Genomic DNA, 57,671 nt, shown 5'->3' with positions numbered 1-57,671 from the left:
GCCAAATGGGGTCATTAATGCCAAGCATCAGGTCCTGATCGTCGGCGGCGGCACGGCCGGCATCACTGTCGCGGCGCGCATGTTTCGCCAGGGCTACCCCGACGTCGCCGTCATCGAACCGTCGGACACGCACTACTACCAGCCGCTGTGGACCCTGGTCGGTGGCGGGCAGGCCAAGGCCTCGAGCACCGAGCGCCCCGAAGCGTCGGTGATGCCCAAGGGCGCCACCTGGATCCGCAAGGCCGCCAGCGCGGTCGACCCGGACTCCAACATCTTGACGTGCGCCGACGGTGCCACCTATGAATACGACGTCCTCGTGGTGTGTCCCGGCATCCAGCTGGACTGGAACCATACCCAAGGGCTCGACGAAGCCCTGGGCCGCGGCGGCGTGTCGTCGAACTACCGGTTCGACCTCGCCCCGCGCACCTGGGACCTCATCCGCACCATGCGTTCGGGCACCGCGGTGTTCACCGTCCCCTCCGGTGCGATCAAGTGCGCCGGCGCGCCGCAGAAGATCGCCTACCTGGCCGTGGCGATCCCGAGCACGAGGCGCATGTTCCACGCTTCGGGCTCGTTGCGGTAGTGCACGTTGTCGTAGGCGATGGACAGGATGGCGCCGTCGTTGAGCAGCACCAGCATCACGATCATGATGGCGGTCAACGGGTAGAAGTTGAACACGACGATGGCGATGGTCATGAACAGCAGCACCCGCAGGGTTTCGGCGATGCGATACATCGCGTAGCTGTTCATCCGCTGAAAGATCTTGCGGCTCTCCTTGATCGCGTCGATGATCACCGACAGGCCTGGGGTCAGCAGCACGATGTCGGCAGCCGCGCGGGCGGCGTCGGTGGCCCCGGATACGGCGATGCGGCAGTCGGCTTTCTTCAACGCGGGGGCGTCGTTGACCCCGTCGCCGGTCATCCCGACGATGTGGCCGCGTTTCTGCAGCACGTCGATGATGTGGTACTTGTGCTCGGGAAATACCTGGGCGAAACCGTCGGCGGTCTCGATGGACTCGGCCACCGCCGCCGATTCGTTCTTCTTCACCTCGCCCAAGTTTGCGGCGTCGAGGATGTCGGTGCCCAACCCGACCTTGGCGGCGGTTTCCTTCGCGATGGCCAGCGCATCGCCGGTCACGATCTTGACGGTGACGCCCATCGCTCGTGCGGCGTCGACCCCGAGCATGCGCTGGCCGATCAGCGGGTCCTCGACCTGCCCGGGCGAGCCGACTACATGAAAGCCCTGCTCTGGGACTACCAGAACAACCCGCCCCAATACCGCAAATGGCAGGCCTGGCTACGCGCACGCCAACCCAAAGTGCTCGCCGCCTGGGGCAAAACGACCCCTTACTTTGCCGCCCCCGGCGCCGAAGCCTTCCGCACCGACGTCCCGGACGCCACCGTCATCCTGCTCGACACCGGCCACTTCGCCCTCGAAGAAGAAGCCGACACCATCGCAGACGCGTCGAACGAACTGCTCCGCAATGCCTTCGCCACCTAGCCGCAGACCGCGCTAGCTAGCCGCCGCGGAGATTTACCCGTCTCTGAGACGTGGTAAACAAACCAGTATCTGCGGTGACATCGCCGGTCGGGCCTACCATCGACTCATGGCGATACTCAGGGAGAGCCTGAACTCGCTCGACGCGGCCTTCTTGGAGCTCGAGCAGCTCGATGAAGGGGCGTTGATGCACACGGGCGCCGCCCTCCTCTTCGATCCGAGGGCCGACGGCGGAGCGCCGTCGCACCAGGAGCTCCTGGCGCTGCTGGAGGAGCGCCTCGGGATGCTCCCGCGGTTCAGCGCACGACTCTCGGAGCCGCGCGTCGAGGGGCTGCGCCGGCCGGGATGGGTCTCGGATCCGACCTTCGATCTCACCGCTCACGTGCGCCATGCGACGCTGCCGGCCCCGGGCAGTCATGCAGAGCTGCACGAGTGGCTCGGCGACTTCTGGTCGCACCGCCTCGACCGCGCCCGACCGCTCTGGGAGATGGCCCTTGTCGACGGGCTCGAGGGTGGCCGGTGGATGCTTGCGACCAAGATGCATCATGCCATGGTCGACGGCGTCGGTGCGATGGACATCGGATACGTCCTCCTCGACACGGAGCCACATCCGGGCCCGCGTCCGGCTCCTCAGCCGAGCGAGCCGGACGACGGCGCCGATCGCTCTGCGCTGCCGGGCCTGCTCTCACCGGCGGTGGCCGCGGCGCGCGCTGCTATTGACATCGCGCGTCACCCGAGCCAGCTGGTGCGGGCAGGTGAGGCGGCGGTCGCCATGGGGAACGTCATCTGGCAGGACGAACTGCATGCGACGCGTGAGTCCTCGCTCAACGTGCCGATCGGCACGACTCGCCGCTTCGCGTCAGTGTCGATCGACTTGGCCGCGGTGAAGCAGATCAAGCAGGCGCTCGGGGGCACCGTCAACGACATCATGCTCGCGCTTACCACGGGCGCCTTGCGGCGCCTGCTCACGCAGCGGGGTGAGCCGCTCGAGCGTCCCCTGCGGGCGATGGTGCCGGTCAACACCCGCGGCGACGACCACACGAGCCTCGGCAACCAGGTGAGCTCGCTGTTCGTCGATCTTCCGATCGGCGAGCCGGACGACCGCCGGCGCTACGACAAGACCCGGGCTGCGACCGAGGCCCTGAAGTCCGGCACCATGGCGCTCGGAACTTCGACCATCTTCGCCATCACCGAGCCGGTACCGCCGGTGCTCCATGGGCGGATCGCGGAGATGTTCTTCGCCGCAAGGCTGTTCAACATCACCATCACGAACATCCCGGGGCCGCAGTTCCCGCTCTACGCGCTCGGCGCCCGCCTGCGCGGGATCGTGCCTCTCGTCCCGCTCGCCGCCGACCATGCGCTTGCACTCGCCATCCTCTCTTACGACGGGAAGCTGTTCTTCGGTATCAACGCGGATCGCGCCGCGATGCCCGACCTCGACGTGGTGCAGAGCGCGCTGCTGGACGAGTTCAACGCGCTGCTTTCGCTCGCGCAGGCGTAAGGGCGAGGCACAGAGCTCCGCGCAACGATTTTCAGTCGTGCCGTTGGATCATCGAACGACGCGAAAACCGCTGAAACAGGCGGGCCTGCTGCCTCGGCCGCGCCGGAGAAAGCTCGCAAATCGCGCGGTTTGACTCGCAGGTCATCGCGGCGACAGCGATCGCACTTGTACGTTCCTGAGGAACGACTGGAACCGGCCGGGGCCGGCAGCGGCGGCGGGCCACGGCATCTTGGCGTGTTGACGTCCGGCAGCCCCGTTCAGCCGGCGGCGCCTTGTCCGACGGCTTGGATCGCGGCGTGCTCGTGCAGGGCCATTTCGGCGTCGTGGTGGGCGGGTTTGAGGTCGAACACCACCTCTTTGACTGTTCCGGTGAACGCGTAGGGGGCCTTGTCCTCGTAGTCGCGATCGACGACGAGGCCGTTGTCGCGGCCGATGTCCATCCCGGCGTAGGAGGAGAAGGCGACGGGCACCGTCCGGGGCATATCGCCCTCACCGATCAACTCCTCGCCCGCCCACAACGACACGTGCCCACCGGCACCGGGTGTGGACTCGTCGATCTCAAACAGCATCTTCACCGTGACGTCGCCCGTCGGGATCGGCTGGGTGGACACCTGCTTGTAAGTCTCCACGCCGAGGAAGGAGTAGGTGTGGTGCAGCAGACCGTTGCCGTCGACCCACAGCGCGAACCCGCCGATGAAATCGGCGTTGGCGACGAGGACGCCCTGGGCGCCACCGTCGGGGACGTCGAGATGCGCCTCGATGGCGTAGGACCGGCCCGTGATGTGGGGAACCATGCCGCGCTGGACGTTCTGGACGTCGCCTTTGAACGTGAACCGGGTAGTCGTCGGCATCGGCGGCAGCATGCCGAAGAAAACTGATAGCCCCCCCAGCAGCGGCAACACCCGGTTGCGTTCGGCTTCCCGCCAAAACAGCTGCTGCAGCTCTTCGAGTTTGTCGGGGTTGTCGGCCGCCAGGTTCTTGGCTTGGGAGAAGTCGTCGGGCAGGTAGTACAGCTCCCACACGTCGTTGGCCGGGTCGTACACCCCGGGCGCGAAGCGTTTGAGTGTCTCGGGGGAAAAGTCCCAGGGTGCCTTCTCCAGCCGCGCACAGGCCCACCAGCCGTCCTGGTAGATGGCACGGCTGCCGAACATCTCGAAGTACTGCACCGTGTGACGCTCCTCGGCGGCGGCGTCGTCGAAGGTGTGCACGAAACTCGCGCCGTCCATCGGCTCCTGATCGATGCCGTCCACGGTCGTCGGCACGGGCAGCCCGACGGCCTGCAGCACCGTCGGGGCGATGTCGATACAGTGCGTGAACTGCGCCCGTATCTGGCTGTCTGGTTGGATCCGGTTCGGCCAGGCGACGACCATCGGGTCCCGGGCCCCGCCGAGGTGGCTGGCCATCTGCTTGCCCCACTGCAACGGGGTGTTGTTCGCGTGCGCCCAGGCGGCGGCGAAGTGCGGCGCGGTGTGATCACCGCCGAGTGCCTCGATCCCGCCGTACTGCTCGATGAGCTGCAGCTGGTGCTCGGCGTCGAGAACCACCCCATTGAGGAAGGTCATCTCGTTGAACGAGCCGGTGATCGTTCCTTCCATGCTGGACCCGTTGTCGCCCCAAATGTAGAAGATCAGCGTGTTGTCCAGGTCACCCATGTCCTCGACCGCGTCGAGGAGCCGCCCGACGTTCCAGTCGGCGTTCTCCGAGAACCCCGCGAAAACCTCCATCTGCCGCGCGTACAGCTTCTTCTGCGCGTCGGACAAGCTATCCCAGGCCGGAAACAGATCCGGTCGATCGGTCAGTTCGGTGTCCTGCGGGACGATCCCGAGTTTCTTCTGGCGTCCCAGGGTCTTTTCGCGGTAAACGTCCCAGCCGTCGTCGAACTGGCCCCGATACTTATCGGCCCACTCCTTCGCGACGTGGTGCGGGGCGTGGCTGCAACCGGTGGAGTAGTACATCATCCACGGCTTGGACGGGTCCTGGGCGCGGACGCCGTGCAGCCACTCCACCGCCTTGTCGGTCAGATCGTCGGGGAAGTAGTACTGCTTTCCGTCCTCACCCTTCGGAACCCCCAGCACCGCGTTGTCCTGGGTGATGATCGGGTCGTACTGGCCGGCCGCGCCGCTCAAGAAGCCCCACCAGTGGTCGAATCCCCAGGCCTGCGGCCAGTGGTCGAAGGGGCCGGCGGCCCCCTGCACGGTATCGGGGGTCAGGTGCCACTTGCCGAACCCACCCGTGACATAACCGTTGTCCCGCAGAATCCGCGGCAGCGCGGCGCAGCTGCGCGGCTTAGCGGCGGTGTAGCCGGGGAACGGGCCAGGGTATTCCGCGATCGAACCGAATCCCACCCGGTGGTGGTTGCGTCCGGTCAGCATCGCGGACCGAGTCGGTGAGCACACGGCGGTGACGTGGAAACGGTTGTAGGTCAGCCCGTTCTGGGCGACCCGGGTCAGATTCGGAGTCCGGATGGCGCCGCCGAACGTGTCCGGGCCGCCGAACCCGGCGTCGTCGATCAGCACGATCAGCACGTTCGGCGCCTCCTCGGGCGCCTTCGGGCCTGCCACGATCGTCCAGTCGGCTATCGACTCGTCGAGCGTGCGCCCGATGGTGCCCCCGAAGTCGCGGTCCGGTAGCGGTAGCCGCGTGCGATCCGGACTGAACTTGTCCATCGCCTCGGCCAGTGACGCCTCCAGGCCCTTCAGTGTCGGCGCATCCATCTCCACGACCGACGTCATCGCTGATCCCGCCAGCGCCTGCTGCACCGATAGCCGGCTGGCCGACGGCAGCACGGCGATCACCACACCCGCGCCGGCCGCCAGCGCCTGCCCGATCTTCTCCTGCAAACCACTCTTGATCCGGTGATCGGCAAACCTGCCAGCCAGGCCGCCAGCCGCGGCGCCGACTGCCGCCGAGGCCAACAGCGGCGGTGCGAACAGGCCCACCGCTATGCCAACGCCGGCGCCCCAGCCGGCGCCCTTGCGGCCGAGGTGGTTGCCCGTGTCGATCACGGTGGTGTTGCCTTCGGAATCCTTGGCAGCCAGTACCGCACCACGAAGCGCGATCCGCTTGTGTTTGACGCTCTCGGCCAGGGCATCGAAGTCACGGCGGCCAAGCTCGAGATCCTCGTAGCCAGCTACCAGGACCAGTGTCTGCTCTTCACTCATCAAATTCCCCCTTTGCTACGCCCACGCTCGAATTTGAAGGGCGCTACTTCGATGCTGACCCGCTGCGGACTGGCCGACGAGGCCCACGTGCCCGACTCGGGGTGGCGAACGCCTTTCGGACACTCGGAATCGACGATGCCGCTGAACGGTGAAATCGCCACCCCATGATCCCGCGGGTTAGCGATAGGACAGGAAAAGAAATATGCCCGCCAGTCATGCGAGCGGGGTTCGGTTGAACTTCGTGACCATCGCGGCCACCGCCTTCGGGATCGAATTCAGACAGTGGGGATGCTAGTGACGGCAACGGCGCGAGTCGCCCGTTCAGCGTGATTCACAGATAAAAATCAGCCAGGCAATACCTAGAAATTAGCTTGCTGAAACCGAACGTCGACTGCCAGCATGGATGCACTTCAAACCTTGCGTTCGTTTAACGTTCTCAACCTGACACGCGGCCTGCGGCCGTGACGATCAGAGATGATGGAATGGGTTCATGGGTGAAGTCTTGGACTGCGGCCCTCGGAGCCAATAGGAGCGACAGAGCTGAGGACCAGTGCCGTGGCGGCATACCGTCCGCGAGGGATCCCGTGCGCCGCACGAACCGACCAGGCCCGAAGGACCGACAAGACAGGACCGACAAGAAAGCTCTTGTGAGATTTGCGTTACTGGAATCGAGATCTCGATCAGGGTCGATCCGCGAAGTCCACACTGATGGTTCGCTGGGCTCACACGAAGGCGCTCATGGGTGAGCTGGTGCGCTACGCCGATGACGGGGTGGTGTTGTGCCGCTCAGCAACTACTTTCGCACCGGCAACGCCGCCACCAAGTTCCGCCAGATCGACGACTATGTGGTACGGAGGCTGCTCCGCTTGACGATCAAGAAGCGGGGCCGCAACCTGCGTCCCGGCCAAGTCGATCAGTGGACCGAGGAGTGGTTCAACGGGCTCGGCCTGCACCGACTTCGTGGCACCATTCGCTACCCGAAGGCTGCGTAACCATGTCCAGAAGATCATCGGTAAGCCGTGTGCGGGAAAACCGCACGCACGGATTGAAAGGGGGATGGGGAAACGGGTCTGCCCCGCAGACACCGCGCCCCTGACTACCAATGGCCGGGCCCTGGAGTCTGGACAAGCTATCCGCGGTGGCTGGCGAGCCAGAGCGTCGGCTTCGCCGGTACGCCGATGTGGGATTGCTGCACCGGCAACCAGATGGCGACTTCGAGCCGGACTCTCTGCGCCGGTTGCGCATGATCCGGTTCGCGCGAAGCCGGGGTGTCGGTGACGAACAGCTGGTGGCGGCCACGGCACGCCAAGGTGATCTGCTGGGCCTCTTCGGTGAACACGATCCGGTCGATGAAGAGGCGGGAAGTCTGACGGATACCGCCCAGGAGCTCGGTCTCGATGATGCCCTGATCGCAGAACTAGCAGAAATTCTCGACTGGGGCGACACCGAACCGATCACCGAGGCGGACGTCGCCATGTTGCGCGCGTTGGCCACGGCGCTGGCGATCTGGCGATGGGGATGCCGCACGACGCAACGAGGAAGCAGTAGTGGTCATCGACGCCCGCAGTGACAATAAGCCGTCGGCCTAAAAGCCTAGACACCTCACGAGAATTCGAACCGAATAACAGAAGTCGAAGCTAAATCAACCGCGTAAGAAGACCAGCCGGAACTTGCCGATCTGGATTTCGTCGCCGTCGGCCAGCACCGCCGAGTCCACGGGTTCACGGTTGACATACGTGCCGTTAAGACTGCCAATGTCGACAACCTGGAATTCGCCGTTCTCCAGCCGGAACTCGGCGTGCCGGCGGCTGACGGTGACGTCGTCGAGGAAGATGTCGCTGTCGGGATTTCGGCCGGCCGATGTCATCGGTTGATCCAGCAAGAACCGCGAGCCGGCGTTCGGGCCGCGCTTGACCACGAGCATGCCTGCACCGCTCGGCAGTCCTTGGGCTGCCTCTTCCAGTTCGGCGTCGGCCACGGGGGCAGCGCGCAGTTCGTCGCGGAAGGCCGCGCGGAAGGCCGAGGTGGTTTCCGCGGTGACGTCGTCAGACTTCTGCTCGTTGTGCGGGTGCGTCACCTAGTGTTCCCTTGTCGGCCGTCAATGGCAGCGCCGCTGGAGCCGGTTGATCGCTGGGCCCGAGCCGCGCTGGAATTGCCGGATCCAATGGGTGCGGGCGTGTGCCCCAGGTCATGCGCCAGTCTAACTCTGCACCTCTTGCCGTCTGGCTCGTTTAGCTGATTAGTAGTGGCGACAGACCGCGCAGCCGGGCTCCGGCGGGATTGTCAGCACATGCACATTACTCGGTAGAACCCGAGCGTCGTGATTTGAGCAGTCCCTGGTACTCGTCCCTAACCTCGGCTTCACTTCGTTGTTCCAAAAGGTCGCGAATCATCTGAATAGATTTGTGAGAGTACCGGTGGACCTTGATGGCACCCAACTTGAACAGCTTCGAGCATTCGGAGTCTTCCTTCAGGCCCAGAACGGCAATCGCAGCCGTCGCTGTATATTGCGTAATTCCCAGCTTGTCGGCGAGAGCCCCTTATGTTCAAGTTATAGGATCCGAGTTCGTCGACGCGCTTTAACGCTACCACTCCTGCGCCGGGTGTCCCTTCCGGGAAAATAGTTACGGGGAGGCTACCAGGAGCGAGAAGTCGACGAACTTCGTCGACTTCGTTTGCGAACATTGCCAACGGCTCGAGCGCCTCCTTCTTGGCGGCCGCGGTGCCAGACGAGCCGGACACGATGGCGCCGGCGTGGCCCATCGTCTTGCCCTCCGGCGGGGTGAATCCCGCGATATAACCGAGAACGGGCTTGGAGACGTTTGCCTTGATGTAGTCGGCGGCGCGTTCCTCGGCGTCGCCACCGATTTCGCCGATGATCACGATAATCTTGGTGTCCGGGTCATTCTCGAACGCCTCGATCGCGTCGATGTGAGTGGTTCCGATCACCGGGTCGCCGCCGATACCGATGCATGTCGAGGATCCGAAATCGCGCAGCTCGTACATCTCGTACATCATTTGGTAGGTCAGGGTGCCCGACCTCGATACCAGACCGATAGGTCCGGGGCCGGTGATGTTGGCCGGGATTATGCCGGCCAACGCCTCGCCGGGCGTGATGACGCCCGGGCAGTTCGGCCCGATGATGCGCGTCTTAGGCGCCTTGGCGCCACCATTATCCAAGTTGTATTGCCACGCATAGGCGTTGTCCTGCACCGGAATTCGCTCGGTGATCACGACGAGCAGCGGGATCTCGGCGTCGATCGCCTCGATGATGGCGTCCTTGGCGAACTTCGGCGGCACGAACACCACGGACACGTCGGCGCCGTTTTCCTACATCGTCTCCGCGACGGTGCCGAACACCGGCAGTTCCACTTCGTCGCCCTGCGCGTTGGTGTGGTTGACGGTGGTGCCGGCCTTGCGAGCATTCACGCCACCGACCAGCCGGGTGCCGGCCTTGAGCATCCGAGCGGTGTGGACGGACCCCTCGTTGCCGGTGATGCTCTGCACGATGACCTTGGAGTCCTTGTTCAGGAAGATCGACATGATCAGCGGTCCTTAACGTCGTTTGGCGGCTGTATTGGATGCGGCCGCCAGAGCGGCCGCGGCGGCCCCGTGTCAGGGTTCGATTGGGAGTCTGGCCGAGCGTGACGTCGTCGCAAGGTCGTCAGGAGAGTCGGAGAACGTGATGGTGGTTCCGGGGGTCAGATATCGCACACGTCCGCGGTATTCGACTTCGATGCCCTGAATGTGTCGGGGGTCGGCGCTGACGGTGGCGCCTTTTCCGCTGACCCGCAGGTGCAGGTGCAGACCGCGGTAGTGGAACGGGAATGCCAGCATACCGAGTGTTTCCGGCCAGTTGGGGTTCAGGATGATGCGATTCTGGCGGGTCTCCATGCCGGTGAAGCAGCGCTGCATGAGATCGACGCTGCCGGCCATGGCCGCAAGATGGACGCCTTCGGAGGTGGTGCCGCCCTGGATATCGGCGACGTCGGATTTGAGCACCCACTGGAACAACTCCATCGCGTGATCGCGATTGGCCCTCGCCAGCACCCAGGCATGCACCACACCACTGAGTGTCGAGCCGTGCGAGGTGCGGGCAATGTAGTAGTCGACCATCGTCGCGACCTGATCGGCGGTGAAGCGGTAGCCGAGCCGGTCGAGCAGCTCACCCAGCTCAGTTGCCGACATCAGGTACAGCAGCATCAGCGCGTCGGCCTGCTTGGACGCCTTGTACCGGTTGACATCGTCGTCTTCGGCCTCGAGGATGCGATCGAGGCGTTGGATACTGCCGTAGCGCCGGCGGTAGTCGTCCCAATCCAGTTCCGCCAACTCGCCATACCCCTCGAACTGGCTGATCACCCCGTCGTGGAACGGGACGAACATCCGTCGGCTCACCCGATCCCAGTGCGCCAGTTCCTGCCCGCGCAGTCCGAGTCTTTCCCGCAGGTCGAGCCGGTTGGGCAGCGGCATCAGCTGCAGCGCGTCGAGGGCCCGCAGGATCACCCAGACCGCCATCACGTTGGTGTAGGCGTTGTTGTCGACGCCGTCGTACGGCGCGTCGGGATAGCCGGAATGGAATTCATCGGGTCCGATGACACCACGGATGCTGTAACGGTCGCGCTCTTCGTCGTAGCTGGCCCTGCTAACCCAGAAGCGCGCGATCTCCACCAGCAGCTCCGCGCCGTAGTCGATCAGGTACGCGAGGTCGCCGGTGACCTGATAAAACTTCCACGCGTTGTAGGCAACAGCGATGCCGATGTGCTGCGCTAATGCGCTCGAATCACGGTTCCACCGGCCGCTGCGCGGATTCAGATGGAGCTGCTGGCTTTCCTCGCGTCCGTCGCTGCCCGATTGCCATGGGAACATCGCGCCGGCGTAGCCGGCCGCTTTGGCGGCGCGGCGCGCCTCCGGCAGGCGTCGGTGGCGGTACAGCAGCAGCGACCGGGTGACGGTGGGCAGCCGCAGGTTCAGTACCGGGAAGATGAACAGGTCGTCCCAGAAGATGTGGCCGCGGTACGCCTCACCGTGCAGCCCGCGGGCCGGTGCCCCGCCGTCGAGATCCGCACTGTTGTAGGACACCGTCTGCAGCAGATGCAGCAGATGCAGCCGCAGGATGCGCAATTCGTCGGCGTGGCCCTCGAGTTCGATGGACAGCCGCTCCCACAGCTGCGACCAGCTGCTTCGGTGTCCGCTGAGCAGCTCGCCGAAATGGCCGAGTCGGCTCAGCGAGCGCTGGGCGTTTACGGCGGGCTCGAAGATCGCGACGTCGCGCCCGGTGTAGATGGTGATGATCTTTTCCACCGTCACCGACTGACCCGCAGCCAGCTCGACGGCGATATCGTGGCCGATCTCGGACGCCGTCTCCACGAGCCGATAGCCAGCCGACACGGCGTCATCCTCGCGGCGCACGGTGGTCCGCGCCGCCACTGCGATGGGGATGTGCGACTGGGTGGTCTGAACCGTCAACAGCACCGAATCGTCGGAGAGTTCCCGCTTGTGCAGCGATGTCAGATGCTTGCTGGCCAGATCCCGGTAGCGCTCGACCAGCGAATTCGAGACGCCGCCGTCGATCGTCGAGCGGATCTCGATCGTCCCCGACCAATCCTCGGCGACGATCGTGGCGGCCAGCGCACCGACGTGGGGCATGTGCATCGCCACGAATCGTTTCTGGATCACCGAACTGGTGCGGCCCGCCTCGTCGCGGAAGCGAAACTCCCGCGTCAGCACCGCGCCCCTGAGGTCGAGGGTCTGACGGTAGGCCAACACCTTGACCGCGTCGATGTCGAACCAGCTGCCACCGTCGACTCGGAAGGTCATGGGAAGCCAGTTGGGCAGGTTCACCAGGCTCTCGTTGGTGATCGTCCTGCCCGCTACGTCGTCGTCGAGGCGGTTGTAGACACCGGCGGCATAGCTGCCCGGATAGTGCACCTGCCCGGCCTTCGACTCCGGCGCAGCGCCGCGGCTCGCGAAGTAGCCATTGCCCACCGTGCACAACGCCTCCCGAAGCTTCTCGGTGGGCGGGTCGTATCCGTCAAAGGTGTAATCCCACGCCTTTTCGGACGTGTGCTCCGTGTTAGCAAGCCAGCGCGCGCGCTGCCGGACGAACTCTCCCGCCTGTTCGGGACCCTCCAGGGTGAAATGCGCCGCCGAGCGGCGCTCGCTGTCCCCACGGTGGCGGACGACGATTCCGATGCCGTCGAAACGAACCGCGTCGAACGCGGCTTCGTCGGTGAGGTCATCGCCGAGGTAGACCGGCAGCAGCGAACCCGTTTCGTCGATCAGACCCCGGATCCAGGCCAGCGTGGCGCCCTTGTCCCACTCGATATCGGGCCGCAACTCAATCACCTTGCGGGCCGTCGACGCCCGCAGGCCCATCCGCTTTCCGAGCCGATACGTTGCCGCGACGATCTGTGCGACGCGTTCCGGTGCGACCTCACGGTAGTGGACGGCGACCGCGAAACGCTTGTGCTCCAGGCGCACCCCCGGGATATGGGCGAGGGCGTCGCTCAGCGCGCCGGTCGCACGTTCCAGGGTCGGCACCGCGGCGGCGGCCTCGTCGTTCTGGTGATAGCTGCCGTCCGGCGCCGTGAGCTCAAGACCGTCGCTCCCGGCATACCAGATGCCGGGTATCCCGACCCGGCTCTGGACATCCACCAGGTCGCGGCCGCTCAACACGACGACCGGCCAGTCCGCCGCCAGGTGCTCCAGTGCCTCGGCCGCTCCGTCGACGAGCGTGGCCGTGTCCGGGTCGGATACGATTTCGGAAAGCGTGCCATCGAAGTCGAAAAACGCCACCGGCTTCCGAGCGCCGATGATCCCGACGAGCTGACCATAGGACTCCAGCGCGTTCGGAATTTCCGACATGCGCTTGTCACCGGTGCGAACCGTGACGTCGCGCAGGTCGGCGACCACTGCGTCCGCGTCGCACCGCGCCACTTCGTCGGCATGCCGGGTCCCGTCGACGACGATCACGAGTCCGAATCCGCCGTCGCGTCCCGCCGCTGCCCCCGCGTCGCTGTCCTCGATTACGACCGACCGCTCCGGTGGCACATCGAGTCGCCGCGCGGCTTCGAGCAGCAGTGCCGGCTCCGGCTTGCCGGATGACCCGAGCCGGGCCGACGCGACGCCGTCAACGCGGACGGGGAACAGGTCATCAATCCGGGCGGCTACGGGGGCTTGTTCCCAGTCTCGGCCCGAGGAGTAGGCGGCCGTGGCTATACCGGCGTCGTGCAACCGCCCGACCAGGTCGACCATCGAATCAAGCACCAGTACACCGTCGACCAACGGGTTACAGAACCCACCGGTGACCACCCCGTCGAGGTCGAAAAGCACCGCGTCGTGGTAGCGCGGATCGATGGTGACCGGCAGCTGCACGGTTAGTGCTCCTTGCTCGAGCTGATCGGCGCGCTGGCAATCGAAAGGATGCTATCGGCCATCGTATTGCCCGGCGCGCCGACAGATGGTTGGTTTCCACCGGACGGACTGTTCGGCTGGAGTGGGTTCGCTGGTCGCGTGATCCGCAACGCGCAGTTGTGGATTGCTCGTAGGGCGTTCGCGGGTCCACTCCCAGGCGCGGCAGCCACCGCTGTAACGCTTGGCCCCCGAGCCCCAAGTTTGTGGACACTTTCTCGCGCACTTTGCGCGCAACAACTGCAGGTTCGGTCCACAGCACAAGGAGCTCACCCGCAAATATCGGTACCGAGCCGACTGGGTGTTTCTCGTCAAGGATCGCGGCGCCGGCACCGTCACCATCGACGAGAACGGTCAGTCCACCCACTGGTACCCGTTCACCGACGAACTCGATCGGCGTCACTTCCGCGAAGCCGAGGCGACGTCGTTCCGCATGCAAGGGGCCGCAGGTGCGCAGCAGATCTTCCTCGCCGGCCAGCCCTTCCCGCCCTGGAACCGCGGCGAGGACCTCGAGGCGTTCATCGAGAAGGTGAACCAGGACCCGATCGGCCCGGGTGGTACCCCGGTGTTCAGTGCCCACCAGATGTGCAGCGCAAAGCTGGGCGGCGACCCGCAGACCTCCGTCGCGAAACCGAACGGCGAGCTGCACGACACGACCGGGGTCTGGATCGCCGACGCCAGCGGAATGCCCAGGTGCTCCGGGGTCAACCCCATGGTGTCCACGATGGCCCTCGCGCGCCGCACCGCGATGAACATGCTCAACCAACATTGACACCTGACGGACCTCGATACCTCCCGTCACGGTCAGCCTGTTTCAAATTGTTTTTGGCGGTGCTTTGCTGTCTTGACCTTGCCTGGGGTGTGCTGCTACCCCACAAGGTGGGGGCTGCCGCGCAGAGACGAATTCGATGCGCGACGCAGTCGCGGCCACCCCTCGTTGTGACTGATCTCGTCATGGTTGGTTGGGCCGGGTTCTTGGGCTTTGAGTGCAGACGGGAGCCCCGCCGCTGAGCGAATTGACAAGCGGCGTCAAATGTTGCGTACCAGGCGCGACTCAGGGTGCGGGCGACTCCGGCGGGGCAGGTCGGGCCGCGGTCAGCGATGGTCTTGCGGTCGGCGGGCTGACCGCAGGCGTCCCGCACGCTTTGTCTTCGCTCTACGCGAGTCCCGCATCGACCAGCAGACGTGACAGCCTGAGTTCGGCACACTTCGCAGAGACCGGCGCCAGTTCGTTTCGGGCGTCAGCCGCCCGGCCGGCGGCCCTGAGCGTTTCGATGAGGAGCAGTTGTGCCTGCAGCCCCGCCAGGGGTCTGCGCTCGCCGTCGATTCCGGCGGCCAGATCGGCGGCCCGTCGGCACGCCTGCTCGCGGTCGTCCGCAGAATCGCTCGCGGATAACAGGCGCACCCCGGAGTTCTCGTCGAGTTCGGCTGTCATCGTGGCGATTCCATTGTCACGGGGGATGGTGCGGGGCGATCGCAAACCGGCGGCAACCGTCTGCGGGAGCTCGATGCCCAGCCGGATGCGCTCATTGTTGATCCGGGCGGCAAGACGCGGCAGCCGCAGGTGGTCCGCGGCCTGCGCGCCGGCGGCGAGACGGTCGACCGCAGACCCGTGATCCCCCTGTGCTGCTGTGATCCGCGCACCGATCACGTACCTGGCGGCCAAATAATCCACTCCGCCACCGTCGGATCCGGGCAGATAGCTTTCGTCCAGTAGACGCGTGGCCTCGGCGAGGTCGCCCGTCTCGTAGAGCAATTCGCCGAGAAACGCACCCGCGAGCCGCGCCGCGTGCGAGTGGGGCCCGACTTCGGTGGCGATCTCGAATGCTTCTCGGAAGTTATTCAGGGCGGCGGGAATGTCGAGCTGATACCTGGCGGCGATGCCACCCAAGCAGCGTCCATAAACGGTGGAGAACGGTCCCATCATCTCCTGGTAGGGCGTGGCCCAATCAAGCAGCCGGTGCGCGGCGTCGAAGTCGAAGCGGTAGATCGCGGCGAACGCCGCGGCATTTCCGGCGCTCCCGGGAACCCGCGGATGCAGGGTGTCTGGTCTCGACATTGCTTCGGCGACCAGATCATCCACGCCCTCGACCCGATCGGCGAGGGTTTCGGCGACTGCTCGCACCACGTCCGCCTCGGCTCGCAGATCTGCCCGTATCGCATCGGAGAGGTCCGTCCGGCCCAGGGCCGCCTCGAAGCGATTCAGCGCGCCGTCGGTGAGCGCCGAACGTTGCAACAGGATATTCGCCCAGGCGATGACGAGTTGGAGCCGAGGTCGCGAAACCACCAGCTGTGTTGGCAGCTTCTTGACGATCCCGAGCAGCGTTGTCATCTTCGATTGCTCCAGCAGGTTTGTCTGATCCTGCTCGACAAGGTCAACCGCGCGGGCGGGATCCCCCGCAGCCAGCGCATGGTCGACGGCCTCGTTGAGGTAGCCGTTTTCGGCGAACCACTCCGATGCGGCGAGATGCAGTTGTTCGACCCGGTCGGGCCGGTCACGTTCGAGTCGACGGCGCAGAAACTCGGCGAACATCTGGTGGAAGCGGAACCAATTCGGGTCGTCGTCGATGCGCTGCAGGAACAAGCCGCGCTGCTCGACCTGTTCCAGCATCGCTTGCCCGTGAGTCACCCCCGCCAGCACGCAGGCCAGCCCGCCGCAGGTTCGCTCGGTGATCGATGTCACCTGGAGGAACTCGCACACATCGGGTTCGAGGGTGTCCAGCACGTTCTCTGCCAGGAACTCGCCGATCACGTCGCTGGCACCGGAAAGCCGGCGCACCAGGCTGTTCGCATCGCCGCCGCCGCGCAGCGACAATGCGGCCAGCTGCAGGGCCGCGGCCCACCCGTCGGTCGATGTGGTCAATGCCTCCGCGTCGCCGCGGGACAGGTGTAGGCCGCCGACATCGTTGAGGAACGACAGCGCTTCGTCGGTGTCGAAACGCAAAGCACCGGCATCGATCTCGATCAACTCGTCTGCCATCCGCAACCCGCTCAGTGGGAGTCGGGCGCGGGACCAGCTGGTCACGATGACCCGCAGGTGATGGCATCCGTTGTCCAGCAGGAAACCGAGGGCAACGCTGGTTCGGGTGTCGGACACGCGGTGCCAGTCGTCGATCACCACCGCGATCGGGTCGTCTTTTTCGTGGATTTCGTCGATCAGCGACGTCAACACGTAGCGGCCGGCGTCGTCGCCGTGCTCGTCCAGCACCTGCCCCAATGATTCGGCGAGGGCGGGACGGACCCGCCGGATCGACTCGAGCAGATGCGCCAGGAACCACACCACGTTGTTGTCGTCGTCGTCGACCGTCAGCCAGGCGACCGCGACGCCGCCGCGCGAGAGTTCCTCACGCCACTGCGCCGCCAGCGTGCTCTTGCCGAACCCCGAGGGTGCGTGGATGAGGATCAGCCGTCGCCGTCCGCCCGCGCGAAGGATGTCGGTGAGTCGGCTACGGGCGAGCAGTGATCTAGTGGGAACCGGGGGACGGTACTTCGTTGCGGGTTTCGGGGGCGTCGTCGTGGCGGCGGTATCCCGTTGAACTGACCGCGCCACGGGCGACTTTCGGCGCTCCACGCCCAGCTCGACGGGACGGGCCATCTCGTCGACCGTGACACCGCTGCGGCGCTCAATTTCACGAAGCTCGTCGCCGAATTCCGCCGCGGTCGCCGGACGATCCGCCGGATCGGCAGCCATCGCCCGTTCGATGATCGCGGCCACGTCAGCCGGCAGTCCCTGCGTGCGCAGGTCCGGGATGGGCTGTGAGGTGATTCGCAGGAACTGAGCGACCACCTGCTCGCCGGTGCGGCGCTCGAACGCGGCGTGGCCGGTCAGCGCACAAAACAGGGTGGCGCCCAGCGAATACACGTCCGATGCCGGCGTCGGCGATGCGCCCTCAAGCACTTCGGGCGCGGTGAAAGCCGGCGAACCGGTGATCACTCCTGTCGCCGTCTGGAAGGCCCCGGCGATTCTGGCGATGCCGAAGTCGGTCAGTTGGGGTTCACCGTAGTCGGTCAGCAGGATGTTTCCGGGCTTCACGTCACGATGCAGTGTGCCCGCGCGATGCGCGGCTTCCAGCGCACCCGCAAGCTTCACGCCGATGCTGAGCGTTTCGCACCAGTCGAGGGGTCCGTGCCGGCGGATCAGTACCTCCAGCGAATCCTTGGCGTGATACGGCATCACGATGAAGGGCCGGCCGCTGGCCATGACGCCGACCTGCAAAATGTTGATGATGTGCGGGTGTCCGGAAAGGCGTCCCATGGCGCGCTGCTCGCGCAGGAAGCGGGCGAGATTTTCCGGGTCAAGATCGGAAGTCAATACCTTGACGGCAACGGTGCGGTCCAGCGCTGGCTGAGCGCAGCGGTAGACGACACCGAAGCCGCCGTGCCCGATCTCCTCTATGTCGTCAAAACCCGCCTGACGCAGTTCCGCGGGGATGTCCGGGACCACATCCCGCTGTGTCGCACGCGGATCGACGTCGGCCATTGACGATCACTATCCTCGGCCTGGAGGCTATTCACCTCCGTTTGATCGACGAGATAACCCCACAATATCGCCGATCAAGGCGGCCCCGTATGAGATCGATGCGTTCGTCGGGGCATCTTATGAGATCGATGCGTTCGTCGGGGCATCTAGTGCCTTTATGAACCGCCCGTGGCTAGCAGCGCGCGCTGGAGGGGTGGGGTGGTGGCGGGACCACCGTTGTGAACAGCGTCCTAAGACGTACCTGTTGGCGTGTGTGGGCCCCCTCGCCGGCATCGGTGGGCGGGCCGAGCTTGGGGTCGTTGCCCTGGATCACGCTGTTGGTGCGCACCGTCGTCGTATAGCGGGCGGCCTCCGTCCGTGCGAGCATGGCCTCGACATCCAGCCCCAGCGCGCCCGCCGCCGCCCGCACGACCTTGGCGAAGCACACGGCCAGGTCTTGCGGGGTGGTCAGCACCTTGACCGCGTGTACTCGTCGTCGCAGACGACGAAACCGTCGGTGAAGGTGCCATCGTGTCGATGTACAGAGTGATCGCCACCTGCCTCTCCCCGGAGTCCAGCCAACGGTTGAGGGCGGCAGCGTAACACCCTAACGACGCAGTGTCGATAATTAATCGACGCTAAGTCGTTAGAACTTGGCGCTCAGGTGGCGCCGGGATAAAGCGCGCCGACCCAGATCCCTGCCAGCACGGACGTGACCGCTTCCGGGCGGGCGTGGTCCATCGTGACGCGCTCCGTCATGTAGTTGATGTTGAGCAGGATCAGCGCGCGTGCGACCTCGGCAGGGTTGGCCACGTTGGTGAGGCCCTGACGCTTCTCGCGGCGGATGAGCTTGGCGATCTGATCGATGTACTCCTGGACGATCCGGCCGCGGAAGTACCGCTGAGCAACCTCGTCGTGATGGGAGGCCTCGTTCATCGCCGCCAGCACGTCAGCGTGCCGGCTCCAGATCCGGACGACGTCGAGCAACCCTTCCCGCACGGCGGCGACGCGATCTGGGTTCTCGCTGTCGAGCCAGGTTCGCGTCGCGTCGAACATCTCCGCGGCGACCCGATCGACGAGGCGCATAACCAGCTCGTTGCGGTCCTTGAAGTAGTGGTAGAAATTCGACCGCCGCATGTTCACGGCCGCGGTGACGGCATCGACCGTGAGGTCACGGAAGCGGATCTCCTTGAGCAGCGCCTCCGCCGCGTCGAGGATCTCGCGCTCGGCGTCCTCGGGCTTGCGTCGTATGCGCCGCTTCGATGTCATCGATTTCACCGATGTGACCACACGGTCCCGGCGGCCTTTGCGCCTGCGATCGTCTCGCGCATGATCTGCTCCGCGTCGTGGCGCGGGCGCCAGCCGAGCTCGCGGCGCGCCTTTTCGGTGCCCATGGTCTGGGATCGCCGTGTGACGTTGATCCAGGCGAGCTCCTGCGGGAGAAGGCTCCCGAGCCGCGTCACGAACTCGGTCGCCGCCTTGACCGCCAGGGGCGGCAATGGGACCGTCCGCCAGCCGAGCTCGCGCGCGATGTCCGTCATCGTGACCGTGCCGTCTCCCGCGAGGTTGTAGACGCCGGGGGCTCCGCGGCCCTCGATCGCGGCGACGAGGGCGTCGGCGCAGTCGTCGTGGTGCACGAGCTGGATCGTCATCCCGGTCTCCGGTAGCACTGGAGATGCACCCGGGATGACCCGGATGAGGTCTCGTTCCAGCGGCAGGCGCCCGCCGAGCTGGAAGCGCCGGACGAGGTCGTTCATCAGTGCCGGCGCGTCGCGTCCCCCGACGATGCACGGCCGGAAGATGTACTCCTGGATGCCGGTGTCGTCGACCAGCTCATGGAACAGCGCCTCGAGCTCGGCCTTCTGCGCCGAGTAGTAGAACTCCTCCGTTCCCCGTGTCACGACGTCCTCGGTCAGCACCTCGGGACTGTCGGGGTGAAAGCCGTAGGCTGCCACCGATGACGTGTATACGAGCCGACGCGGGGCCGCCGCGACGGACGCCTCGAACACGTTGCGGCTGCCCTGCAGGTTGACCTTCCGGGTCTCCTCGCGATCGCCGAAGATGATGAACGCGAGATGCACCACGACGTCCGCGCCGGCGACGAGTTCGTCGACCGTGGAACGGTCCAGCACGTCACCGCGGCGATATTCGACCTTCGTCCAGCCGTGCGCGGCCGGGTCGAACGGCCGCCGCGCCATGCCCAGCACACGCTTGACCTGACCTGAGCGTTCCAGGGCGGCAAGCAGCGAGCGCCCGACCTCTCCGGTGGGCCCGGTCACGGCCACCGTGAGGCCTGTGTCGGGTGTCTGTACGTCGGTCGGCTTCTTCGGGGATGGTGTCATGGCCGCGCATACTAGGCCGTTAACGACGCGGTGTCAATAAAGATCCCGAATCTTATTGACACCGCGTCAGCAAGCGTCTAGCGTCCTCGTAGGGAAACCGTGGGAAGAGACCCGAACGCGATGAGAAGACTCAACGGGGCCGATGCGTTGATGCTGCACCTCGATGGAGGTAGCGCCTACAACCACACAATCAAGATCAGCGTGCTCGACCCGTCGACGGACCCCGATGGCTGGTCGTGGCCGAAGGCGCGGCGCATGTTCGAGGAGCGCGCCCACCTGCTTCCCGTCTTCCGTCTGCGGTACCTGCCGACGCCGCTGGGCCTGCATCACCCGATCTGGGTCGAGGACCCCGAGTTCGATCTCGACGCGCACGTGCGCCGGGTCGCCTGTCCTGCTCCCGGCGGGATGGAGGAGTTCTGCGCGCTGGTCGAGCAGGTCTATGCCCACCCGCTGGATCGCGACCGGCCGCTGTGGCAGACCTGGGTCGTCGAGGGCCTTGAAGGCGGCCGCGTCGCCCTCGTGACGCTGCTGCACCATGCTTACACCGACGGCATCGGCGTGCTGGACATGCTCGGCGCGTTCTACAACGACACCCCGGACGATGCCGCGGTGGTTCCGACCCCGTGGGCACCGCAGCCGCTGCCGTCGAGAGCGCGGCGCCTGGGTTGGGCGCTGCGAGACCTGCCCCCCAGGCTGCGCCGGTTTGTGCCGACCGCGCGCGCCGTGCGCGATCGGGTGCGCATCGAGCGCGACTTCGCCAAGGGCGGCGAGCGGCGCGTTCCGTCCGCGTTCGACCGCTCCACGCCGCCGGGCCCGTTCCAATGCGGGCTGTCGCGCAGCCGGCGATTCTCCTGCGAGACGTTCCCGCTCGCCGACGTACGCGAAGTGAGCAAAACGCTCGGAGCGACGATCAACGACGTCTTCATGGCGTGCGTCGCCGGCAGCGTGCGCCGCCACCTCGAGCGGGCCGGCTCACCGCCCGGCGAGGCGATGGTGGCCACGATGCCGCTCGCGGTCACGCCACCGGCCGAGCGCACCCACCCGGGCAACTACTCGTCGATCGACTACGTCTGGCTGCACGCCCAGATCGCCGACCCGCTCGAGCGGCTGCGTGCGACAAGCGTCGCCGCCGAGGCGACGAAGCAGCACTTCGCCCTGACCAAGGACGCCGACATCGGCGCGGTGCTCGAGCTCCTGCCCGGCCGCGTCGTCTCGGGCCTTGCGCGTGTCAACGCGCGGACCAAGGGCCGCTTCGACCCGTTCAAGAACATAGTCGTGTCCAACGTGCCGGGCCCGCGCGAGCCGCGGTACCTCGGCCGCTGGCGCGTGGATCGCTGGTTCTCCACCGGGCAGCTCTCCCACGGCGCGACGCTCAACTTCACCGTCTGGAGCTATTGCGACCAGTTCAACCTGTGCGTCCTGGCCGACGCCGTGGCGGTTCCCGACACGTGGGAACTCGTCCGCGGCTTCCGGGCCTCGCTCGACGAGCTGCTCGCGGTCGCCCGCGCGCAGGCCACTTCTACCGCGTCCTCCACCCCTTCGACCACGGGCTGAGCATGACTCGACTTGCCCTCGTGGACACGGCGTTCTTCGCCCTGGAGTCACCGACGCGGCCGTCGCACGCCGGCGTGCTGATGCTGTTCGATCCGCCCAAGGGGGAAACCGGGCCGGACTTCGCCCACCGCGTCGTCGACACGTTCCGCGCGACCGCGCCCGTCGCTCCGTTCGACCGCCGTCCCGCCCTCGGGCTGGGCCGGCTGCCCCACTGGGTGACGGTCGACGACATCGATCTCGGCTATCACGTCCGAGCGGTCGCACTGCCCGCTCCCGGCTCCCGACAGCAGCTGATGGAGATGGTGGAACACCTCTACGTGGCGCTGCTGGATCGATCGCGGCCGCTGTGGGAGTGCTACGTGATCGAGGGGCTCGAGGGCGGGCAGGTCGCCCTTTTCTACAAGCTCCATCACGCGCTGGCGGACGGCATCAGCGGGGCGAGGATGCTGTTCGGGTCGCTGTCCGAGTCGCCGGACGACTCGACCATCGCGCCGCTGTGGGGGCCGCAGGAAAAGACGCGCCGCCGCGCGCACCCGGCGCGCCGACCCAGCCCGGTGGACAGGCTGAAGATCGCTCGTCGCCAGGCGGAGACCATGGTGGGTGTGGGTCGGCGGCTCGCCGGGATCGTCCCCGAGGCGATCGGGCTGCGACGGGGTGCGAGAGCGCTGCCCTTCAGCGCGCCCCGGCTGGCCTCCGCCACGATGCGGCAGTCGCCGGCGCGCAGCTTCGCGATCTTCGACCTCCCGCTGTCCGAGGTCAAGCGCGTGGGCGAGCGGGCGGGCGGCAGCATCAACGATGTCGTGCTCACCGTGTGTGACCACGCCATGCAGCGATATCTCACCGAGCAGGGCGACCCCGTCGCGCGCCCGCTGATCGCCTCGATGGCCGTCTCCACACGCGGGGCGGAGGACGACAAGCCGTCCAACGCGGCGGCGCTCGCGCAGGTTCAGCTCGGCGCACCCGACGCCACGCCGGCGCAACGGCTCGAGCAGGTCGTCGCCTCGACCGCGACCCTGAAGGCGGGCGTGCGGGGCATGGCGCCCGGCGTGCTCGAGCTCGAGTCGGTCGTCTTCCTCGGCGCCGCCCAGTTGCGGGAGGAGCTTCCGATGTGGCGGGGGGTCGTACCGCAGGCGGCGAACATGCTCGTGTCGAACATCCCGGGCGGGCCCAAGGATGCGCTGTACATGAGCGGCGGGCGTCTGGCGAGCCTCTACGCCGCGCCGATCGTGCCGCCGGCCCATGCCCTGAACATCACCCTGGCCTCCTACGCCGGCACGCTGTGCTTCGGGGTCGGCGCCTCCCGGAACGTGATCCCCGACACCGCCCGGATCGCGGAGCTCGCACTGCAGAGTTTCGACGAGCTCGCGCGGAGCCCGGTGCGCCACATCCCCACGACACCCGCCTGACGAGAAGAGACGACCATGCACTACGCCGACGTCATCGAGGGGTACGCCGACCGTGCGCCCGACGCGATCGCCCTCGTGCATGGCGAGACGCGCCGGACGTGGGCCGAGTTCGAGGACCGGGCCGCACGGCTGGCGGGCGCCCTGCAGGACGCCGGGCTGGCTCCCGGCTCGAAGGTGGGGCTGCTGCTGTACAACGGCCCCGAGTACTACGAGGCCTTCCTGGCCGCGCTGAAGGCGCGGATGGTCCCCATCAACCTGAACTACCGCTACGTCGACGACGAGCTCGTCTACCTGCTCGAGGATTCCGACGCGGAGGCGCTGGTCTTCCACGCCTCGCTGGGCGAGACCGTCGGCCGCGTCGCCGAGCGCGTGCCCGCGCTCAAGCTGCTCGCCGAGGTCGACGACGGTCCTGCGGCCGGCGCGGGCGCGGAGCGCTACGAGGAGATCCTGGCTCGCTCGGAGCCGGCGCCGCGCATCGCCCGTCGTCATGACGACGAGATCATGATCTACACGGGCGGGACCACCGGCATGCCCAAGGGCGTCGTCTACGACGTCGGGGACTGGACCGACGGCCTGCTCGGACTGGTCCCCATCGTGCTCGGCGGCCCTCCGCTGCCCGACAATGTCGAGGAGCTCACCGCCGCCGGAGCCGAGCGGATCGGCGCGGGGGCCGCCCCCGTCGTCATGCCGTGCTCGCCGCTCATGCACACCGCCGGCCTGAACTCCGTCGCGGTTCAGCTCGCCGGCGGCCGCACGGTGACGCTGCCCGGGCGCTCGCTCGATCCCGACGAGATCTGGAGCGCGGTGGAGCGCGAGTCGGTGAACGTGATGATCATCGTGGGCGACGTGTTCGCCCGGCCGATGCTGACCGCGCTCGAGGAGAAGGCCGCCGCCGGCGGCGGCTGGGACCTCGCCTCGCTCGGGGTGATCCTGTCATCGGGGCTCATGTGGTCCGCGCCGGTCAAGCAGGGCCTGCTCGAGCATGTCGACGCCACGCTGATCGACGGCATCGGGGCCACCGAGGGCGCGATGGGCGTGCAGATCTCCCGCCGCGGCGATCCGCTCGCCCAGACCGGCCAGTTCATCCGGCTCGGAGAGACCAAGCTGTTCAGCGAGGACGGCCGCGAGATCGAGCCGGGCTCCGACGAGCCCGGCCTGATCGCCGCCGGCGGCAAGCTGATCCCCAAGGGCTACTACAAGGACCCCGAGAAGTCGGCCCGCGTGTTCCGCGAGATCGGCGGGCAGCGCTACGCGTTCATCGGCGACTGGGGCCGCCTGGAGGCCGACGGGACCCTCGTGCTGCTCGGCCGGGGGTCGGGGTGCATCAACACCGCCGGCGAGAAGGTGTACCCGGAGGAGGTCGAAGAGGTCATCAAGACCCACCCCGACGTCGCCGACGCCCTCGTGGTCGGCATTCCCGACGAGCGCTTCGGCCAGCGTGTGACCGCGGTGGTCGCCCCCGCCATCCCGGGTACCGACGTCGTGGACGCGATCAACGAGTACCTCAAGGAGCGGCTGGCGGGATACAAGCGCCCGCGCGTGGTCGTCCAGGTCGACGCAATCAAGCGCGCCGCCAACGGAAAGCCCGACTACGGGTGGGCGCGCGATGCCGTGCGCAGCGAAGTCGAGCGGGCGAGCTCGCCGGCCTGAGCGCCGCTCACACGAACGTCAGCGGGTGAGGCGGGCCAGCGACGTTACGACGCGTAACACAGCGACGCATATCAGCAGGACGCAGAAGAGCAGAACCGAGGTCGGCGACGTGGACGGTCCATAGCGGTTGTGAGCGGTCTATCGCATCGGTTTGGTGGGGGCCCATGAGAACCGCAAGTGTGGAGCCGGGAAGTCCGCACGTGTACGCGGGAAGGTAGCCGTCAGGTCGGCCGCCCCGAGCGCCGCCACTGATAAGCCGGCAGCGAGTGCCGTCATCCAAGAACAACGCAAAGCGTGCCGGAGCACTAACGGGCTGCACGGTCGGCAGTAAACCCGTGTCGAAACTAAAGCGACGGAGCTCCTTGTCCCATGGGTCGTTTAGACACAGCATGGGAGAAGGCGGGGACGGCCAGCAGAGGTCTGCGGCAGCTGCGCTGGGATAGCAGTCGCAAATGTTCGTGCTGACGACCGCCGGTGATGGGCGGTCGCAGCCAGACAGTTCGGAAACACTCTTGATGTTCAGGACTTCTCGGTAGCCGTTGGCCGGTTGTCCATTGGCGACAGCCACTGTTGTAATCGCTTGCGTTGCTGCAGGTACAGCACTGGAGCTTACGGCTGCGGGGGGACTGGCTGTTCCGGCGACCGGGGGAGGTGGCGGGTTGGTGCCGCTGGTCAACACCGCCGATGGTGGCTTCGCCGAGCCTGACATGCGGAAGTAGTGGACTGCCGGTTTTGCCGTAGGTGCCAAGCCAGCGCAACGGCGCCGGCCATCAGGATGACGGCCAGCGCGGCTGCGGCAATTAGCCGGCGCCTTGGTGGGCGGCTTTTTGCTAGACGTTCGTCGCGAGGTTCTGTCAGCGGCGCAGGAGCTGCCGGCTTGCGCAGTGTGGGTGCAGGTGTGGTCGGGGCGGCGGTGGAAGCGGGCCCTGCCGTCGTGGCTTGCTCGGCGAGCGCGCGGGCGAAGTCCGAACACCGCGGTGAGCGTGAGGGGGTAGTCGTCCATCGTCAGACCGGTAATCACCTGGTACTCCTAAAGATTGAGGACGTGCGAGTCCGGCTGACGCAGCTCGAAGCCGGGCTGGACGTGCCCGCGATCTGGGCCCGATTCAGCCGGCCTGTCTGCCGGACCTAGCATCCAGTGCATCGCGCACGAACACGGTGAGCTGGTGTGCGGCGAAAGCGGCTTCCTTCACCAGGGAGGCCTGCAGGTGCGCAACATGCCACAGCTGCGGGAGTTCGGTGAACGTGACGTCGACGCCGGCCAAGCGCAGTTTGTCGACGAGCTCGACCACTTGTGGATACAGCACCTCGTGGGTGCCGACGTGCACCAGTGTGGGTGGCAGCCCGGTGAGGTTAGCGCGCAGCGGTGCGTAGCCCGCATCGTCGGGGTCACCGGCGCCGAGGTAGGCCTGCGCGCAGGCGTGCGACCACCGTGCGTTGACGACGAGGTCGCGCTTGCGCGCGGTATCCGCGGTCGGGTCGACCCAGGGGGCGATCAACGCGAGCGCCGCGGGCCGGACATCATGCCGGTCGATCAACCGGCGCGCCGCGGTGAGCGACAAGCCGCCGCCGGCCGAATCGCCGCCGATCGCAACGTGATCCGGCGTATAGCCGTGATTGTCGAGCAGGTCGCAGAATGCGGCCACGGCATCGTCGGGCGCCGCGGGGTAGGGGTGCTCGGGTGCGAGCCGGTAGTCCAGCACGTACACGGCGGCACCGGCGTCGCGCGCGATGTGGGCCGCGAGCGATCGATGGGTCGCGAGCGATCCGATGGTGTAGCCGCCGCCGTGGAGATAGAGCACGGCAGTACCGTTGTCCGCACCGACGGTGACCTTTTCGGCCGGACGTCCGCCCAAGATCATGGCGCGCGTCACGGTGCCGGTCGGCAGGGTCTGCATCGGTGCGATCGCGTCGATCATCTTGCGCTGGATGCGAAACGGCAGCCGGTGGTTCAGTGTCAGGCCGTAGCTCAGCCACAGGGCGGCGCCGACTGCACGGCGGGGTAGGCGAATGGTCGGCATCGGCTACTTCGCGTTCGGAAAGAGCTTCGACCACGCCGTGGCGGTAACCCGCTGATACGAAGGGCCGAGGATGCGCACCAGGGCGTCGAAGGCTTTCGCCTCCGCGCCGATGACCAGCCGGGCGCGGCCCTTGCGGACCGCGGTAACGATGGACTCTGCGGCCATTTCCGGCGAGTGAATCAACAGCCACTTGTCGAAGACTTCGGCGAGCGTGACGCCGTCCTGGCCCTCGGCGAACGTGGCGTTGCGGGCAACGGCGGTCTTGATACCTCCCGGGTGCACACAGGTCACCTTGACCGGGTGCTTCGCGATCAACATCTCTTGACGCAACGCCTCGGTGAAGCCGCGCACGGCAAACTTCGCCGCGTTGTAGGCGCTTTGACCCGGCACGGCGAGCAGCCCGAACAGGCTCGAGACGTTGACGACGTGGCCATCGCCGGACGCGATCAGATGCGGGAGAAAGGCCTTGGTTCCGTTGACAACGCCCCAGAAGTCGACGTCCACGATCCGCTCGATGTCCTTGAACTCGGACTGCTCGACGTTACCGTTGAAGGCGATGCCAGCGTTGTTGTAGACCTGATTGACCTTGCCGAAATGCGCGACGACGGCGTCGGCGTAGGCGAGCACGGCGGCCCGCTCGGCGACGTTGATACGATCCGACTTCACCTCGGCGCCAAGCGCTTCGGCCTGCCGGACGGTCTCCGCCAACCCCTCGGTATCGATGTCGGAGAGGGCAAGTTTTGCGCGTTTCTCGGCGAGATTGAGGGCGAGGGCTCTGCCGATGCCCGATCCGGCGCCGGTGATGACGGCGACTTTGCCTTCGAATGGGCTCAATTGGCTGCAACCTTTGCTGTGTCGGTGGGGATCTCGCAGATGTCAGCCTCGGTGTGGACCGCTGCCGTTGTGTCGTAGGCGGCGACGTCGAAGTTGCGCAGCAGGCGGCGGAATTCGAAGGTGAACCCGGGCCACAGCGTGGGGTTGTTGCCGTGCTTGTCGAGGTACCAGCTGGCGCAGCCGCCGGTCATCCAGACGGTCTTGGACAGCTTGTGCTGGAGCTCCTTGTTGTAGGCGTCCTGAGCATCCTTGCGGACCTCCAGGGTGCGCAGGCCCTGCTTGTCGAAGGTGGCGAGCGCGCCGGCGAGGTAGTTGATCTGCGACTCGATCATGTGCACCACCGACGTGTGGCCGAGCCCGGTGTTCGGTCCGAGGAGGAAGAACATGTTGGGGAAGTTCGCGATCGCCGAGCCTTTGTAGGCTTGCTGGCCGCGTTCGCCGAAACCCGCGGCGAGCGAGCGGCCGTCCTTGCCGAAGAAGGTGTCGTAGGTGGGGGAGTCGGTGACCTGGAATCCGGTCGCGACGACGATCGCATCGACCTCGCGGACGGTGCCGTCCCTGGCGACGATCGCATTGGGGCGGACCTCGGCGATACCGTCGGTGACCAGATCGACGTTGTCTCGATTCAGTGCCGGATAGTAGTCGTTGCTCATCAGGATGCGCTTGCAGCCGATCTTGAAGTCGGGGGTGGCTTTCGCACGTACCTCGGGGTCCTTGACCTCGAACCGCAGCTTGGCACGGGCAGCGAGTTCGACAGGCTTCATGAAGATGCGAGCCTTGGCCAGGCCGACGACCAGGGTCTCGCGCCCCCAGTAGATGCCGGTGCGCGAAAGACGCTGGAACCCGGGCAGATACCTGAACGCGAACCGCTCTGCCGCCATGTAGCGACGGTCTAACCGGGGAATCAGCCACGGCGCTGTCCGTTGGTAGATGTCCAGCCGGCCGACCTCGTCGGCGATGGCCGGGACGATCTGGATGGCGGAGGCGCCGGTACCGATCACCGCGACACGCTTGCCGGTGAGGTCGGCGTCATGGTTCCACCGCGCCGAGTGGAAGACCTCGCCCTCGAAGGAATCGATGCCCTTGATCTTCGGCAACGCCGGCTCACACAGCACGCCGATTGCGGAGACGACGATCGTGGCGGTGAATTTCCCCTGCGAGGTCTGAACCTCCCAGCGGGCGTGTTCGGCGTCCCAGTGTGCGGAGTGCACATCGCAGCCGAAGACATGCTTGTCAAGGACCTTGTACTTGCGGGCGATACCTCTGATGTATTCCTGGATCTCGCTCTGCTTTGAAAACGACCGTGACCAGCCCGGATTCAGTGCGAACGAGTAGGAGTACAGATGCGACGGCACGTCGCAGGCAGCACCGGGGTAGGTGTTGTCCCGCCAGGTGCCGCCAACGTCCTCGCCCCGCTCGAGAACCAGGAAGTCGTGTTGTCCCTCCTGGGTCAATCGGATCCCGGCGCCCAGTCCCGAGAACCCGCTTCCGATGATCAGCGTCTTCACGTGGCGCACACCGTTGTGGTTGGCCGTCTTGGCATCGGTAAGCCTCATGCAGGCGATGGTATAGACCATATTGAAGATTAGTCAATAAGTACTGAAGAATCTTTAGTATGCTGGCTGGCATGGGCGTTGTGAAGAGAACCCGACTCGCCCCGCAGGAGCGCCGCAAACAACTCGTCGAGCTGGGCATGATGATGCTCGCCCAGCGCGGTATCGAGCAGATCTCGGTGGAGGAGATCGCCAAGAAGGCCGGCATCTCCCAAGGGCTGCTCTACAACTATTTTCCGTCGAAGCGCGAGTTCCACCTGGCCATCGTGCGCCATGTCAGCGACGGCATTCTCCGGCGCCTGGTACCAAATCTGGACTTGGCGCCCGTCGACATGCTGCGCGAGTGGCTGGGGAACTACGCCGACTACGTACTCGACAACCGCGACGGTTACGTGTCGATCCTTCGTGGGCCTGCCAGTGGTGACCCCGAACTAAGGGCAATCGCCGATGAGAATCGAACCGCGGTCATCGACCTCGTTCTTACCTACGTCCTCACCCCGGCCGGCGAAGTCAGCCCAGCCACCATTCTCGCAATTCGGGGGTGGATCGCCTTTGTCGAGGAGACAACCCTGGGCTGGCTGAGGAATCCGCAGGTCAGTCGCACTCAGCTGATCGAGATGAATGTCCACGCGCTGTCCACGGTCACGCTGGATCCGAAACTGTCCGTGGACGTCCCGGCCTAAGCGCATCGACGGGCCCCAGTCCGTGCAAATGGTATCGGGGGTGGTCTCGGGCGGGCGTCGGCTAGTGGGGGCGTGTTAGTCGTAGGGCGGTGAGGGCGACATAGAGTTCGGCTGATCCGACCGGGTCGCTGCAGGACCGGCCGGTGAGTTGCTCGAGTCGGCGCAGTCGGTGATGAATTGTGTTGCGGTGGTAGTGAAGCCGCTTGGCGGCGTCGCTGCTGGATCCGGCGCAGGCATACCACGTTTCGAGGGTGTCTAGCAGCGTGTCGCGCTCGGAGTCGGGCAGTTGCAGCACCGCAGCCAGGACCTGATCGGCGAGCTGGCGACCGGCGTCGGGCTGGTTGGCCAGCAGCAGCGGTATCGGGGTGGTGCCGAACCGAACAACGGCGGTGCGCCCCGGTGTGGTGCATCGGCTGGCCAGTTGGGCCTCACGAAGTGCCTCGTGGGCCTGGGTCGGCGATCCGAAGGGTCGGCTCACCCCGACGCGGGTCGTGGCGACCTCGGCGAGCACGCCGCAGATGTCATCGTGCTGACGGGGCGAGATCAGACTGAGCAGCCCCACCTGGGCATCGCGTTCGACGGTCCATAGCGAATGCACCTCGCAGCGCCGCAGCCGCTCATCGATGGCGTGCAGCGGCTCGCGGCCCTGCTCGCCGACTTCGGCGCTGACCACCAGGAAGGTGCCGACCTCGGGAAGCTGCAGCGTGCGCAGACTGTCCCAGAGCCGGGCCGCATTGGTGATATTGCCTTCCAACAGTGCGCTGAGCATCAAACTGCGGGCGCGCGCATCCAGGCGGGCCCGCTCAGCGATGAACGCCCCGTAGGCCTCGGCCGCCGCGCTGGAGTATTCGTCAATGATGCCCCAGATCTCTGAGGCCATGGGCGGCAGCGCATCGGCGATGCGCCCGTCGGCCTGCTCCAGCACGCGTTCCCAGATCAGCCGTCCCCCAAGCCGATACGCGTGCAGCAGCGCCGCCAGCGGCACGCCCTGCTCGGCCTTGAGCCGCCCCGCCGCCCGGGGCGGCTCCAGGCGCATCGGCGCACGCCCGGCCAGCTGGGCCAAGATGGTGGCCAGATTGTCGGCGACGGTGGAGCGCAGCTGCTCGTCGGTCAGTTGCCTGGCTTCGGCATAGGCGTAGTCGCTGGCCAGGATGCGCGCGACCAGCTCGTCGGTCACCTCATCGAGGCCATCCAGCAGTCGCTGCGCCAGCTGGGTGGCCAGCACGGGAGCCTCCTGTGTTACCCACGTCACGTCGCCGACGGTAGCCGCAGAAACCCCGCACACCAAAACCCCGTTGTGCTCGTGCACAGCCGCGGCGGCCCGCATTGGCGGCCCCAGCCCATCGCCAACACCCACCGCCACCGTCACCATGAGGTCGTCACCGCGCCCTGACTCACATCGACGAGCGGGCACAACCGAGAACGAGAAAACCACACTATGTACGACTACGTCGTTGTTGGCGCCGGCTCAGCCGGCTGCGTCCTAGCCGCCCGACTCTCCGAAAACCGCCACACCACGGTGGCCCTCATCGAGGCGGGCGGGCCGGACACCGCCGACGAGATCCACATTCCGGTGGCGTTCGGCACGTTGTTCAAGAGTCGCTGGGACTGGGACCTCGACACCGAGCCGGAGCCCGAGCTGGGCGGGCGACGAGCCTACCTGCCGCGTGGTCGCATGCTGGGCGGGTCGAGCTCGATGAACGCCATGATCTACATTCGGGGCAACCCGGCCGACTTCGACGAGTGGGCAACCGGCGGCGCGGACGGCTGGAGCTATGAAGAGGTGCTGCGGTACTTCAAGAAAGCCGAGGACAACGAGCGTGGCCGCGACGAGTACCACGGAGTCGGTGGCCCGCTGCCGGTTTCCGAGGGCCGTTCACTCAACCCGCTGGGGGAGGCGTTCCTCGAAGCGGCCGAGCAAGCGGGACATCCACATAACGCCGACTTCAACGGCGCGAGTCAGCTCGGTGTCGGGCGCTACCAGCTGACCCAGCGAAACGGTATGCGGTGCAGCACCGCCGTCGCTTACCTGCGTCCAGCGATGGAGCGTCCGAACCTTACGGTCATCACCGGCGCCTTAGCGCACAAGGTTCTCTTCGCCGGTAGCCGCGCGGTCGGCGTCGAGATCAGCCGCGGCGGCGGCCAGGTCGAGCAGCTTCGAGCCGATCGCGAAGTCATCCTCTCGTGCGGTACCTACGGCTCAGCGCACCTGCTGCTGCGCTCGGGGGTTGGTCCCGCCGACCAGCTGGCGGCGTTCCAAATCGCAGTCGTGCAAAACCTGCCGGTCGGGCAGGGCCTGCAGGACCACCCGATGGTGCTGTTGAACTACCTCACCGCCCAGGAATCGCTGATGACCGCCCTTAGCCCGGGTAACCTGGCGCTGCTGCAGAGCGAGGGCCGAGGCCCGCTGACCTCCAACGTGGGTGAGGCCGGCGGGTTCTTCGAGACTCGACCCGGCCTGGCCGGACCCGATGTTCAATTCCACCAGGCGCCGGTGCTGTTCTACGACGAAGGCCTCGGCGCGACGGTGTCGCACGGCTTCGCCTTCGGGCCCTGTGTCGTCAAGCCGACCAGTCGTGGCGCGCTTACGCTTCGGTCCGCCGCGCCCGACACCGCGCCCCGGATCCAGCACAACTACCTGACTACCGACCAGGACCGGGAGAGCCTGCTCGCCGGCCTGCGCCTGGCTCTGCAGATGGCCGGCCAGCCCGCCCTGAAGAGCGTCATCAGCGCCGGGTTTCGGGTTCCGGACTCGGGCACCGACGAGGGGTTGCTCGCGTTCGCGCGGCGAAACGCCCAGACGCTCTATCACCCGACGTCGACGTGTGCGATCGGATCGGTGGTGGACAGTCGGCTGCGGGTTCTCGGGCTGCAGGGCCTGCGCGTCGCTGACGCGTCGGTGATGCCGTCGGTGACCCGCGGCAATACCAACGCGGCAACCATCATGATCGGAGAGAAAGCCGCCGACATGGTCCGCGAGGACGCCGACACGACGGTCGATGGCGCCTGATGACCAGCACGGTGGACGACATCGATCTCGCGATTGCCGAGCTGCAGAAGGGCGAAGCCGTCTGGGCCGCTCTACCGCTGGCCGGCCGGCGCGAACTGCTCGACCAGGTGCGTGCTGCCACGGAAGCGCACGCGAAGGAATGGGTCGACATCGCGGTCGCCATCAAGGGACTCGAACCCGGCTCGCCACTGGTCGGCGAGGAATGGGTCAGCGGCCCTTACCCGGTCCTCACCGGCGCAAGCGCACTGGCGGAAAGTCTGACGGCGTTGGAGAACGGCCGCAGTCCGGTCGACGGATTCAAGATCACACCCGCGCCGGGGGGCCGTGTGGCTGTCCATGTGCTGCCGCACAACGCTTTCGACTGGCTGCTACTCAACGGCTTCGACGCGCAGGTGTGGACCAAGCCGCGCGTCGACGCCGACACGGTGCGCCGCACGGCCGGCCTCGCGCAGCGTCTTCCCTGGAAGACCGGCGGTGTCGGCGCCGTGCTGGGCTCGGGCAATATCTTCTCCATCGCACCGCTGGACACGCTCTACGAGCTCTATGCCCACAATCGGGTCGTGGCGCTCAAGCTCAACCCGATCACTGATCCGCTGCTGCCGGTCTTCGAGAAGGTTTTCGCCCCGCTGATCAGCAAGGGGTTCCTGCGTATCCTGACCGGGGGCGCCGAGGTCGGGACGGCGCTGGTGCGCCATCCCGACGTTGCTCATGTGCACATGACCGGCAGTTCGGCCACCCACGACGCGATCGTGTTCGGTTCCGGCAAGGATGGCGACGAGCGCAAGGCCAGCAACCGGCCGTTGCTGGACAAGCCGATCAGCAGTGAACTCGGTGGAGTCTCACCGACGATCGTGCTGCCCGGCACTTGGTCTGCCGCGGATCTGCGGTTCCAGGCCGAGCACATCGTGACCCAGAAGTTGCACAACAACGGCTACAACTGCGTCGCGTCACAGGTCGCGATCGTCAGCGCGGACTGGCCACAAAAGGAGCAGTTCCTCACCGAGCTGCGGTCCGCGTTCGCTCGGGCACCGGCCAGGAAGGACTACTACTCCGGCAGCGGCGCCCGGGTGGCATCGGCGCGCAAGGCATACCCCAGCGCGGTGGCTGTCGACGCCTCGCGGACGCTGCTGCTCGGGTTGTCGCCGGATAAGAACGAGAAGGCCTACAGCGAGGAGTATTTCGCCCCGGTGCTCGGCGTCACCGAGTTGAGCGGAGACGGCGAAGACTTCCTGCGCGCGGCGGTCGACGTCGCGAACCATCGTTTCGCCGGCACGCTGGGCGTGAACCTCATTGCGCACCCGAAAACCCTGCGGGAGTTAGGGACCCGGCTCGACGACGCGATCGCAGAGTTGCGCTACGGCACGGTGGGAGTGAACGCCTGGACCGGAGTCGGATTCCTGACGGCGCGGGCGAGTTGGGGAGCCTTCCCCGGCCACACGATCGACGACGTGCAAAGTGGCAGCGGCGTGGTGCACAACGCACTGCTGATCGACGATCCTGAACGCACCGTGGTCAGGGGGCCATTCCGACCCGCGCCCCGGTCGATCGTCACCGGCGAGCTCTCGATGAGCCCACGCCCGCCGTGGTTTGTGACGAACAAGACCGCCGCGACAACCGGACGGCGACTTAGCTACTTCGCGGCCAAACCGCGGTGGACATCGCTGCCGGGAATCATCGCTTCGGCGCTGCGTGGGTGACGTGACTCCACAGCCACCGCCGGGGCGAAGACCCTGTCCCTGCGGCCCGCCCCTGTCTGATCCGCATGTCCACCGTGATCTACGGCGTGATCATCGTCCGACCCAATAGCAGTCGCCGTGCCCCGCTACCGAATTGATCGCGTACTGTAAGGCGAGTCTGCCCTGACGCGACCCTCACTAGGGTGGGGGGTGACCCCTCCCCCCGGCCTGCCCGCGCAACGGTAGGCATAGGCGCTCTGGAGGTGTACGGGTCCGGCGGTTTTTGATGGAGAGCTGTTGTCCCGCAGCTGCTTTACGCGTATTCGTCGCGCTAGGTTGAATGCACGTTAGGTTTGCGACCTGGCCCCCACGATGTCATGGAACAGAACTTGGCGAAGTGCCAGTTCCCTCGGATCGCTCCATAAGTGAAAGCCCAATCTGTTCATCGCGTAGGCGAACCCGATACCGGTATCCGGATCGGCGAACCCGAACGAGCCACCGAGGCCGTTGTGTCCGAACGCTTTATCGGACGAACCGAACCTAAACTTAGGAGTAGGTTTGCCATAGCCAAGCGAGAACGTCGTATCGACATGCAAGACTTTGTCGCGCAATCCGTGAGCGGGTGGTATCGCGGGCTTGGCCAAAGCATCCAGGACGCTCGGGGTCAAGCCGAGATCAGAACCACCTGTCGCGACGCAGCCGTACGCTTTCGCCACCGACCGTACTGTGCCGATGCCGTTACCGGCGGGTATCTCGACAACCCGTACTTCTTCTCGGTTGAAGTCTTCGAGGGAATTCACGCCCCTGGGGATGCCGAAGGTTCGAGCTGTCACGCTGCGCGAATTCAATATGGCGGCCACAAAACGTGGCGGCAACGTCCTGAGGTGCAACAGCAGCTCGGCTGGGGACCAGCCGTGCAAGTGGGCCACGCGACTGCGGTCCACCGAGGCCGGCAAGCCGATGTAAAACTCCAATCCGAGTGGTTGAGCAACCTCCTCGGCGAAAAACTGGCCAAGAGAACGCCCCGAGGGGTCCGCATGGCGGATAAGTTCGGACTCATACCAGCCGAGCGTGACGGCGTGGTACCCGTGTCTGGTACCAGGGGTCCATGCGGGGGCCTGCGCCGCGAGCACCGTTGACATCTTCGTCGGGTCCGCCAGATCCTGCAGCGTCAGGGGAGCGTCAATGGCGGGCAGTCCCGCTTGATGTGAAAGCAGTTGCCGTACGGTTACTGTGCCTTTGGAGGCCTGCGCAAACTGCGGCCAGTAATCAGCCACCTTGGCGTCATACGAAACAAGCCCCTGAGCGGCAGCGACTGCGATCGCGAGCGAGGAAACACCTTTCGTGGTCGAGAACATGTTGACGACGGTGTCGTGCTCCCACGGCGCTTTGGTGATCCCATTGCGGAAGCCACCCCACAAATCGACGACCTTGACGCCATCGCGGTACACGGTGACAGCGGCTCCGACCTCATGACCGCTGGTCATGTTGCGGCGAAAAACGTCGGCAACTTTCCCGTACCCCTCGTCGACTTCGCCGGCGATCAGGTCGGGTGACACCTTGACCCTGAGAACCATGTCCTTCCTCATTCCTGACTAAAGCACCTGATTGGCGGTCCAACCAGTGCTGTTCGTCGATGATTCAGATATTTGCTGACTCCCCGTAGCGGCAGCCTAACCACAGGTAGCAGTCATCAGGGTGTGTTTGACCTGATCCCCGGCAAGCCATGCCTCGACCTGAGTGCCAGGCGGCCACAAGCTGTACGGGTTGGGGACTTTCAGCCCAGGACGCCAGAAGGCCCCCCACCGCGCGAACTTGGTGAGGGGCCCTCCAGCTGCGTCAGACGCTGGTCAGCGTCGCCGCATCACCGCGGCGAGGACGAAGCCCAGGTGCGCGGGCTTGTGCCAGTCCACCAGGATGGTCCGGTCATCGACCCAGCGGCCGTCAGTTGACTACGGATAACCGGCGAGGAAACGATGTCCCGCTGTTGGGCCAGCTGCCGGCCGGACTGCGGAAGCGGCCACCATGGTTCACCGAAGACCAGTTTGAAGCCTTCGTCAAGATCCACTCCGCAGATCTGTGGCCCAGTGCATCACCGCTACAAGCGTCAGTGCCGAGCATCTCGAGGAAGACGATCGACGTGATCCCCTAAGCCGCTTCGCGTTACACCCGACCCTGCGATTAGTGCGCAGCACGTATGCGCGTCTCGATGCCGCGGCAAAGAGATCACGTGAAGTACAGATCGAGCAGCGCCTGCTTCGCTCGGCCGGTGGCGACCTGGCCGAGAAAGTCGGTACGTCCATGCGGGCCGGCAACCGCACGGCACAGTCGGCCGACACCGAATTACTGGCCTTGGCAAGGGTGGTCACTGCTTTGCCAAGGCGATCCTCATCTGTGCCTCGTAGTCCTCGACGTGCTCGCCGCTGACGTCGACGATCACGCGGTGGAGTCGGCCGTCGAATCTGAATGGCGGGTGGTAGTCGGGTGTCACCGATGAGCCGGTGTCGGCGCCGACCAGCATCGCTCCGCCTTGCGCGAGCCGGATGGGTGAGGTCACCGGGAATTCGCCCCGGCCGACCTGCGCGCCGTCGACGAACAGCGTCACGGTGCCCGGAGTGCCCTTGCCGTTCTTGATGTCCGGTTCTGCGGTCGGGGCGAACTCCACGCTGAGGAAGTGCCGCCCGGTGGGTACTTGGTCCTCGGAGCGGATGGTGAAGGTCTCCTTGGCGACGTAGTTGTGCGCGTAGCACAGCAGGCCGTCTTTGACGTAGAAGGTGATTCCCCCGTCGTTGCCGCCCATGGACAGCAGGACGCCCGAGGATTCGGCGGTGAGCTCGACGTCCGCGTTGATGGAGTATGGCCGGTTGAGGATCTTGGGTGCCGACGCCGCGGAAATCGACTGGGTGCCCGGGTAGAGCACGTAGCGGCTGCGGCTGGGTGCGATCTGCGGGCGTTCATCGGCGATGCGGACCACGCCGCGGCTGTCGATCGGCAGTACGTTGTATTTTCCGGCCTCGTTGTACCACAGCGTGATCATCGCGATCAGCCGCGCCCGTTCCTGTTCGGCCAGGTTTGTGGTCTCGGCGATGTCCTCGGCGACGTGGTAGAGCTCCCACCCTGCTGCGTCGAGCTCGCTGAGCATGTCGGCGGTGATGGGATCACCGAACTTGTGGGTGGATTCGGCGAACGACGTTCCGGGCCAGGGGCATACGGCACGCCAGCCGTCGTGGTAGATCGAGCGGTGGCCGAGCATCTCGAAGTACTGGGTCAGATGTCGGGTGGGGGCGGCGTCGTCGTCGAAGGTGTGGGCGAAACTGACCCCTTCGATCGGGGACTGGGTGACGCCGGCGATGGCTGGAGGCGGGTCGACGCGCAGCGCCTCGAGGACGGTTGGGACCATGTCGATGATGTGGGCGTAGTGCGCGCGCACCTCGTTCCGCGCGGCGATGCCGCGCGGCCAGGTGATGATGAACGGATCGGTGGAGCCGCCTCGGTAGGTCTCCCGTTTCCAGCGCCGAAACGGGGTGTTGCCCGCATGTGTCCAGCCCCAGGGGAAATGGTTGAACACCGTCGGGCCGCCGATCTCGTCGATGCGGGCCAGGCCTTCTTCGACGGTGTCGGGGACGTTGTTGAAGAACCGGACCTCGTTGACCGAGCCGGTGGGGCCGCCCTCGGCGCTGGACCCGTTGTCGGAGATCAGCATGATCACCGTGTTGTCGTACTCGCCGAGGTCTTTCAGGAACTGCACGAGTTCGCCGATGTGGTGGTCGGTGTGCTCGAGGAACCCAGCGAACACCTCCATCATCCGGGCGTAGAGCCGGCGCTCGTCGGCCGACAGTGTCTCCCAGTCCGCGACGTCGGGGTCGGGCGCGGAGAGTTCGGCCGTTGCGGGAACGAGGCCCAGCTGCTTCTGTCGTTCGAACACGTCCCGGCGGTAGATTTCCCAGCCGGTGTCGAACGTGCCTGCGTAGCGGTCGGCCCACTCCTTGGGTACGTGGTGGGGCGAATGCATCGCACCTGGCGCGAAGTAGAGGAAGAACGGTTTGTTCGGCGCGACCTGTTTGGCGTCGGCGATCATCGCCGTCGCCTTCTCCACCAGGTCGGGTGTCAGGTGGTAGCCCTGCTCGGGGGTGGTCTCGGGCTCGGTCTGCGAATTGTCGCGCACCAGCTCGGGGTAGTACTGGTGGGTGTCACCGCCCAGGAAGCCGCAGTAGCGCTCGAATCCCCGTCCCAGCGGCCAGCGGTCGTAGGGGCCGGCGGCGGTCATGGTCTCCTCCGGCGCGAGGTGCCACTTCCCGACGCAGTAGGTGTTGTAGCCCTGCGCCCGCAGGATCTCGGAGAGGAATCCGTTCTCGAACGGGATGTACCCGTCGGAGCCGGGGTAGCCGGTCGATCCGTTGGTGAGGCACGCGAGGTGGTTCGAGTGGTGGTTGCGCCCGGTGAGGATGCACGAACGCGACGGCGAGCACAGCGCGGTGGTGTTCATGTTGGCGTACTTCACGCCGTCGGCGGCCAGGGCGTCGATGTTGGGTGTGGAGATCGGGCTGCCGTAGCAGCCCAGGTGTCCGTAGCCGGTGTCGTCGAGGACGATGAAGACCACGTTGGGGGCGTCCTCGGGGGGCCGTTTGGGTGCCGGCCAGGCCGGGGTCGACTCGTCCGCGGTGCGGGCGATCACGCCGGGAAATGTTGTGCCGGGCTGATACTCGGTGATTGCCACTAGCAGACCTCCTTAGATGATGCCGAAACCGTGTAGCCCCTTGACCAGGAACCAGGTGCCGAAGACCAGCCCGAGAGCGATCATGATGGCGTGGTTGTGGTCCTGCAGCCAGCGCAGAGCGCGATCCAGAATCCCCTGTGAGCTGTTCGGGAAGAACGCCGCCGCGGCGATGATCGCCAGATGTGTGCTGACGCCGAGCACTACGAACACCACGTAGGTGACGATGTTGGCGCTGCGCGGCATGCCCGCGTCACCGATAGCGCCGATCGCGGCGAAGGTGAACACCCACAGCTTGACCGAGATCAGGATCACCGCGGCGCCGAGCAGAAAAGCCTTGCCCGGCGTCATCGACGACAGGGCGGTCATCCATTTCGGCGGCGGGTCGTCGGGATCGTCCCCGCCGAGCAGCTCGCGAATCGCGGTGACGAGCAACGCCACCGCGACCACCAGAAGAACCGAGGACACCACCCAGCCGTGCCCGCCTGCGGTGTTGTCGCGCCTGCCCCAGTGCAGGATCATCCCGAAGACGAGGCCTTGCAGGAGCCGGACCAGCACCATGCCGCTCACCGCGGCGCCTGCGGTGCGGACCCGTCCCGGCGCGCCCAGCAGGGCGAGGGTGATCACGAGTTCCACGGGCATCAGCGCGCCGGCGATGATGAAGGGAGCCAGGCTGGCCCACAACGATCCCACGTCAGCCGCTCTTGCCGGGCGGGAACACCTCGACGTCGACGTAATCGATGGTTCCGGTGAACCGGAACGGGCGGCGGTCGAAGTAGTCGGGGGACACCGGAGAGCCGAGATCGACTCCGACGCCGAAGGTTTCACTGGCGGTGAAGGCGGCGGGAACGGTGCGTGCCACCGCTACCGTCGCGACCTCGGCGCCGTCGACGGCGAGTGTGACCATGGCGGGCCCCATCGGTGCCGGTGAGTCGAATGCGGTGGTGACCGTGATGACGTGCGGGCCGCCGGGGATCGGGGCGGCGCTGCGGGCCTGGTAGCGGTCGACGATCAACATGTTGTACTCGTAGACCAGATAGCCCGCGTCCAGGAACAGCGTCAGGCCGCCGGAGAACCCGCCGAGGGCGTAGAGCACACCGGAGGCGTTGTCGGGCAGGGTGAGTGCGATCTCGACGCGGCTGTCCTGGCGTCCCAGTCCCGGTGCGGTGAACTCCGGCATCCGGCTGCATGACGCGTCGAACCGCCATCGGGTGTACGGCGAGGAGATGCGGTCCTCGGGATGAGTGCGCAGCCACAACCCAGCACCGATCGGCCAGACCAGGTTGTCCCGCGACACCTCTTTGAACAGGTCCTTCAGCTCCGCCAACTTCTCCGAATGGCTTGCGGCGAGGTCGTTGGCTTGCGAGAAGTCCTCGGGCAGGTAGTAGAGCTCCCACGGCTCGGTCTCGGCGTTCCACGCCGCCATCCGCTGCGCGGTGCCGGCGGTGTCCCAAGGCACGAACGGCCCGAAGGCGCACGCGTACCAGCCGTCGCGGTAGATGCCCCGGCTGGCGGCGTTCTCGAAGTACTGCACCGACTTGCGGCCCGGTTCGTCAGCACGGTCGAAGGTGTAGGCCAGGCTGACTCCGTCGAGCGGCTTCTGCTCGTGGCCGTCGACAACCTCCGGCGGCGTGATGCCGAGGATCTCGTAGAGGGTGGGCGCGATGTCGTTGACGTGGTGGAACTGGCCGCGGACCACACCGTCGTGGGTGATCCGGCGCGGCCAGGAGATCGCCATCGGATTGCGGGTGCCGCCGAAATGGCTGGCCACCAGCTTGGTGTGGTGAAACGGCGTATTGCCGGCCCACGCCCAGCCGGCGTGGTACATGTTGTCGGTTTTCGGCGATCCCAGCGCCTCCAGGCCGCCCAGCGGCTCGAGTGCGGCCAGCTGATCGTCGACGGTGGTCGGAATGCCGTTCTGGGCCAGCAGTTCGCTGATGCTGCCGCGCTGGCCTTCGGCGCTGGATCCGTTGTCGCCGAAGATGTAGATGACCATGGTGTTCTCGGCGTGGCCCAGGCGGTCCAGTTCGTCGAGGATCCGGTCGATCTGGACGTCGACGTGCTCGAGGAAGCCGCCGAACACCTCCATCAGTCGCCGTTGGAACGGCCGCTGCTCCTCGGGGATGTCCGCCCAGCCTTGCATGCTCTCGGCGCGCGGCGTCAGCTCTGCCTCGGCGGGTATCCACCCGGTGGCCTTCTGCCGGGCGAAGACCCGCTCGCGGTAGGCGTCCCAACCGTCGTCGAATGAGCCCTGGTACTTGTCGGCCCATTCCCGGGACACATGGTGGGGTCCGTGCGCGGCGCCGGGAGCCCAGTACATGAAGAACGGGCGGTCGGGGGCGAAGCCCTGGTGCTGACGCAGCCAGAAGATGGCGTTGTCGGCGAGGTCCTCGGAGAGGTGGTAGCCCTCGCGCTCGGGTGGCTCGATCGGATTGAGGTTCTGATACAGCCGCGGCTCCCACTGCGACGTCTCACCGGCGATGAACCCGTAGAAGTGGTCGAAGCCGTGCCCGGTCGGCCAGCGGTCGAACGGCCCCATCGCCGTGGTCTGGGTGGCGGGCGAGTTGTGCCACTTACCGAACGCCGCCGTGCAGTAGCCGTAGTGGCGCAGCACCTCGGCGACGGTGGCGGTGTCCTTGCCGATCACCCCGGTGTAACCGTCCCAGTCGACAGCGCGCTCGGCGATCGTGCCCGAATGCACCCGATGGTGGTTGCGCCCGGTCAACAGCGCCGCCCGGGTCGGGGAACAGATCGAGGTGGTGTGAAAGGTGTTGTAGCAGATGCCGGTTTCCGCGACACGGCGGAAAGCCGGAGTTCTTACCTCGCCGCCCACCACATCGGACAGGCCGAACCCGACATCATCGAGCAGCACGATGAGGATGTTCGGTGCGTCCTCAGGCAGGTGTCGGGGCTCCACGCGGCGGTGATGGGTCGACTCGGCCAGCGTGTAGCCGGCTGTGCTCGCCGACGGTGTCGGGGGGAAGGGCAGCACCGATCCCTCAACGGTCGCCGTGTCGGTCATCGTTCACCAGCTTTCGTCGAGGCGTCGCCGCCGTCGGTAAGCGCGAAGCGGGCAGCCGCCGCTGCCCGTCACGCCGGTGTCGAGCCGACATCGGGTCCGGCGCCTCAGCTCGGTGGGCCGCCGGCACGTCAACGGCTCAGCTGCTGTGGCCGCCGCCCTCCTGCAGCTTGGCCATCACCTGCTCGAGGCTGAAGCTGGCCGACTTCTGCCGTTGCGGGAACTCGGCGAACGTCTGCAGCATCTGGCCGACGTAAGCCTGGGCCGGGACGAGCATGTAGGCATGCGAGAGCAGCCAGTCGTAGTAGGTGTTCGACGTGATCTCGGCCCGCTCATAGGGGTCGGTGCGCAGGTTGAAGATCAACGGCACCCGGAGCTCGGTGTAGGGCTCGGCCCAGATCCGCATCGTGCCCACGCAGCGCTGCTCGAGGAACACGAACTTCCAGTTGTCGTACCGCAGCGCGGTCAGGTCGCCGTCGTCGGAGACGTAGAAGAAGTGCTGGCGCGGGCTCTGGTCGGTCTCCCCGGTGATGTAGGGCAACTGGTCGTGCCCGTCGAGATGCACCCTGTAGCTGGTGCCGTTCAGATCCGTTCCGGTGCGCAGCTTCTCGGCGATGTCGGGCACACCCGCCGCCGACAGCAGCGTGACGAACCAGTCGTTGTGGCTGACGATCCCGGTGAGCACCGTGCCGGCCTGGATGCGCGCCGGCCAGCGCACCAGGGCCGGGACGCGGTAGGCGCCCTCCCAGTTGGAGTTCTTCTCGTTGCGGAACGGGGTCATCCCGGCATCAGGCCAGGAGTTCATGTGCGGACCGTTGTCGGTGGAGTACATGACGATCGTGTTGTCGGCGATGCCGAGATCGTCGAGGGTGTCCAGCAGAGTGCCGATGAGGTCGTCGTGGTCCAGCATCGTGTCGTGGTAGGTGGACTGCCAGCGCCCCGAGCGGCCCACACTCTCGGGTTTGGGGTGGGTGCGGAAGTGCATGTGCGTGGAGTTGAACCACACGAAGAACGGCGTGTCCGCCTCGTGCTGGCGTTTGATGAAATCGACTGCGGCGTCCCGGAATTCCTCGTCAACGGTCTCCATCCGCTTCTTGGTCAGCGGGCCGGTGTCCTCGACGCGCTGGGTGCCGTCGCCGTTGGCCCAGGTGTGGAGGACACCGCGGGGGCCGAACTTCTTGCGGAATTCCGGGTCTTTGGGATAGTCCGCTTCTTCGGGCTCCTCTTCGGCGTTGAGGTGATACAGGTTGCCGAAGAACTCGTCGAAGCCGTGCATGGTGGGCAGGTGCTCGTCGCGGTCGCCGAGGTGGTTCTTGCCGAACTGGCCGGTGGCGTAGCCCTGCGCCTTGAGCGCCGTCGCGATCGTCGGGTCGGCTGCCTGCAGGCCGAGGGTGGCGCCAGGCAGGCCCACCTTGGTAAGGCCGGTGCGGTACGGGTTCTGGCCGGTGATGAAGGCCGCACGGCCGGCGGTGCAGCTCTGCTCCCCGTAGTAGTCGGTGAACAGCGCCCCCTCCGCCGCGACCCGGTCGATGTTGGGCGTTCGATACCCCATCACGCCGTTGCTGTAACAGCTGAGGTTGCTCTGCCCGATGTCGTCGCCCCACATGATCAGGATGTTCGGCTTATCACTCACACCTGGACCTCTCGCCGCGCAAAGCCCCCGACGGCTGCTCCGGGGCGCGGCCGGCCTCGGTGGTTGCTTCGGACGTCCGCAGCAGCGACGCTAGACCTGTTTCGCGCCGCCGCATCGACTTTCACCAGAATGTCGGGTCGCGATGCGACCCCCGTCGACCGGCAAGTATCGCGCCGTGGATCTGGCTGGCGGGCTCGGTCCCGTCCTCCCGCAGGTGTCGACTTCGGTCGTACACAGGCGACGACTGCGGTTGCCGACATCCCGGTAGTCCTGCGGCGTAGACGCCGTTCGGAACCGGCGCTTCAACCCGGATAACTCCTCGCCGACTCTCGCCCACCCGGTGTGCGTGACCGGCTTTCTGCATGCCGTGCGCCAGCACCGCTGGACGTCGCTGCCCGCCGAGGCACAGCTGTATCCCAGTGACCATCCTCGTCGCGTCGAACCCCCAGCACCCCGGGCGATTCCCGAATTCGTGATGCACCAGCTCGAAAGCCCCCCCAACCTCGACCGGATTACCGACCCGCGGATCCTAGCCGATGTCGGTGCGCCGGGTCTTCGGGTGAGGGGATTTCGACCGCCAGTCCGGCCAGGTAGGCCTCCAGCGCTGCCCGGTCGAGCGCAGTCGGGCCGGGCGAGCTCGCCAGCCCCGGTGTCAGCCGCGACAGCCGCACGAGTGCGATGCGATCCCGGCGCAGCTGTCCCAGCCCGATTCCGCACGACTTTCGCCAGCGGCACCATCGTTTGGCCAGCTCTCGCAGCCACAGTGGTTGCACCGCGGTGAAATCCAGGCGGGCACCGTCGTGGCCGGCGACACCGAGCCGCCGTAGCCGCCACACGTCACGCTGGTATTCGCTGTCCCAGCCGGTCCCGTCGCGCAGGTCGAGCAGGCACTCGATCACGTAACCGAGGAACGCGCGCGGCGTGTGGAGCGCGGCCGTGGCCGGCAGTCCGGCCAGCCAGTCGTCGAGCGGACGGTCCAGCAGCGACTCGACTCCGCTTGCCGACAAGTAATCCAGCAGGGGCTTGATCGATCGCGGTGTGGTCCGGGTTCGGTTCGCGTCGACCCGGCATTGAAGCGCGTACTGGATCTCCAGCCGCAGCTGCGGCCGCAGCGGCCGCAAGTCGAAGCGGTCCTCGCCGTAGCTGGCGCAGGAGGCGATGAAGTCGGCCGACGACGGGCGACCACGCTGCCGCCACCGAACGTGGTGTTGAATCACTCCGGCGGCCAGTTCTCGGTGGATTGGGAGGTGTTCGCTGTCGACTTCTACGACAAGTTCGGCTACGACCGGCCGATCTACGCCCTCACCCACGACGTCATGTTCCGCGGCCCGGCCGCTCAGTGGTTGCCGCGCATCGGCTCCATCCACCACCCGTGACAACGCCGCGAAGGCGCTGGCGGCCGGCGGCGTGGTCCTCGTCTTCCCGGGCGGTGAGTACGACGTCTACCGGCCGACCGTGTCGGAGAACGTCATCGATTTTGGCGGCCCCCGCTGCCCAAGGAGATCAGGGAGATGAAGGCGACCCCGTCCCCGGTGGCCGCCGAGAAGATCCTTCGCGGAATCGAGAAGAAGTCATATCACGTCTTTATCGGGTCGGACTCGATCATGATGGACAAGCTATCGCGGCTCATGCCGGCGCGGGCCGCCAAGATCGTCTACTCACGGCTGTGCGCCCTGCTGCCCCCTCAGTAACTTTATTGATAATCCCGGAAACAAACGCACGAACAAGAAGTAGAAAGTGAGGTGAGACGGGTCAACGATCTGCCCGGGCATTCGGGGCGGATAGGTCTTGGCCGGACTTGACTGATCACCGGAGGCTCAGAGTGGAGCAACTGAGCGGCCTCGATGCCGCATTCGTGTACGCCGAGACCGCCGGCGCGGCGCACGTGACCTTCTTCGCGATCTACGATCCGTCGACGGCTGCGGGCGGCACCGTCACCTTCGACGATGTCGCCGCGCATGTCGGCTCCCGACTCGGCGCGGACCCCGGCGCGGACCGTATTTTTCGCTCGGTGCTTGCCCGCGTCCCGTTGGATCTGGATCACCCGTACTGGGTGCGCGACGAGAACTTCGAGCTGAGCAGGCACCTGCACCACCTGACATTGGCGAGCCCCGGTGGCTGGCGGCAGCTGTGCGACCAGGTGTCGCAGCTGCACGCTCAGCGGATGGATCTGCGCCGGCCGCCATGGGAGGGCTACTTCATCGAGGGGCTCGGCACGATCCAGGGAGTGCCGAAAGGCGCCTTCGCCGTTGGCTTCAAGATGCATCATTCGGCGGCCGACGGGGTGACAGACTTGGGCATCGTCAACGCGCTTCACGACCTGACCCCCGACACCGCGCCGGGGCCCGTGGACGATTGGACCCCAGAACCACATCCGTCATCGCTGAACCTGCTCGCCCGCACGCTGATCACCTACGCCCGTCGGCCGGCACAACTGGTCTCCGCGGCAAGACACAGCATTCCCTTACTGACCCGGCTTCCCGCAGCGATGACCCGGCTGATGCCGATCGGTCACGAGCATGGGCTTTTCGGGGACGCTCCGCCCACCCCGTTCAACCAGAACACCGACAGCCGCCGCAACTTTGACGCACGCTCCTACGACCTGGCCGCGGTGTCGGCGGCACGCACGCTCGTCCCGGGAGCCACTGTCAACGACGTCGTTCTCACGGTCATCGGGGGCGCTCTGCGCCGGTATCTACTGGAGAAGGGCGAGCTACCCGAATCTCCGGTGGTGACGGTCATGGCGATCGCGGAGCACACCGACCCCGACCGCCAGCGCGGGGCGAATCAGATTGCGGTGGTTCGCGTGTCGCTCGGCACGGACATCGCCGACCCGGTTGCCCGGCTGCGGGCCGTGCACGAGTCGAGCGCCCGGTCGAAGGCCCTCAACGAGGAATTGGGCCCAGGCGCGCTCGTCGAGTACGCCGAGTTCCTGCCGGGCTGGCTGCTCGTCGCAGCGCTCCGTGTCGGGATGGCGATAAACCTCGGCAAGTACGTCAACCTTTCGCGGATTGCGGGTGTGAACACCTACGTGTCCACAATGCGCGGCCCGCAGTTCCCGATCTACCTCCTCGGCGCTCGGATGATCGCCGGCTACGCATTGTCGCCGTTCACCCAAGGTGGCGGGCTGATCCACAACGTGATCAGCTATTGCGGACGCGTGCTCGTCAGCATCAACGGCTGTCCGGCCGTGCTGCCGCTGCCGGATATCGAGCACTACGCGGATTGCATGGACGCTTCCTTCGCTGAGCTGACGTCCGGCGCGAGGACCTCGGCATAGCCCGGCTCGGTGCCGACTCGGACGCACCGACGTTCGCTCTTTTCACCCCATGGTTCTGAACATCTCGATCACCGGCGCGAGCTCGGCGGCGTTGGTAATCAGATCCACGTGTCCGCCGGAGTGAAGGTGGAAGGTCGAATTGGGCAGCAGCCGATGCAGAATCCTGGCATTCGCCAGGGGGATGATGGGGTCGTCGAGGCCGGCGATGATCAACGTCTGTTGCCGGATCAACCGCAGAGCGAAGATGCTCGTCCAGACCGAACCGGCTAGCTTGGCACAGGCAAAGAAGCGCAGGCCCGCGAAGAGATGTTCAGCCAGATCGAAGCGGAAATGGACCTCCCGCTGTGCTGAGCTCACCGAGCGCGGTGACCTGTCAGGTCAGCGGCGTAGCTTGCTCGCCGTTACACGGCGATTCAACTCAATCGCACGCTGATCACCACTGAGGGACTGAGCTTCGCTGCCAAAGTCGCAGCTACGACGAATCAACGGCCGATCCCGCACGAGGCGGTGAAACAGTACCTGCTGGCTCTAGAAGGACGTCAGCCCGAGGACAACGAGGTCGAGGCGGCTACAGACTTCATCAATGGAGCTCCTGATATCCCGACCCTCGATGAGGTCATGGCGGTGTCCGTGGAGGTCGCGGTCAGGTCGGTGGCACCGCGTTTGGAAGCGATGAACTGGCGCGTGCATCGCTACAACAGGCCCGTCCTCATGACCAACGATCGACCGGTCTCTGCTTGGCGACACCCGGATCCCGAGGCTCCTCCCGGTGGCGTCGGTATCGAGGCTGCTGATGAAGTCAGATTTCCACTCACTCCCCGAGCGTTACTACTCGTGACCTCAGCGAAAGCTGGGACTCCTCCGCGATCTGCCGACCACCGATACCAAGCAGTCAATAACGAGATCGGTCGACGCTGCCAACATTTCGTGGTCGCGACACCGGACGCGCGTGCGCGGCTGGAGTCGATCGACCTATCGGAGCGACCTCCGCGTATCCGGTTCAGGCAGGGGCCGGCCTACTACAACGTTGGCAATGGACAGTCATATCCAATGGGTGACATCATCCATACCTACTTCGAGTAGCGCTGCGGTGTCTCAACTTCAGACGACCTTTCTCCAAAGGATTGCGAGACGCAGATTCAGCGGCCAGTGCCAGGTAGGAACAATGTGTATTGGCAGGCCACGGGGAGCTTTCCGTAGGCCGATTGCACAAGTCGTCACAGTGACGAAAGGGTGGCGTAGCAGTGATGCATTCGGCTGATCAGCCGGCGTAGACATGCGTGTGCGTCTCGGTGCCTACATGATGTAGGTTCTCATTCTTCGTGTCGGAATTCTCATATTGATGCCGTACAAATGTCGGATCCGACACAAAGATGAGAATTTGGTTAGTAAAACTAGGTTTTCTCTGCTGGTAATTGTCAATTCCCCCACGAAGCTCTGCAGCCGTGACGCTACGCCCACGCAGCTCCTCTGACGCGCCGACGACCGAGGTCCGTCCGACGTGTAACCGCTCGAGTGCAAACGGCTCGAACGGCAGCCGCGAAATAACCGCCGACGCCGGGCTCGCAGCGACATGGGGTACGCGGACGGCCCGTCCGCCCTGGACACCGGCAAGGCGAAGTCCGAGCTGGGCTGGAGCCCGAAGTACACCTCCGCCCAAACCCTGGCGGCGCTCGCCGCCGCTTACCAGTTTGGGGCCCTAACTCGGCGAATTCTGTTTATTCGCAATTACTTCGGCGCCGACCTGGGTCAGCGGCACAGTGGAGTCTTGCGACAGCTTTCGCGCCATCTCGAACACGTGGACCGGTCCGATCCCGTAGCGCTCCATGATTAATTCCCTCGGCCTGTCCGATGGTGTCGCGGGTGACCAGCGACGGCGGAAACGCAAGCCCTTGAGGGTCACTCCGCCTAGGGTTCGCCGCTTCCTTGTCGCGATGGAGTGTCTGGGACGCAATTACCAGACAAAGCGGCCGAACCCCGCGACGGCAGCACGATTGGAGGGCTAGCGTGGCTTGGTAGGAACAGGTAGGAGCGGCATATGTCGGTAGGCGGCAGTGAGCATTGGATGGCGTTGGAGGGCGGGGCCGATGGCTCGCCCGGTGGTGAGCCGTACATGAGCCGGTTCGCGGCGATCGGTGCGTCGCTTCCTGAGCGGCGGTTAAGTAGTGATGAGTTGATGGCGGGCACGAAGTATCGGACCGATATCGAGCTCGAGCGGCTGACGGGTGTGCGCGAGCGCCGTATCGTCGGCGCGGGCGAGGATTCTTACACGCTCGCGCTCGGTGCGGCCCGCGACGCGTTGGCGCACGCGGATTGTGCTGCGGCGGACCTGGACATGCTGATCGTGTCGAGTATCAGCCGCCACGTCGGTGGCCTGCGGGTGCAGCTCGAGCCGCCGGTGAACGTGTCGCTGAAGGCTGCTCTAGGCGCCGAGCGCGCGATCGGCCTCGACATCTCCAACGCGTGTGCGGGGATGATGACCGGCGTGTTCATTCTCAACGACCTGGTTCGGCAGGGCCGGATCCGGCGGGGAATGGTCGTCAGTGGCGAGTACATCTCAGAGCTGGGACGCAATGCCGCGCAGGAGATCCGCACGGTGATGGACGACCAGCTCGCCGGGCTGACGCTCGGGGACGCCGGCGCCGCCGCGATTGTCGAGCGGGCGCCGCAGGGCGCTGCGGGGATCGAGGTGGCGGGGTTTACCACGCTCTCGCAGCACAGTCGCTTGTGTGTGGCGTTCCCGGCCACGATTGGTCCCGGGGTGACGATGCATACCGATGCCCGCGAGATCCAGAATGTCGCGATCGAGGACGCGGCCCCGTTGCTTCGGGAGGTGCTCGATCAGGTTGGGCTCAAGTTCGACGAGATCGACTATCTGATCCCGCATCAGACCTCGGCGCGGGCGATCAGGAAGGCGATGGCGGGGTTCTCGGAGGGTTTCGGTTCAACGCCGAAGCACGTGGTGATCACCGTCGACGAGTTGGGCAACACGGCATCGACGACGCATTTCGTCGCGCTGCACAAGTATCTGAAGGAGGGCCGCTTCGCCCCGCAGGACAGGGTCTTGCTGCTCTCGCTGGCTTCGGGTCTGGAGGTGGGCATCGTGATCTTCAAGGTCGATCAGCTGGTGGGGCGCTATGGGCACGATCATTGAGGCGACCGCGACCGCGGAGGGCGGGTCGTTGGGGGCGTTGGGGCTTGCCGATGCGGCCGCCCGGTTGTGTCTGGAGCGCGCGAAGCGGACTGCGGACGACGTGGACCTGCTCATCAACGCCGGCGTCTACAACGACAGGGGCATCAGCGAGCCGGCGGTCGCGTCGTTGATCCAGGAGGACATTGGCGCGAACCCCGAGCAGCAGCCCGGCGCGGGTCAGGGAACGTTCTCCTTTGACGTCCGCAACGGGGGGTGTGGCATGTTGTCGGGCATTGAACTGGTCGATGGCCTGCTCGCGTCGGGAACGGTCGAGCTGGGGTTGGTGGTCGCGAGCGACATTGACCCGGACCCGGGGGTTTCTGAAGGGTTCGGCTTTCCCGCGGTCGGGGGCGCGGTGCTGTTGAGCGCGGATGATTCCCGTGCTGGGTTCACGGCGTTCCGGTGCGTGACGTTCCCCGAATTCGCCGGGCTGTTTCAGAGCAGTGTGGCCTGGCAGGAAGACACCCGGCCGGGGCGCAGCGATCAGGGGCGAAACGTCCTTACGGTTGAGATCGCCGAGTCCTACGCCGATCGGGCGCTGGAGTGCGCCGAGTCGACCGTCCGGGAGCTGGCGGCGGCCAGCGTGCTTGATCTGGGCGAGGTCGACTTGCTCGTCGCGACGGCGTCGGTTCCGGGGTTCGCCGCCGCACTGGCGAAGCGGCTGGGCGTGTCCGCCGCGCGGGTCGCGTCGCCTTCGCAAGCCCTCGCCGGCGCGCACACGGCCGCGCTGGCTGTGGCGCTGGAGTCGATCCGACTCGAAGTGGGGCCGACGGCGCTGTTCGTCTCCGTGGGCGCGGGGATCACCGTCGTGGTCGCCCTCTACCGGGGATGATCAATGTGTGAAGCCGCAGCCGCGCTCCGGGCGCGAACGTCGCCAGGCTCTCAACTCGCTGGGAGCAAGTCAAGAAAATTCGCGATCATCGACCGCGAGCTGTCCATCGAGGCCGGGGACCTCACAACGAGCATGACGCTACGACGCAAAGTCGTCCTCCCGGAGTTCGTCGATCTGCTTGCGGCGCTCTACACGTAACGGTGCCGCTTTAGATGCTTCTCAGTTGAACGCCAAGCACAACGTGTGACGGTTTTCGGTTGGGCATGTGAGGGGTAGGGCAAGATGGGCGGAATGGGAGTCACCGTGGCCGTCACCGGACCGACCGGCGAGATCGGAATCTCCGCCTTGACGGCGCTGGAGCAGGACCCCGCGGTAGACCGGATCGTCGGCATGGCGCGCCGCCCGTTCGACCCCTCCGCACTCGGGTGGACCAAGACCACGTATCGGCAAGGCGACATCTTGGACCGGCAAGCGGTCGACGAACTGGTCGCAGACGCCGATGTGGTGATCCATCTCGCGTTCATAATCTTCGGATCGCGCGAGGAAAGCGCGCGGGTCAACCTGGCCGGCGCCCGCAACGTATTCGAGGCGACGGTGGCCGCCGAGCGGCCCAGCCGCTTGGTCTACACGTCGTCGGTGGCGGCCTACGGCTACCACTCGGACAATCCGGTCCCGCTCACCGAGGACATCCCGCCCCGCGGGTCGCCGGAACACTACTACTCCGAACAGAAAGCCGCGTGCGAGGCCGAGCTGGCCGAGATCACCAAGGGATCGTCGCTGGAGGTGTTCATCCTTCGGCCGTGCATCGTCGCGGGGCCCAAAGCGCCCGCGCTGGCCGACGCGATGCCGTGGCGGCACCTGCCCGGGGTGGTGCAGTCGACCACCCGCGCGGTTCCCCTGCTCAAGATGCCCGTCGCCGACCCCGGATTTCCGCTGCAGCTGGTGCACCATGACGACGTCGCCGCCGCGATTGCGTTAGCCGCGACCACCGACGCTCCGCCGGGCGCATACAACATCGCCGGTGACGGCGAGGTCAGCCTCTCGCAAGTCGTCACCGCGCTGGGCGGGCAGCCGGTGCGAGTACCGGCCATCGCCGCGACCGTCGCGTCGGCGGTCATCGCGCACACCCCGTTCGTCCCGTCGGCCCTGGAATGGCTGCACATCGCGCGGACGTCGGTCGTGATGGACACCAGCAAGGCCCAGACCCAGTTGGGCTGGAAGCCGAAATACACCTCGGCGGAAACGCTGCAGGCCCTCGCGCAGGCCGTATAACCCGTTCAGCGGAGGTCACCCTTAGTCGGGTATCGGTTGCAGCGGGGCGCCCGCGCGATCTGGCACGCGTTGGCTGCTCGTGGTGACAGGCGCCGTCGGATTACCCGGACATGGCCGAGTTCCTCGTCCGGGTGGGCGTCGACTCGATGAGCCTCAACCCCGACACGGTAGTCAAGACCATTCGGCAGGTCCCCCAGGTGGAGCCACAGCTCGCACCGTTTCAATGAAAAGCGGGCTGGTCATGCATGACGCGCGGCTTTGTGGACCCGTCTCGGCCCACAATGGAGGGCATGGACCTCGGTGGGAGTGTGGCCGCGGGTCGCGCCTATCCGCTGGGTGCCCGTCGTGTAGACGGTGGCACCAACTTTTCGGTGTGGTCGCGCACAGCTGCGCAGGTCGATCTGCTGCTCTTCGATGATGTCGATGACGCGGCCCCGTCCCGCATAATCCCGCTCGACCGCCTGCGGAACCGGACGTCATATTTCTGGCATGTGCTGGTGCCCGACGTGGGGCCGGGACAGATCTATGCCTGGCGCGTCCACGGCGCTTTCGATCCGGGCGCCGGGTTGCGGCACGACGCGTCTGCGCCGCTTCTTGATCCTTATGGCGTCGCGGTGGCGGTGCCGGCCGGCTACGACCGGTGGGCCGGCGCGCGGCCGGGCAGGGATCCGCGCACGGCGATGAAAAGCGTGGTCGCCGATCTGTCGGCATATGAGTGGGAAGGCGACGTTCCTCTGGGGCGGCCGTTTGCGCGCACGATCATCTACGAGCTTCATGTTCGCGGCTTCACCGCGCATCCCAGCAGCGGGGTGGATCGCCGCCTGGCCGGCACCTATGCCGGGCTGGTGGCCAAAATCCCCTACCTGCGCTCCCTGGGGATCACTGCGGTGGAACTTATGCCGGTGCAGGCATTCGACCCGCAGGACGCGCCGCCGGAGCTGGTCAACTACTGGGGCTACAGCCCGGTGTCGTTCTTTGCCCCGCACCCGGCCTACGCCCGCGCCGGTGATCCGCTGGGTGCCCTGGACGAGTTTCGCACCATGGTCAAACAGCTGCACCGGGCCGGCATCGAAGTGATCCTGGATGTGGTCTTCAACCACACGGCCGAGGGCGGTGCCAACGGACCCACGTTCTGTTGGCGGGGGCTCGACAACCGGGCCTACTACCTGCTTGACCCGGCAAACCAGGCGAGATATCTCGACTACACCGGTTGCGCGAACACCATCAACGCCAACCACTCCGTGGTGCGGCGGATGACCGTTGACGCCCTGCATCACTGGGTGGACCAGATGCACGTGGACGGCTTCCGCTTCGACCTCGCCTCGGCCATGGCACGAGACGCCGCCGGCGTTCCGATGGCCAACCCACCGATCATCTGGGAGATCGAGAGCGACCCCGTCCTGGCCGGCACCAAGCTGATCGCCGAGGCCTGGGACGTCGCGGGCCTCTACCAACTCGGGACGTTCGTCGGCGACCGTTTCCGCGAGTGGAACGGCAAGTTCCGTGACGATATCCGCCGCTTTGTCCGCGGTGACACCGGCACCGTGGCACTGCTTCCAAACCGCCTGCTGGCCAGCCCCGACCTGTTCGGCCGCCGACCCGCCGAGGTCGAGCACAGCATCAACTTCGTCGCCTGCCACGACGGATTCACGCTGAACGACCTGGTCTGCTACGCGCACAAGCACAACCAGGCCAACCTGTCGAACAACAAGGACGGCACCGACGACAACTACTCCGCCAATTGTGGCGTCGAAGGGCCATCCGATGACTCTGCGATCGATGCCATGCGCACCCGGTTGGTGAAGAACCTTCTCGCCATCACCTTGATCTCCATGGGTGTGCCCATGATCGGCATGGGCGACGAGGTTCGCCGCACCCAGTTGGGCAACAACAACCCCTACTGCCAGGACAACGAGATCAGCTGGTTCGACTGGTCACTGACGGATCGCTACGCCGAGATCCGCCGGTTCGTACGGGGACTGATCGACGTTCGGCTCGAGCTGGACATGACCCGAGTCGTGCACGGGCTGTCGCTGCGGGAGTTCCTGACCCGCTCGCTGGTCGAGTTCCAAGGCGTTCAACTGCACCGGCCGGACTGGTCGGAAGGCTCCCACACACTGGCGGTCACCGTCAGAAGCGTGGTCGGGACGCGGATGGTCCACCTGATCCTCAACAGCTATGAGCGTCCCCTCGACTTCGAGCTTCCCCCCGCCGCCAGACCAACGCTGCCATGGCGCCGCGTCGCCGACACCGCCCTCGATTCCCCTGACGACGTCGCCGGTCTCCACAGCGCACCACCAGTCCGCGGCGCCACCTACCGGGTCGACGCCCACTCGGTGGTCTTTCTGTGCGCCGACCTCGACGACGCCACCGACACCCAGCACGCCCCGGCATGCTGCGATGTGGGCTACTCGGCCGCGACTGTGCGGCGTCCTTCCGGCGTGTCGTCCCCTTGAGCTACATAGTCGCCGCGACGTCAGCGCGGTACCGGTCGTCGAGGTTTCGTGGCCCTAACCGGCAGGCCCAATCCAGCTGGCACACCGTCGTTGCAGGCCACCTGGTCCGGCGGCCGGTCGCCCAGGCCGCCAACCCCCAGGGAATGCCGGCAGACCGTCCGGAAGCCAATCAGCTCGGCTGTTCGTGGAGCCCACGTCGGTGGTCACTGGGCAGCTACCCGCGGCGACCACCGTCGAGCCGGTCATCAATGGCTGAGGAAGACAACGCCAGGCGGCCGGTGCGTCGACCGAGTACAGCCGGACGTTCTTCTCCAGGAAGGTGCCGAGCAATGCCGGTCCATGCGGCAAGCCGGTGTTGGCCATGTGGACTGGCACCACGCCTACCTAACTGCGGCCTCGAGATGTTCGGCCCTCGGTTGAACTCGGCCGGCGCGCGCTGCCCCGGTTTCATCGGCGGCGGTGCCGCGCCTGGTCGCCTTCTCCCTCCGTGGTCGTCGATGACCGGGAGCGCCGCGGCGTGGTCTTGGCCGCACCCTTCCGCTTCGTTCCCCCACTCGAACGCCGCGGGCGTTTGTTGCTCGCCACCAGACGCGCCAACCCGGATTCAATGCCCTCGGCCAGTTTGTCCACATCGGGTGCGGTGTCATAGTCAGCGGTGATGCCGAACGAAAGATCGCTGGCGTAGCTCAATACGGCGATCCCTATTCGGACTTGTAGCGCTATCGGTACAACCGGCATCACCCGAAGAACCGTGCGGCCCATCACCCGCACCGGCTGCCGGGGACCGGGGACATTCGTAGTCACCGTGACAATAGAGCGTTGCGGCAATCGGGTTAGCGCGCGAACCGCCCTGACGCTCACGGCGAACGGGATGTAATCCGCCGCGGTGGCAATCAGGCTTGCGGCCTGGCGTTGTCCGCCGACCTTGGCTTTGCTCAATCGCGTGTGCACGCTGGCCAGCTGCTCGACCGGGTCTGCCGCGTCGACTGGCAGGTAGACCAGCATCGCCGACACCAGGTTGTGGGCCTCGCCCATAGTGGCGTTGGAGCGCACCGACACTGGCACCAGGGTGCGGACCGAATTCGGCTTGGGCTGCTCGCCGCGGCGGATGAGTGCCTCGCGGAGACTGGCGGTGATGACAGCCAGCGCGACATCGTTGATCGTCACATCGTAGGCGTGGCACACCTGCGTAACGTCGTCGAGGGAGACCCGTGCGACGCTGTACCGACGCATCGTGGTGACCGACCCGATAAACGATGACGCGGCCGCCGGACGAATCAGCCCGCCGACGATTCCCGCCGCAACGTTGATTGCCCGCGCAGCGGCATTGGCCACCGCGGTCGAGTCGTGCCAGGCCCCCTGCATCCATGCCAGCGGGTTCCAGGTGAGCCTCGGCAGCGCAATCCCGGCCCGGTTGGGCTCGGCGGACGCGCGGATCGCGGTAGCGAAGGTGTCCCCTCCGCCGTCGTCGGTCATGGCGCTGAGCACCTGCATCGCGGCGATCCCGTCGGCCATGCTGTGGTGCATCTTGGTCAGGATGGCCCACTGGTTGTCGGCGAGTCCTTCGATAATCCAGCACTCCCACAACGGGTAATCCCGGGCCAGGCGCCGCTCCATAATGTAGGCGACCAGCCGGAACAACGCGTGGTCATCGCCGGGATGCGGAACCGCTACGCGGCGCAGATGATGGGACAGGTCGAGGTTGGCATCTTCCACCCACTCCGGCGCACCAACACCGAGCGGGTGCGTGCGCAGGACCTGCCGGCACCGGGGGATGGTCAGCATGCGATGCCTCAATACCGAAACGAGAGCATTATCGTCGGGCAGCGGCCCTTCAATCACCGACACGGCGCCGATCGCAAGACTGACATGCGGGTCGGAATCCTCGGCTTCCAAAAAGCTGGCGTCAAGGCCTGTCAGGTGCTCCACTCGCCACCTCCGCACACGTCGCAATCCGACTATCGACCCCGCCGTGGGACCCCGAGCAGAGGCGGAGGTCACCACCGCAGGGGACCTTTGGAGCAATCGCCTCCTCCGAGTTCGCCGACCCGGCTCATCAATCAAGGCACCGTGGCCCCGGGAGTCGTCGATTTCGCGGCCCACTCCAAGTGGAAGTTTCCTGCGGACCCCGGCACCCTCGTCGGACGCAAATACCATGTGCCGGTGTGCATGATCTATCAGATCGATGCGAACGGGATATTTCCAGTCTTCACGAGTACACGGATGTCGCGAGCCTGATGAAGTCAATCAAGTAACACCATCGCCAGCTCAACCGCAAAATGCGGCTCACCATGACAGCACGAACGGTCGACCTTCGCCGCGGTCAACGAAGGTGACATCGACTGGGCCGACGCCATCCAATTTTATGGTCTGCATGGAGGTAGCCATAATGCCTCCTGGTTTTATGTAAGGAAGGTCGTTAACGATCGCTAAGCTCGCTCGCACCGTTATGCGTCCCGACCACCAGCGATCCCACCGCGCCAGTGTGCCTACCAGATTCCGCAATTCAGCCGCA

38 protein-coding genes and 4 pseudogenes are annotated in these 57,671 nt (G+C 66.0%); 20 read left to right on the top strand and 22 right to left on the bottom strand.

Features of this window, described 5'->3' with window-relative positions:
• Positions 1–13: 13 nt before the first annotated feature.
• Positions 14–529: pseudogene (locus VKG81_RS00310) on the top strand (FAD-dependent oxidoreductase); the annotation flags it as partial.
• On the opposite strand, the gene VKG81_RS00305 reads toward VKG81_RS00310, so the two are convergent.
• Positions 520–1,185: an HAD-IC family P-type ATPase gene (locus tag VKG81_RS00305; RefSeq protein WP_324388842.1), complete on the bottom strand. Its 666-nt coding sequence runs from the start codon at positions 1,183–1,185 to the stop codon at positions 520–522. The pseudogene VKG81_RS00310 and the gene VKG81_RS00305 sit on opposite strands and share 10 nt — an antisense overlap.
• 48 nt (positions 1,186–1,233) lie before the next feature.
• Here VKG81_RS00305 and VKG81_RS00300 point away from each other — a divergent pair, with 48 nt between their 5' ends.
• Entirely contained in the window at positions 1,234–1,500 is a 267-nt protein-coding gene (locus VKG81_RS00300; protein ID WP_324388841.1) for an alpha/beta hydrolase, read from the top strand.
• A gap of 106 nt (positions 1,501–1,606) precedes the next feature.
• Positions 1,607–2,998: a wax ester/triacylglycerol synthase family O-acyltransferase gene (locus VKG81_RS00295; protein WP_324388840.1), complete on the top strand. Its 1,392-nt coding sequence runs from the start codon at positions 1,607–1,609 to the stop codon at positions 2,996–2,998.
• A gap of 257 nt (positions 2,999–3,255) precedes the next feature.
• Here the strand turns inward: VKG81_RS00295 and VKG81_RS00290 are convergent, their stop codons facing one another.
• Positions 3,256–6,162 (bottom strand): arylsulfatase, encoded by a 2,907-nt coding sequence (locus VKG81_RS00290; protein ID WP_324388839.1) that lies wholly within the window; start codon positions 6,160–6,162, stop codon positions 3,256–3,258.
• Positions 6,163–6,938: 776 nt separating this feature from the next.
• On the opposite strand from VKG81_RS00290, the gene VKG81_RS00285 reads away from it, so the two are divergent.
• Together VKG81_RS00285 and VKG81_RS00280 are read left to right on the top strand one after the other, a co-directional pair.
• Positions 6,939–7,151 carry a hypothetical protein gene (locus VKG81_RS00285; protein ID WP_324388838.1) on the top strand — a complete coding sequence of 71 codons (213 nt, stop codon included), beginning with the start codon at positions 6,939–6,941 and terminating at the stop codon, positions 7,149–7,151.
• 188 nt (positions 7,152–7,339) lie between these two features.
• A complete protein-coding gene (locus VKG81_RS00280) occupies positions 7,340–7,729 on the top strand; it encodes a hypothetical protein (protein WP_324388837.1) in 390 nt (129 codons plus the stop codon).
• A 72-nt stretch (positions 7,730–7,801) separates the two neighbouring features.
• On the opposite strand, the gene odhI is transcribed toward VKG81_RS00280, so the two are convergent.
• From odhI to otsB, 3 genes and pseudogenes are all read right to left on the bottom strand, one after another.
• The gene (gene odhI / locus VKG81_RS00275; protein ID WP_324388836.1) at positions 7,802–8,236 is read right to left on the bottom strand and encodes an oxoglutarate dehydrogenase inhibitor Odhl; all 435 of its coding nucleotides are present in this window, start codon (positions 8,234–8,236) and stop codon (positions 7,802–7,804) included.
• Between the two features lie 617 nt (positions 8,237–8,853).
• A pseudogene (gene sucD / locus VKG81_RS00270) lies at positions 8,854–9,702 on the bottom strand (succinate--CoA ligase subunit alpha); the annotation flags it as partial.
• A gap of 72 nt (positions 9,703–9,774) precedes the next feature.
• The gene (gene otsB, locus VKG81_RS00265; protein ID WP_324388835.1) at positions 9,775–13,533 is read right to left on the bottom strand and encodes a trehalose-phosphatase; all 3,759 of its coding nucleotides are present in this window, start codon (positions 13,531–13,533) and stop codon (positions 9,775–9,777) included.
• 337 nt (positions 13,534–13,870) lie between these two features.
• Between otsB and VKG81_RS00260 the strand changes: the two genes are divergently transcribed.
• Positions 13,871–14,341 (top strand): GMC family oxidoreductase, encoded by a 471-nt coding sequence (locus tag VKG81_RS00260; RefSeq protein ID WP_324388834.1) that lies wholly within the window; start codon positions 13,871–13,873, stop codon positions 14,339–14,341.
• Between the two features lie 384 nt (positions 14,342–14,725).
• On the opposite strand, the gene VKG81_RS00255 is transcribed toward VKG81_RS00260, so the two are convergent.
• From VKG81_RS00255 to VKG81_RS00240, 4 genes are all read right to left on the bottom strand, one after another.
• Positions 14,726–18,049, bottom strand: a complete 3,324-nt coding sequence (locus VKG81_RS00255; protein ID WP_324388833.1) for a protein kinase domain-containing protein — start codon at positions 18,047–18,049, stop codon at positions 14,726–14,728.
• Between the two features lie 172 nt (positions 18,050–18,221).
• Positions 18,222–18,503 carry a hypothetical protein gene (locus VKG81_RS00250; RefSeq protein WP_324388832.1) on the bottom strand — a complete coding sequence of 94 codons (282 nt, stop codon included), beginning with the start codon at positions 18,501–18,503 and terminating at the stop codon, positions 18,222–18,224.
• Positions 18,504–18,688: 185 nt separating this feature from the next.
• Positions 18,689–19,297, bottom strand: coding sequence for a TetR/AcrR family transcriptional regulator (locus VKG81_RS00245; protein WP_324388831.1), 609 nt, complete (start codon positions 19,295–19,297; stop codon positions 18,689–18,691).
• Between the two features lie 5 nt (positions 19,298–19,302).
• Positions 19,303–20,370 (bottom strand): NAD-dependent epimerase/dehydratase family protein, encoded by a 1,068-nt coding sequence (locus VKG81_RS00240; RefSeq protein WP_324388830.1) that lies wholly within the window; start codon positions 20,368–20,370, stop codon positions 19,303–19,305.
• 120 nt (positions 20,371–20,490) lie between these two features.
• On the opposite strand from VKG81_RS00240, the gene VKG81_RS00235 reads away from it, so the two are divergent.
• The 3 genes from VKG81_RS00235 to VKG81_RS00225 are packed head-to-tail and all read left to right on the top strand — an operon-like array spanning position 20,491 to position 24,980.
• Complete coding sequence (locus VKG81_RS00235; RefSeq protein ID WP_324388829.1) at positions 20,491–21,924, top strand: wax ester/triacylglycerol synthase family O-acyltransferase; 1,434 nt, start codon at positions 20,491–20,493, stop codon at positions 21,922–21,924.
• 2 nt (positions 21,925–21,926) lie between these two features.
• Complete coding sequence (locus tag VKG81_RS00230; protein ID WP_324388828.1) at positions 21,927–23,330, top strand: wax ester/triacylglycerol synthase family O-acyltransferase; 1,404 nt, start codon at positions 21,927–21,929, stop codon at positions 23,328–23,330.
• Between the two features lie 15 nt (positions 23,331–23,345).
• Positions 23,346–24,980 carry an AMP-binding protein gene (locus VKG81_RS00225; protein ID WP_324388827.1) on the top strand — a complete coding sequence of 545 codons (1,635 nt, stop codon included), beginning with the start codon at positions 23,346–23,348 and terminating at the stop codon, positions 24,978–24,980.
• A gap of 1,106 nt (positions 24,981–26,086) precedes the next feature.
• Here the strand turns inward: VKG81_RS00225 and VKG81_RS00220 are convergent.
• Genes VKG81_RS00220 through VKG81_RS00210 form a run of 3 tightly spaced genes read right to left on the bottom strand, consistent with a single transcriptional unit; the run spans position 26,087 to position 29,391 of the window.
• Complete coding sequence (locus VKG81_RS00220) at positions 26,087–27,001, bottom strand: alpha/beta hydrolase (protein WP_324388826.1); 915 nt, start codon at positions 26,999–27,001, stop codon at positions 26,087–26,089.
• Between the two features lie 3 nt (positions 27,002–27,004).
• Positions 27,005–27,835, bottom strand: a complete 831-nt coding sequence (locus VKG81_RS00215; protein WP_324388825.1) for an SDR family NAD(P)-dependent oxidoreductase — start codon at positions 27,833–27,835, stop codon at positions 27,005–27,007.
• Complete coding sequence (locus VKG81_RS00210) at positions 27,832–29,391, bottom strand: NAD(P)/FAD-dependent oxidoreductase (RefSeq protein WP_324388824.1); 1,560 nt, start codon at positions 29,389–29,391, stop codon at positions 27,832–27,834. Before VKG81_RS00210 ends, VKG81_RS00215 begins: the two co-directional genes overlap by 4 nt.
• Before the next feature lie 59 nt (positions 29,392–29,450).
• Here VKG81_RS00210 and VKG81_RS00205 point away from each other — a divergent pair, with 59 nt between their 5' ends.
• Positions 29,451–30,071: a TetR/AcrR family transcriptional regulator gene (locus tag VKG81_RS00205; RefSeq protein WP_324388823.1), complete on the top strand. Its 621-nt coding sequence runs from the start codon at positions 29,451–29,453 to the stop codon at positions 30,069–30,071.
• Positions 30,072–30,132: 61 nt separating this feature from the next.
• Here VKG81_RS00205 and VKG81_RS00200 read toward each other — a convergent pair whose 3' ends face one another.
• Positions 30,133–31,323, bottom strand: a complete 1,191-nt coding sequence (locus VKG81_RS00200) for a PucR family transcriptional regulator (RefSeq protein WP_324388822.1) — start codon at positions 31,321–31,323, stop codon at positions 30,133–30,135.
• Positions 31,324–31,509: 186 nt separating this feature from the next.
• Between VKG81_RS00200 and VKG81_RS00195 the strand changes: the two genes are divergently transcribed.
• Both VKG81_RS00195 and VKG81_RS00190 read left to right on the top strand, forming a co-directional pair.
• On the top strand, positions 31,510–33,081 hold the full coding sequence (locus VKG81_RS00195) for a GMC family oxidoreductase (RefSeq protein WP_324388821.1): 1,572 nt from the start codon (positions 31,510–31,512) through the stop codon (positions 33,079–33,081).
• Positions 33,081–34,778, top strand: a complete 1,698-nt coding sequence (locus tag VKG81_RS00190) for an aldehyde dehydrogenase family protein (RefSeq protein ID WP_324388820.1) — start codon at positions 33,081–33,083, stop codon at positions 34,776–34,778. Before VKG81_RS00195 ends, VKG81_RS00190 begins: the two co-directional genes overlap by 1 nt.
• 326 nt (positions 34,779–35,104) lie before the next feature.
• On the opposite strand, the gene VKG81_RS00185 is transcribed toward VKG81_RS00190, so the two are convergent.
• The 6 genes from VKG81_RS00185 to VKG81_RS00160 all read right to left on the bottom strand — a co-directional run bounded on the left by VKG81_RS00185 (position 35,105) and on the right by VKG81_RS00160 (position 45,340).
• A complete protein-coding gene (locus VKG81_RS00185; RefSeq protein WP_324388819.1) occupies positions 35,105–36,334 on the bottom strand; it encodes a serine hydrolase domain-containing protein in 1,230 nt (409 codons plus the stop codon).
• A 788-nt stretch (positions 36,335–37,122) separates the two neighbouring features.
• On the bottom strand, positions 37,123–39,474 hold the full coding sequence (locus VKG81_RS00180) for an arylsulfatase (RefSeq protein ID WP_324388818.1): 2,352 nt from the start codon (positions 39,472–39,474) through the stop codon (positions 37,123–37,125).
• 12 nt (positions 39,475–39,486) lie between these two features.
• A complete protein-coding gene (locus VKG81_RS00175; protein ID WP_324388817.1) occupies positions 39,487–40,164 on the bottom strand; it encodes a GAP family protein in 678 nt (225 codons plus the stop codon).
• A 1-nt stretch (position 40,165) separates the two neighbouring features.
• Positions 40,166–42,493, bottom strand: coding sequence for an arylsulfatase (locus tag VKG81_RS00170; RefSeq protein WP_324388816.1), 2,328 nt, complete (start codon positions 42,491–42,493; stop codon positions 40,166–40,168).
• A gap of 136 nt (positions 42,494–42,629) precedes the next feature.
• Positions 42,630–44,123 (bottom strand): arylsulfatase, encoded by a 1,494-nt coding sequence (locus VKG81_RS00165; RefSeq protein WP_324388815.1) that lies wholly within the window; start codon positions 44,121–44,123, stop codon positions 42,630–42,632.
• A 512-nt stretch (positions 44,124–44,635) separates the two neighbouring features.
• The gene (locus VKG81_RS00160; RefSeq protein ID WP_324388814.1) at positions 44,636–45,340 is read right to left on the bottom strand and encodes a hypothetical protein; all 705 of its coding nucleotides are present in this window, start codon (positions 45,338–45,340) and stop codon (positions 44,636–44,638) included.
• On the opposite strand from VKG81_RS00160, the pseudogene VKG81_RS00155 reads away from it, so the two are divergent.
• From VKG81_RS00155 to VKG81_RS00145, 3 genes and pseudogenes are all read left to right on the top strand, one after another.
• Positions 45,326–45,608: pseudogene (locus VKG81_RS00155) on the top strand (glycerol acyltransferase); the annotation flags it as partial. The gene VKG81_RS00160 and the pseudogene VKG81_RS00155 sit on opposite strands and share 15 nt — an antisense overlap.
• A gap of 26 nt (positions 45,609–45,634) precedes the next feature.
• Positions 45,635–45,814, top strand: coding sequence for a hypothetical protein (locus tag VKG81_RS00150; RefSeq protein ID WP_324388813.1), 180 nt, complete (start codon positions 45,635–45,637; stop codon positions 45,812–45,814).
• 131 nt (positions 45,815–45,945) lie between these two features.
• Complete coding sequence (locus VKG81_RS00145; RefSeq protein WP_324388812.1) at positions 45,946–47,403, top strand: wax ester/triacylglycerol synthase family O-acyltransferase; 1,458 nt, start codon at positions 45,946–45,948, stop codon at positions 47,401–47,403.
• A 42-nt stretch (positions 47,404–47,445) separates the two neighbouring features.
• On the opposite strand, the pseudogene VKG81_RS00140 reads toward VKG81_RS00145, so the two are convergent.
• Positions 47,446–47,673: pseudogene (locus tag VKG81_RS00140) on the bottom strand (poly(3-hydroxyalkanoate) depolymerase); the annotation flags it as partial.
• 237 nt (positions 47,674–47,910) lie between these two features.
• On the opposite strand from VKG81_RS00140, the gene VKG81_RS00135 reads away from it, so the two are divergent.
• The 5 genes from VKG81_RS00135 (at position 47,911) to glgX (ending at position 55,156) form a co-directional block, all read left to right on the top strand.
• Positions 47,911–48,486 (top strand): DUF4238 domain-containing protein, encoded by a 576-nt coding sequence (locus VKG81_RS00135; protein ID WP_324388811.1) that lies wholly within the window; start codon positions 47,911–47,913, stop codon positions 48,484–48,486.
• A 955-nt stretch (positions 48,487–49,441) separates the two neighbouring features.
• Entirely contained in the window at positions 49,442–50,557 is a 1,116-nt protein-coding gene (locus VKG81_RS00125) for a 3-oxoacyl-ACP synthase III family protein (RefSeq protein ID WP_414685099.1), read from the top strand.
• Entirely contained in the window at positions 50,541–51,428 is an 888-nt protein-coding gene (locus tag VKG81_RS00120; RefSeq protein ID WP_324388810.1) for a 3-oxoacyl-ACP synthase, read from the top strand. The genes VKG81_RS00125 and VKG81_RS00120 overlap by 17 nt, the downstream gene beginning before the upstream one ends.
• Positions 51,429–51,719: 291 nt before the next feature.
• The gene (locus VKG81_RS00115; protein ID WP_324388809.1) at positions 51,720–52,700 is read left to right on the top strand and encodes an NAD-dependent epimerase/dehydratase family protein; all 981 of its coding nucleotides are present in this window, start codon (positions 51,720–51,722) and stop codon (positions 52,698–52,700) included.
• A 290-nt stretch (positions 52,701–52,990) separates the two neighbouring features.
• Positions 52,991–55,156 carry a glycogen debranching protein GlgX gene (glgX, locus tag VKG81_RS00110; protein ID WP_324388808.1) on the top strand — a complete coding sequence of 722 codons (2,166 nt, stop codon included), beginning with the start codon at positions 52,991–52,993 and terminating at the stop codon, positions 55,154–55,156.
• 447 nt (positions 55,157–55,603) lie between these two features.
• On the opposite strand, the gene VKG81_RS00105 is transcribed toward glgX, so the two are convergent.
• Positions 55,604–57,085: a wax ester/triacylglycerol synthase family O-acyltransferase gene (locus VKG81_RS00105; RefSeq protein ID WP_324388807.1), complete on the bottom strand. Its 1,482-nt coding sequence runs from the start codon at positions 57,083–57,085 to the stop codon at positions 55,604–55,606.
• Positions 57,086–57,442: 357 nt separating this feature from the next.
• On the bottom strand, positions 57,443–57,671 hold a 229-nt coding region (locus VKG81_RS00100), incomplete at its 5' end, for a hypothetical protein (protein ID WP_324388806.1).

The organism is Mycobacterium sp., from assembly GCF_035314905.1.
Classification (GTDB): domain Bacteria; phylum Actinomycetota; class Actinomycetes; order Mycobacteriales; family Mycobacteriaceae; genus Mycobacterium.
This window is presented reverse-complemented; position numbering and strand designations above follow the sequence as displayed.

Bases quoted from the DNA above. Each gene is read 5' to 3' on its own strand.
- VKG81_RS00300 (WP_324388841.1), top strand. From the start codon at position 1,234: ATGAAAGCCCTGCTCTGGGACTACCAGAACAACCCGCCCCAATACCGC.
- VKG81_RS00190 (WP_324388820.1), top strand. From the start codon at position 33,081: ATGACCAGCACGGTGGACGACATCGATCTCGCGATTGCCGAGCTGCAG.
- VKG81_RS00225 (WP_324388827.1), top strand. From the start codon at position 23,346: ATGCACTACGCCGACGTCATCGAGGGGTACGCCGACCGTGCGCCCGAC.
- VKG81_RS00150 (WP_324388813.1), top strand. From the start codon at position 45,635: ATGAAGGCGACCCCGTCCCCGGTGGCCGCCGAGAAGATCCTTCGCGGA.
- VKG81_RS00295 (WP_324388840.1), top strand. From the start codon at position 1,607: ATGGCGATACTCAGGGAGAGCCTGAACTCGCTCGACGCGGCCTTCTTG.
- VKG81_RS00210 (WP_324388824.1), bottom strand. From the start codon at position 29,391: ATGAGGCTTACCGATGCCAAGACGGCCAACCACAACGGTGTGCGCCAC.
- VKG81_RS00205 (WP_324388823.1), top strand. From the start codon at position 29,451: ATGCTGGCTGGCATGGGCGTTGTGAAGAGAACCCGACTCGCCCCGCAG.
- VKG81_RS00170 (WP_324388816.1), bottom strand. From the start codon at position 42,493: ATGACCGACACGGCGACCGTTGAGGGATCGGTGCTGCCCTTCCCCCCG.
- glgX (WP_324388808.1), top strand. From the start codon at position 52,991: ATGGACCTCGGTGGGAGTGTGGCCGCGGGTCGCGCCTATCCGCTGGGT.
- VKG81_RS00115 (WP_324388809.1), top strand. From the start codon at position 51,720: ATGGGAGTCACCGTGGCCGTCACCGGACCGACCGGCGAGATCGGAATC.
- VKG81_RS00120 (WP_324388810.1), top strand. From the start codon at position 50,541: ATGGGCACGATCATTGAGGCGACCGCGACCGCGGAGGGCGGGTCGTTG.
- VKG81_RS00195 (WP_324388821.1), top strand. From the start codon at position 31,510: ATGTACGACTACGTCGTTGTTGGCGCCGGCTCAGCCGGCTGCGTCCTA.
- VKG81_RS00240 (WP_324388830.1), bottom strand. From the start codon at position 20,370: ATGACACCATCCCCGAAGAAGCCGACCGACGTACAGACACCCGACACA.
- VKG81_RS00125 (WP_414685099.1), top strand. From the start codon at position 49,442: ATGTCGGTAGGCGGCAGTGAGCATTGGATGGCGTTGGAGGGCGGGGCC.
- VKG81_RS00220 (WP_324388826.1), bottom strand. From the start codon at position 27,001: ATGCCGACCATTCGCCTACCCCGCCGTGCAGTCGGCGCCGCCCTGTGG.
- VKG81_RS00305 (WP_324388842.1), bottom strand. From the start codon at position 1,185: ATGCTCGGGGTCGACGCCGCACGAGCGATGGGCGTCACCGTCAAGATC.
- VKG81_RS00255 (WP_324388833.1), bottom strand. From the start codon at position 18,049: ATGGCCGACGTCGATCCGCGTGCGACACAGCGGGATGTGGTCCCGGAC.
- VKG81_RS00235 (WP_324388829.1), top strand. From the start codon at position 20,491: ATGAGAAGACTCAACGGGGCCGATGCGTTGATGCTGCACCTCGATGGA.
- VKG81_RS00245 (WP_324388831.1), bottom strand. From the start codon at position 19,297: ATGACATCGAAGCGGCGCATACGACGCAAGCCCGAGGACGCCGAGCGC.
- VKG81_RS00230 (WP_324388828.1), top strand. From the start codon at position 21,927: ATGACTCGACTTGCCCTCGTGGACACGGCGTTCTTCGCCCTGGAGTCA.
- VKG81_RS00185 (WP_324388819.1), bottom strand. From the start codon at position 36,334: ATGGTTCTCAGGGTCAAGGTGTCACCCGACCTGATCGCCGGCGAAGTC.